Annotated in this window: 60 protein-coding genes, 1 tRNA gene and 1 pseudogene (2 of these 62 running past the window's edge); 33 read left to right on the top strand and 29 right to left on the bottom strand. The window is 68.9% G+C overall.

Features of this window, described 5'->3' with window-relative positions; all coding sequences use genetic code 11:
* Positions 1-1473, bottom strand: partial view of a helicase HerA-like domain-containing protein gene (locus QE397_RS05190; RefSeq protein WP_307092165.1) — the 5' portion only. It extends 102 nt beyond the left edge of the window; only the first 1473 of its 1575 coding nucleotides appear in the window; it begins with the start codon at positions 1471-1473; its stop codon lies beyond the left edge, outside the window.
* 123 nt (positions 1474-1596) lie between these two features.
* Between QE397_RS05190 and orn the strand changes: the two genes are divergently transcribed.
* Positions 1597-2199, top strand: coding sequence for an oligoribonuclease (orn, locus tag QE397_RS05185; RefSeq protein WP_222630093.1), 603 nt, complete (start codon positions 1597-1599; stop codon positions 2197-2199).
* Positions 2200-2279: 80 nt separating this feature from the next.
* Positions 2280-2352, top strand: a tRNA-His gene (locus QE397_RS05180).
* Positions 2353-2406: 54 nt separating this feature from the next.
* Here the strand turns inward: QE397_RS05180 and QE397_RS05175 are convergent.
* Positions 2407-3630: a DUF4185 domain-containing protein gene (locus tag QE397_RS05175; protein WP_307092162.1), complete on the bottom strand. Its 1224-nt coding sequence runs from the start codon at positions 3628-3630 to the stop codon at positions 2407-2409.
* 515 nt (positions 3631-4145) lie between these two features.
* Here QE397_RS05175 and QE397_RS05170 point away from each other — a divergent pair.
* Positions 4146-4895: a M23 family metallopeptidase gene (locus tag QE397_RS05170; RefSeq protein ID WP_231476309.1), complete on the top strand. Its 750-nt coding sequence runs from the start codon at positions 4146-4148 to the stop codon at positions 4893-4895.
* 4 nt (positions 4896-4899) lie between these two features.
* Here the strand turns inward: QE397_RS05170 and QE397_RS05165 are convergent, their stop codons facing one another.
* Entirely contained in the window at positions 4900-6114 is a 1215-nt protein-coding gene (locus QE397_RS05165) for an Ig-like domain-containing protein (protein WP_261769329.1), read from the bottom strand.
* A 481-nt stretch (positions 6115-6595) separates the two neighbouring features.
* Between QE397_RS05165 and QE397_RS05160 the strand changes: the two genes are divergently transcribed.
* The 4 genes from QE397_RS05160 to QE397_RS05145 are packed head-to-tail and all read left to right on the top strand — an operon-like array spanning position 6596 to position 10036.
* Complete coding sequence (locus QE397_RS05160) at positions 6596-6988, top strand: molybdopterin-binding protein (RefSeq protein WP_027505607.1); 393 nt, start codon at positions 6596-6598, stop codon at positions 6986-6988.
* A complete protein-coding gene (locus QE397_RS05155) occupies positions 6988-7806 on the top strand; it encodes an ABC transporter permease (RefSeq protein WP_235578986.1) in 819 nt (272 codons plus the stop codon). Before QE397_RS05160 ends, QE397_RS05155 begins: the two co-directional genes overlap by 1 nt.
* Positions 7803-8912: a sulfate/molybdate ABC transporter ATP-binding protein gene (locus tag QE397_RS05150; protein ID WP_082544551.1), complete on the top strand. Its 1110-nt coding sequence runs from the start codon at positions 7803-7805 to the stop codon at positions 8910-8912. Before QE397_RS05155 ends, QE397_RS05150 begins: the two co-directional genes overlap by 4 nt.
* On the top strand, positions 8909-10036 hold the full coding sequence (locus QE397_RS05145) for a TetR/AcrR family transcriptional regulator (protein ID WP_307092159.1): 1128 nt from the start codon (positions 8909-8911) through the stop codon (positions 10034-10036). The genes QE397_RS05150 and QE397_RS05145 overlap by 4 nt, the downstream gene beginning before the upstream one ends.
* A 36-nt stretch (positions 10037-10072) precedes the next feature.
* On the opposite strand, the gene glgX is transcribed toward QE397_RS05145, so the two are convergent.
* Entirely contained in the window at positions 10073-12127 is a 2055-nt protein-coding gene (glgX, locus tag QE397_RS05140; RefSeq protein WP_222638480.1) for a glycogen debranching protein GlgX, read from the bottom strand.
* A 150-nt stretch (positions 12128-12277) separates the two neighbouring features.
* Between glgX and QE397_RS05135 the strand changes: the two genes are divergently transcribed.
* Complete coding sequence (locus tag QE397_RS05135; protein ID WP_307092157.1) at positions 12278-13141, top strand: YhjD/YihY/BrkB family envelope integrity protein; 864 nt, start codon at positions 12278-12280, stop codon at positions 13139-13141.
* Between the two features lie 185 nt (positions 13142-13326).
* Here QE397_RS05135 and QE397_RS21760 read toward each other — a convergent pair.
* A pseudogene (locus tag QE397_RS21760) lies at positions 13327-13686 on the bottom strand (CDP-alcohol phosphatidyltransferase family protein); the annotation flags it as partial.
* A 124-nt stretch (positions 13687-13810) separates the two neighbouring features.
* Positions 13811-14107, bottom strand: a complete 297-nt coding sequence (locus QE397_RS05130; RefSeq protein WP_027505601.1) for a hypothetical protein — start codon at positions 14105-14107, stop codon at positions 13811-13813.
* Positions 14108-14320: 213 nt separating this feature from the next.
* Between QE397_RS05130 and QE397_RS05125 the strand changes: the two genes are divergently transcribed.
* From QE397_RS05125 to QE397_RS05115, 3 genes are read left to right on the top strand one after another with little or no spacing between them, the layout of a single operon-like run.
* Positions 14321-14686 carry a PLD nuclease N-terminal domain-containing protein gene (locus QE397_RS05125; RefSeq protein WP_056446171.1) on the top strand — a complete coding sequence of 122 codons (366 nt, stop codon included), beginning with the start codon at positions 14321-14323 and terminating at the stop codon, positions 14684-14686.
* A 49-nt stretch (positions 14687-14735) separates the two neighbouring features.
* Positions 14736-16439 carry an ABC transporter ATP-binding protein gene (locus QE397_RS05120; protein WP_222630073.1) on the top strand — a complete coding sequence of 568 codons (1704 nt, stop codon included), beginning with the start codon at positions 14736-14738 and terminating at the stop codon, positions 16437-16439.
* Entirely contained in the window at positions 16436-18187 is a 1752-nt protein-coding gene (locus QE397_RS05115) for an ABC transporter ATP-binding protein (RefSeq protein ID WP_222647474.1), read from the top strand. Before QE397_RS05120 ends, QE397_RS05115 begins: the two co-directional genes overlap by 4 nt.
* A 3-nt stretch (positions 18188-18190) precedes the next feature.
* Here the strand turns inward: QE397_RS05115 and QE397_RS05110 are convergent, their stop codons facing one another.
* A complete protein-coding gene (locus tag QE397_RS05110) occupies positions 18191-19111 on the bottom strand; it encodes an MSMEG_6728 family protein (RefSeq protein WP_307092154.1) in 921 nt (306 codons plus the stop codon).
* Positions 19112-19225: 114 nt separating this feature from the next.
* On the opposite strand from QE397_RS05110, the gene QE397_RS05105 reads away from it, so the two are divergent.
* Entirely contained in the window at positions 19226-19495 is a 270-nt protein-coding gene (locus QE397_RS05105; protein ID WP_056448604.1) for a WhiB family transcriptional regulator, read from the top strand.
* On the opposite strand, the gene QE397_RS05100 is transcribed toward QE397_RS05105, so the two are convergent.
* Positions 19474-20475: a LacI family DNA-binding transcriptional regulator gene (locus QE397_RS05100; protein WP_222638599.1), complete on the bottom strand. Its 1002-nt coding sequence runs from the start codon at positions 20473-20475 to the stop codon at positions 19474-19476. The two genes, QE397_RS05105 and QE397_RS05100, sit on opposite strands and share 22 nt — an antisense overlap.
* Positions 20476-20636: 161 nt before the next feature.
* On the opposite strand from QE397_RS05100, the gene QE397_RS05095 reads away from it, so the two are divergent.
* The 3 genes from QE397_RS05095 to QE397_RS05085 are packed head-to-tail and all read left to right on the top strand — an operon-like array spanning position 20637 to position 23503.
* Positions 20637-21560 carry a sugar phosphate isomerase/epimerase gene (locus QE397_RS05095; protein ID WP_027505594.1) on the top strand — a complete coding sequence of 308 codons (924 nt, stop codon included), beginning with the start codon at positions 20637-20639 and terminating at the stop codon, positions 21558-21560.
* A 34-nt stretch (positions 21561-21594) separates the two neighbouring features.
* Positions 21595-22629 carry a Gfo/Idh/MocA family protein gene (locus QE397_RS05090; RefSeq protein ID WP_027505593.1) on the top strand — a complete coding sequence of 345 codons (1035 nt, stop codon included), beginning with the start codon at positions 21595-21597 and terminating at the stop codon, positions 22627-22629.
* A gap of 1 nt (position 22630) precedes the next feature.
* Positions 22631-23503: a sugar phosphate isomerase/epimerase family protein gene (locus QE397_RS05085; protein WP_056448610.1), complete on the top strand. Its 873-nt coding sequence runs from the start codon at positions 22631-22633 to the stop codon at positions 23501-23503.
* Between the two features lie 19 nt (positions 23504-23522).
* On the opposite strand, the gene QE397_RS05080 is transcribed toward QE397_RS05085, so the two are convergent.
* Positions 23523-24185 carry a GNAT family N-acetyltransferase gene (locus QE397_RS05080; RefSeq protein WP_027505591.1) on the bottom strand — a complete coding sequence of 221 codons (663 nt, stop codon included), beginning with the start codon at positions 24183-24185 and terminating at the stop codon, positions 23523-23525.
* An 82-nt stretch (positions 24186-24267) separates the two neighbouring features.
* Here QE397_RS05080 and QE397_RS05075 point away from each other — a divergent pair, with 82 nt between their 5' ends.
* Complete coding sequence (locus QE397_RS05075; protein ID WP_307092148.1) at positions 24268-25293, top strand: LLM class flavin-dependent oxidoreductase; 1026 nt, start codon at positions 24268-24270, stop codon at positions 25291-25293.
* Here QE397_RS05075 and QE397_RS05070 read toward each other — a convergent pair.
* Complete coding sequence (locus QE397_RS05070; RefSeq protein WP_222630061.1) at positions 25267-25848, bottom strand: TetR/AcrR family transcriptional regulator; 582 nt, start codon at positions 25846-25848, stop codon at positions 25267-25269. The two genes, QE397_RS05075 and QE397_RS05070, sit on opposite strands and share 27 nt — an antisense overlap.
* A gap of 35 nt (positions 25849-25883) precedes the next feature.
* Here QE397_RS05070 and QE397_RS05065 point away from each other — a divergent pair, with 35 nt between their 5' ends.
* Genes QE397_RS05065 through QE397_RS05055 form a run of 3 tightly spaced genes read left to right on the top strand, consistent with a single transcriptional unit; the run spans position 25884 to position 27596 of the window.
* Positions 25884-26831 carry a DMT family transporter gene (locus tag QE397_RS05065; protein WP_307092146.1) on the top strand — a complete coding sequence of 316 codons (948 nt, stop codon included), beginning with the start codon at positions 25884-25886 and terminating at the stop codon, positions 26829-26831.
* On the top strand, positions 26828-27124 hold the full coding sequence (locus QE397_RS05060; protein ID WP_027505588.1) for a hypothetical protein: 297 nt from the start codon (positions 26828-26830) through the stop codon (positions 27122-27124). The genes QE397_RS05065 and QE397_RS05060 overlap by 4 nt, the downstream gene beginning before the upstream one ends.
* A 28-nt stretch (positions 27125-27152) precedes the next feature.
* Positions 27153-27596 carry a Rieske 2Fe-2S domain-containing protein gene (locus QE397_RS05055; RefSeq protein WP_222647467.1) on the top strand — a complete coding sequence of 148 codons (444 nt, stop codon included), beginning with the start codon at positions 27153-27155 and terminating at the stop codon, positions 27594-27596.
* Here the strand turns inward: QE397_RS05055 and QE397_RS05050 are convergent.
* The 4 genes from QE397_RS05050 to QE397_RS05035 all read right to left on the bottom strand — a co-directional run bounded on the left by QE397_RS05050 (position 27577) and on the right by QE397_RS05035 (position 31233).
* Positions 27577-29076, bottom strand: coding sequence for an amidase (locus QE397_RS05050; RefSeq protein WP_307092143.1), 1500 nt, complete (start codon positions 29074-29076; stop codon positions 27577-27579). The two genes, QE397_RS05055 and QE397_RS05050, sit on opposite strands and share 20 nt — an antisense overlap.
* Before the next feature lie 87 nt (positions 29077-29163).
* Positions 29164-29805 (bottom strand): luciferase family protein, encoded by a 642-nt coding sequence (locus QE397_RS05045; protein WP_307092141.1) that lies wholly within the window; start codon positions 29803-29805, stop codon positions 29164-29166.
* Between the two features lie 92 nt (positions 29806-29897).
* The gene (locus QE397_RS05040; protein WP_037185699.1) at positions 29898-30596 is read right to left on the bottom strand and encodes an aquaporin; all 699 of its coding nucleotides are present in this window, start codon (positions 30594-30596) and stop codon (positions 29898-29900) included.
* A gap of 217 nt (positions 30597-30813) precedes the next feature.
* Positions 30814-31233 carry an Asp23/Gls24 family envelope stress response protein gene (locus QE397_RS05035; RefSeq protein ID WP_222630003.1) on the bottom strand — a complete coding sequence of 140 codons (420 nt, stop codon included), beginning with the start codon at positions 31231-31233 and terminating at the stop codon, positions 30814-30816.
* Between the two features lie 233 nt (positions 31234-31466).
* On the opposite strand from QE397_RS05035, the gene QE397_RS05030 reads away from it, so the two are divergent.
* Together QE397_RS05030 and QE397_RS05025 are read left to right on the top strand one after the other, a co-directional pair.
* Positions 31467-32141, top strand: coding sequence for an RNA polymerase sigma factor (locus tag QE397_RS05030; RefSeq protein ID WP_231476307.1), 675 nt, complete (start codon positions 31467-31469; stop codon positions 32139-32141).
* The gene (locus QE397_RS05025) at positions 32132-32653 is read left to right on the top strand and encodes a hypothetical protein (RefSeq protein ID WP_307092138.1); all 522 of its coding nucleotides are present in this window, start codon (positions 32132-32134) and stop codon (positions 32651-32653) included. Before QE397_RS05030 ends, QE397_RS05025 begins: the two co-directional genes overlap by 10 nt.
* On the opposite strand, the gene QE397_RS05020 is transcribed toward QE397_RS05025, so the two are convergent.
* The 4 genes from QE397_RS05020 to QE397_RS05005 form a co-directional block, all read right to left on the bottom strand.
* Positions 32637-33494 (bottom strand): cyclopropane mycolic acid synthase family methyltransferase, encoded by an 858-nt coding sequence (locus QE397_RS05020; RefSeq protein ID WP_307092137.1) that lies wholly within the window; start codon positions 33492-33494, stop codon positions 32637-32639. The genes QE397_RS05025 and QE397_RS05020 overlap by 17 nt on opposite strands.
* Before the next feature lie 691 nt (positions 33495-34185).
* Positions 34186-35118 carry a TIGR01777 family oxidoreductase gene (locus QE397_RS05015; protein ID WP_056448653.1) on the bottom strand — a complete coding sequence of 311 codons (933 nt, stop codon included), beginning with the start codon at positions 35116-35118 and terminating at the stop codon, positions 34186-34188.
* Entirely contained in the window at positions 35115-35786 is a 672-nt protein-coding gene (locus tag QE397_RS05010; RefSeq protein WP_222629975.1) for a TetR family transcriptional regulator, read from the bottom strand. The genes QE397_RS05015 and QE397_RS05010 overlap by 4 nt, the downstream gene beginning before the upstream one ends.
* A 106-nt stretch (positions 35787-35892) precedes the next feature.
* The gene (locus tag QE397_RS05005; RefSeq protein ID WP_197027779.1) at positions 35893-36048 is read right to left on the bottom strand and encodes a hypothetical protein; all 156 of its coding nucleotides are present in this window, start codon (positions 36046-36048) and stop codon (positions 35893-35895) included.
* A gap of 123 nt (positions 36049-36171) precedes the next feature.
* On the opposite strand from QE397_RS05005, the gene QE397_RS05000 reads away from it, so the two are divergent.
* Genes QE397_RS05000 through QE397_RS04980 form a run of 5 tightly spaced genes read left to right on the top strand, consistent with a single transcriptional unit; the run spans position 36172 to position 39880 of the window.
* On the top strand, positions 36172-36399 hold the full coding sequence (locus QE397_RS05000; protein WP_056448660.1) for a hypothetical protein: 228 nt from the start codon (positions 36172-36174) through the stop codon (positions 36397-36399).
* Positions 36396-37316, top strand: a complete 921-nt coding sequence (locus QE397_RS04995; protein WP_307092134.1) for an ABC transporter ATP-binding protein — start codon at positions 36396-36398, stop codon at positions 37314-37316. Before QE397_RS05000 ends, QE397_RS04995 begins: the two co-directional genes overlap by 4 nt.
* The gene (locus QE397_RS04990; RefSeq protein ID WP_307092132.1) at positions 37313-38098 is read left to right on the top strand and encodes an ABC transporter permease; all 786 of its coding nucleotides are present in this window, start codon (positions 37313-37315) and stop codon (positions 38096-38098) included. The genes QE397_RS04995 and QE397_RS04990 overlap by 4 nt, the downstream gene beginning before the upstream one ends.
* Positions 38099-38138: 40 nt before the next feature.
* Positions 38139-39278, top strand: coding sequence for a sensor histidine kinase (locus QE397_RS04985; RefSeq protein WP_307092130.1), 1140 nt, complete (start codon positions 38139-38141; stop codon positions 39276-39278).
* Entirely contained in the window at positions 39275-39880 is a 606-nt protein-coding gene (locus QE397_RS04980; RefSeq protein WP_027505579.1) for a response regulator transcription factor, read from the top strand. The genes QE397_RS04985 and QE397_RS04980 overlap by 4 nt, the downstream gene beginning before the upstream one ends.
* Before the next feature lie 6 nt (positions 39881-39886).
* Here the strand turns inward: QE397_RS04980 and QE397_RS04975 are convergent, their stop codons facing one another.
* Positions 39887-40249 (bottom strand): metalloregulator ArsR/SmtB family transcription factor, encoded by a 363-nt coding sequence (locus QE397_RS04975; protein WP_027505578.1) that lies wholly within the window; start codon positions 40247-40249, stop codon positions 39887-39889.
* Positions 40250-40263: 14 nt separating this feature from the next.
* Complete coding sequence (locus QE397_RS04970) at positions 40264-41526, bottom strand: MFS transporter (protein ID WP_307092127.1); 1263 nt, start codon at positions 41524-41526, stop codon at positions 40264-40266.
* Positions 41527-41595: 69 nt separating this feature from the next.
* Here QE397_RS04970 and QE397_RS04965 point away from each other — a divergent pair, with 69 nt between their 5' ends.
* Positions 41596-41799 carry a zinc-ribbon domain-containing protein gene (locus QE397_RS04965; RefSeq protein ID WP_027505576.1) on the top strand — a complete coding sequence of 68 codons (204 nt, stop codon included), beginning with the start codon at positions 41596-41598 and terminating at the stop codon, positions 41797-41799.
* A gap of 1 nt (position 41800) precedes the next feature.
* Here the strand turns inward: QE397_RS04965 and QE397_RS04960 are convergent, their stop codons facing one another.
* From QE397_RS04960 to QE397_RS04940, 5 genes are all read right to left on the bottom strand, one after another.
* Positions 41801-42985 carry a phytanoyl-CoA dioxygenase family protein gene (locus tag QE397_RS04960; RefSeq protein ID WP_222638502.1) on the bottom strand — a complete coding sequence of 395 codons (1185 nt, stop codon included), beginning with the start codon at positions 42983-42985 and terminating at the stop codon, positions 41801-41803.
* Between the two features lie 117 nt (positions 42986-43102).
* A complete protein-coding gene (locus QE397_RS04955) occupies positions 43103-44119 on the bottom strand; it encodes a LacI family DNA-binding transcriptional regulator (RefSeq protein WP_307092122.1) in 1017 nt (338 codons plus the stop codon).
* Between the two features lie 60 nt (positions 44120-44179).
* The gene (locus QE397_RS04950; RefSeq protein ID WP_307092120.1) at positions 44180-47704 is read right to left on the bottom strand and encodes an AAA family ATPase; all 3525 of its coding nucleotides are present in this window, start codon (positions 47702-47704) and stop codon (positions 44180-44182) included.
* Positions 47705-47735: 31 nt separating this feature from the next.
* A complete protein-coding gene (locus tag QE397_RS04945) occupies positions 47736-48386 on the bottom strand; it encodes a dihydrofolate reductase family protein (RefSeq protein ID WP_222649414.1) in 651 nt (216 codons plus the stop codon).
* A gap of 33 nt (positions 48387-48419) precedes the next feature.
* Complete coding sequence (locus QE397_RS04940) at positions 48420-49052, bottom strand: isochorismatase family protein (protein WP_307092118.1); 633 nt, start codon at positions 49050-49052, stop codon at positions 48420-48422.
* Positions 49053-49206: 154 nt separating this feature from the next.
* Here QE397_RS04940 and QE397_RS04935 point away from each other — a divergent pair, with 154 nt between their 5' ends.
* Positions 49207-50175, top strand: a complete 969-nt coding sequence (locus QE397_RS04935) for a GlxA family transcriptional regulator (protein WP_307092116.1) — start codon at positions 49207-49209, stop codon at positions 50173-50175.
* 63 nt (positions 50176-50238) lie between these two features.
* Here the strand turns inward: QE397_RS04935 and QE397_RS04930 are convergent, their stop codons facing one another.
* Positions 50239-50892, bottom strand: coding sequence for a cation transporter (locus tag QE397_RS04930; protein ID WP_307092114.1), 654 nt, complete (start codon positions 50890-50892; stop codon positions 50239-50241).
* Positions 50892-51221 (bottom strand): helix-turn-helix transcriptional regulator, encoded by a 330-nt coding sequence (locus tag QE397_RS04925; RefSeq protein WP_027505568.1) that lies wholly within the window; start codon positions 51219-51221, stop codon positions 50892-50894. Before QE397_RS04925 ends, QE397_RS04930 begins: the two co-directional genes overlap by 1 nt.
* Positions 51222-51291: 70 nt before the next feature.
* Between QE397_RS04925 and QE397_RS04920 the strand changes: the two genes are divergently transcribed.
* The 3 genes from QE397_RS04920 to QE397_RS04910 all read left to right on the top strand — a co-directional run bounded on the left by QE397_RS04920 (position 51292) and on the right by QE397_RS04910 (position 53100).
* Complete coding sequence (locus QE397_RS04920) at positions 51292-52275, top strand: bile acid:sodium symporter (protein WP_307092111.1); 984 nt, start codon at positions 51292-51294, stop codon at positions 52273-52275.
* A 22-nt stretch (positions 52276-52297) separates the two neighbouring features.
* Complete coding sequence (locus QE397_RS04915) at positions 52298-52546, top strand: hypothetical protein (protein WP_307092109.1); 249 nt, start codon at positions 52298-52300, stop codon at positions 52544-52546.
* A 218-nt stretch (positions 52547-52764) separates the two neighbouring features.
* Positions 52765-53100: a hypothetical protein gene (locus tag QE397_RS04910; RefSeq protein ID WP_307092107.1), complete on the top strand. Its 336-nt coding sequence runs from the start codon at positions 52765-52767 to the stop codon at positions 53098-53100.
* Positions 53101-53275: 175 nt separating this feature from the next.
* Here the strand turns inward: QE397_RS04910 and QE397_RS04905 are convergent, their stop codons facing one another.
* Both QE397_RS04905 and QE397_RS04900 read right to left on the bottom strand, forming a co-directional pair.
* A complete protein-coding gene (locus tag QE397_RS04905; protein ID WP_307092105.1) occupies positions 53276-54088 on the bottom strand; it encodes a MerR family transcriptional regulator in 813 nt (270 codons plus the stop codon).
* Positions 54089-54100: 12 nt separating this feature from the next.
* Positions 54101-54436 (bottom strand): nuclear transport factor 2 family protein, encoded by a 336-nt coding sequence (locus tag QE397_RS04900; protein ID WP_307092104.1) that lies wholly within the window; start codon positions 54434-54436, stop codon positions 54101-54103.
* A 161-nt stretch (positions 54437-54597) separates the two neighbouring features.
* Between QE397_RS04900 and QE397_RS04895 the strand changes: the two genes are divergently transcribed.
* Both QE397_RS04895 and QE397_RS04890 read left to right on the top strand, forming a co-directional pair.
* Entirely contained in the window at positions 54598-55578 is a 981-nt protein-coding gene (locus QE397_RS04895) for an intradiol ring-cleavage dioxygenase (protein ID WP_307092102.1), read from the top strand.
* 23 nt (positions 55579-55601) lie between these two features.
* On the top strand, positions 55602-55673 hold the 5' end (the start) of the coding sequence (locus QE397_RS04890; RefSeq protein ID WP_027505561.1) for a twin-arginine translocase TatA/TatE family subunit. 162 nt of this gene lie beyond the right edge of the window; only the first 72 of its 234 coding nucleotides appear in the window; the start codon lies at positions 55602-55604; its stop codon lies off the right edge, out of view.

Raw genomic sequence — 55673 nt, 5'->3', positions numbered from 1 at the left:
CATGATGCGTTCTGCGGCCGACGGCCCTTCCGGCTCCGGCGCGGGCAGCGGCGGCAGGTCGTAGGTCTGCGGCAGCGGCGGGAACTCCGGCTGCTGCGGCGTCGGTTCGGGGGCCATCCGTGCGTTCAGCAACTCGTACGCGGACTCGCCGTCGACGGTGGTGCCGTACGTCGCGTACAACGGACTGGCGGTCGCGGCGGCCGTGATCGCGTCCGTTCCGATGGTGTCCATCAGCGACTGCGGCGGACGAATCCTGGTCCAGGCCACGGGAGTCGGCGCGCCCCGCTCGGACAGCACCGTGACGATCGCCTCGCCGGTCCCGAGGGTGGTGAGTGCCTCCTCCAGGTCGTAGTCCGCACTCTTGGGATACGTCCGTACCGTCTTGGTCAGCGCCTTCTGGTCGTCCGGGGTGAAGGCGCGCAGCGCGTGCTGCACCCGCGCGCCGAGTTGGGAGAGCACCGGCCCGGGAACGTCCGACGGCAGCTGCGTGCAGAAGAAGATGCCGACACCCTTGGAGCGGATCAGTTTCACGGTCTGCTCGACCTGCTGGAGGAACGCCTTCGACGCGTCGGCGAAGAGCAGATGTGCCTCGTCGAACACGAACACCAGCTTCGGTGCGTCGAGGTCCCCCTCCTCCGGCAGGGTCTGGAAGAGATCGGCCAGCACCCACATCAGGAACGTGGAGAACATGACGGGACGCGCTGCGAGAGCGCCGAGTTCGAAGAGGGTGACGATGCCGCGTCCGTCCGGTGCGGTGCGGATCAGGTCCTCCGTCCGCATCTCCGGCTCACCGAAGAACGTGTCGCCGCCGTCGGCCTCCAGGTTCACCAGTGCCCGCAGGATGACACCGGCGGTGGACGACGAGACGCCGCCGATGCCCTTCAGGTCGGCCTTGCCCTCGTCGCTCGTGAGGTGCGTGATGACGGCACGCAGATCCTTCAGATCGAGCAGCGCGAGCCCCTGCGTGTCCGCCCAGTGGAAGATCAGTCCGAGGGTCGACTCCTGAGTCGCGTTGAGCTGCAACACCTTGCTGAGCAGGATGGGTCCGAACGCCGTGATGGTCGCGCGTACCGGCACCGCGCCACCCTCGGTACCGAGGGAGAGGAACTCGACCGGGAATTCCGTGGGCGCCCACCCGTCCGCGCCGGTCTCGCCGGCCCGGCCGCGCAGGCCGTCCGAGTCCGCGCCCGGAGCGGACAGTCCCGAGAGGTCGCCCTTGACGTCGGCCAGCACCACCGGAACACCGGCCGCGGAGAGCTGTTCGGCGATCACCTGCACGGTCTTCGTCTTGCCGGTTCCCGTGGCGCCGGCCACGAGGCCGTGACGGTTGACCATCTTCAGCGGTAACCGGACCCGTGCGGTCGGATCCGCGACGCCATCCAGCACCACACTGCCGAGTTCGATGGCGGGACCTTCCGTGGCGTACCCCGCTGCGATCGCGGCCGCGCGGCCACCCTCCGTCGGTTCCGTCATCGTCACTCGTGCTCCCGTTCTCGTGTCGCCGGCGGTACGGGCTGAACTCTATCGCCGGTACCGACACGTGCGGGTCTACTGTGGCAGCGGTACCGATGGACACGACGGATACCGAGGATGTGCGTGAACGACAAACTGGTGTGGATCGACTGCGAGATGACGGGCCTCGAGCTGGGCTCGGACAAGCTCATCGAGATCGCGGCCCTGGTCACCGACAGCGACCTCAACGTTCTCGGCGACGGCGTGGACATCGTGATCCACTGCGACGACGACGCACTGGCCTCGATGCCGGACGTGGTCACCGAGATGCACGCCAAGTCGGGGCTCACCGAGGAGGTCCGTGCGTCGACGGTCACGATGGAGCAGGCGCAGGAGAAGGTGCTCGAGTACATCCGGCAGCACGTTCCTGCCGGCACCGCGCCGCTCGCCGGCAACTCGATCGGCACCGACCGCGGCTTCATCGCGCGGGACATGCCGGAACTGAACGACTACCTGCACTACCGGATGATCGACGTCAGCTCCATCAAGGAGTTGTGCCGCCGGTGGTACCCACGCATCTACTTCGGTCAGCCTCCCAAGGGCCTCGCGCACCGGGCACTCGCGGACATCGAGGAGTCGATCCGGGAGCTGAAGTACTACCGGCAGACGGCCTTCGTGGCGGCTCCGGGACCTACCACCGAGGAGATCGGCGCCGTCGTGACGACGCTGACCGGTGGCGACGCGTGACACAGGGAACCGATTGGCTTCCCGCGTATCGGTCACGCTAGTATCGAACGCGCTGCATCGCCGCAGGGTGTGCAGCAATGGTGGGCGTAGTTCAGTTGGTAGAGCACCAGGTTGTGATCCTGGCTGTCGCGGGTTCGAGTCCCGTCGTCCACCCCGAACACGAAGGCCCCCGACTCGCGAGTCGGGGGCCTTCGTCGTGCGTGGGGCTCAGCGGGGCAGTGCGTCGAGGTCCGTCCGCATGAGGATGACGTTGTAGGACGAGTACTGCGACGCCGTGAAGTACAGCGAGTCACCGGCCGACCTCGGGTGGATGTAGGGCGCGTAGAGGCCACCGCCCGGGTAGTTGCCGATGTCGTTGTTCACCACCAGCGCGGTGGGAGCGCTCCACGGCCCCTCGGGCGCCGACGCGGTCCGCGCCATGATGCGGCCCTCGACGTCGTTGCCGTACAGCATGATGTAGCGACCGAGATACGCATTCCACGCGACGGACATCTCCCCGACCGGCTGGCCGACCACAGGAGCGGCGGCGGCCAGGTCGGAGGTCCAGGACCCACCGTTCCAGTACTCGTACCGGGTGAGGTCCAGCAGCGCGTCGGGTGCGACGCGGGCCAGGTAGGCCGCACCGAGACGGCCGTTCGGTGTCCCGTACTGGTACACGAACCCGTCCTGGCTGCGGACGAACGCCGCCTGCTGGAAGCGGGCGTCCAACTGCTCCGTACCGGGGACGGTCACGCCGCTGTTGAACCGGATGGTGGCGGGCTCGGGGAACCACGTCTGCCCGTTGTCGCGCGACGTCGCGATTCCCGCGTAGTTCGTCGACCACACCGAGCCGCTCCACTCGCGTACCGACATGAAGTGCAGATACTGCACGCCGTTCACGGCGATCGCCGACGTGGGAACGATCGTGTACTCGACCGGTGAGAGCCCGAGAGCCGAGAGCAGTTGGGTCGCGAATCGCGGATCGTTCCCGGCCACCACCGCACCGGAGTTCACGTCACCGGGCACACCGTCGGCGAACGTGATGCCGTCCGACAGGTCGGTGTCGTTGCTGCGCAACAGAACATTGTGCCGCCACTGCCCGCCCGGGACCGCGCAGTTCCCGAAGGTGTCGCCGAACGCCATGAGGGTCTGACCGGCTCCGTTGTCCCAACTGATGCCGAGATCGGTCCCCGAGATTCCGAAACGATCGAACGTCCGGTTCACACTCTCCTGACCGGTCACCCACCCCACGGTGGACGTCGACGGCCCGTTGTAGGCGGGCACCGGACCCTGCCGTCCCGCAGGTGGCTGACCGGGAAAACCTGTTCCGTCGATCCCGGTACCGGGCAGTCCTCCACACGGTTCGGCCGCCGCCACGGGCGCGAGCACCAGGCTCACTCCCCCCACCAGTGCCAGTGCCAGCGCAGCCGCCATCGCCCGTTGTCGTCGCATACAGAACATCCCCCACAGTCGCGCCACACGCGGCAGTAACCCGCCCCCGAACGCAAGGTACCAGTCCGGACACGGTCCGATCTCCGCACCGGGACGGCCCCACCGACGAATTACACGTATGTGTTTTCGCAGCTAGGCCGGCACAACCGAATTACGTTGGTGTAATTGAGCATTCGTGTTACCGAGCGATACTGCTGTCCCGTAGAGTGACCCGTGGCGCTCTTGGGGAAGGTGCGCCGTGTGTTACTCGTGTTGTTCGCTCGACGGACGTGAATGCCAAGGGAAGGGCATTCGACTTCGCCGAGCGGTGCGCCGTGGGCGACTGCTCGTCCGGTACCGGTCGGTGAGACCGGTACGGGACAGAGGGACGTCGACGGCCGTACCGCCGTGGACAGCGCAGCAGCGACGGGACTCCTCCCCCGGGTCGGCGCAGACCGAATGGCGACGCCCGTGGGCGCATACGGAGGTAGCTCGTGCACCGAACATCACACTCGAACACCGCATCACAGGACACCGTGGACGCATCGCCGTCACCGGTGCGCCGCCGTGGTCGCTGGGGATCCGCCGCCATGGTGGGCGTCGCGGCCACCGGAGCTCTGCTCTTCGCCGGGACACCCACGGCCGCAGCGGCACCCGCGCTTCCGCCGCTCCCCGCTCTGCCCGCGTTCCAGATTCCCGGTGTTCCGCTGAGCGCCAAGCAGCAGGCGGCGATCCTCGCCGCCGTCTTCGACGCGACGGGCGTGCTGGTGCAGGAGGTCGCGGGGCTCGTTCTCGGCGACATCACCCTCACCCCGGTGACTCCCGACGCCGCGCCGGACGCCACGTCGCCCTTCCAGGCGGCCCCGCTGGGCGTCGGCGGATCACGACTCCCCTTGACGCCCGGCACCTTCGAGGTCACGTCCGGTTACGGCGGGCGCAACAACCCGACCGGCGGCGGACGGCAGAACCACGAGGGCATCGACCTCGGAGCCGCGCAGGGCACCACGATCTACGCGGTCACCGGCGGCACCGTCACGCAGGCCGGTGACGCGGGCGACGGGTACGGCAACCTGGTGAAGATCCAGAAGGGCGACACGGAGGTCCTCTACGGACACCAGAGTCGCATCGATGTCGCCGTGGGTGACACCATCGCTCCCGGTCAGGCCATCGGCGCGGTCGGCAGTACCGGCGACTCCAACGGCCCGCACCTGCACTTCGAGGTGCGACGCGGCGGCGAGGCCGTGGACCCGGTCGGTTACCTCACCGCTCTGGGCCTGAAGGTCTAGCGGCTCAGACGGACTGGGCGTTGCCGGCTTTCCACTCGTCCCACGGGATGTTCCAGTCGCCCAGTCCGTCGGTACCCGACAGTGTTCCACCCACGGTGTTCTTCACGACGGTGATGTCACCACGCTTGGTGTTGTCGTAGACCCACTTCGCGTTCGACGGGCTCAGGTTCAGGCAACCATGGCTGACGTTCGAATAGCCCTGTGATCCGACGGACCACGGCGCCGAGTGGAAGAAGATGCCGCTGTACGACATTCGCGTCGCCCAGTCGACCGGAGTGCGGTAGCCCTGCGCGGAGTCCACGGCGACGCCGTAGGTCGACGAGTCCATGACCATGGACGCGAACTTGTCACCGATGATGTAGACCCCGTTGTCGGTGGGCGAGCTGTCCTTGCCCATCGACGTCGGCATGGTCTTGACGTCGACTCCGTTGACGGAGAACGTCACCTGCTTGGTGGCGTCGTCCGCGGTGGCGATGACGGCGTCACCGATCGAGAAGGACGACGACGCGTTCTCCTGGCCGAAGAGTCCCTCGCCGAGGTCGCGACCGAAGACGTCCACCGTCACGGTGACGCGGGTGCCGGGAGCCCAGTAGTTCTGCGGGCGCCACCGCACCTCTTTCTGGTTGACCCAGTAGAAGGCACCCTCGACCGGCGGGTCCGTCACGACGGTGATCGCGTTCTGCGCGGCGATCTTGTCGGGGATCGGCTCGTCGAACTGCACGGCGACCGGTTGGCCGATGCCCACGATCTCGTTCTCGGACGGCAGCAGGTACGGCTTGGTGACGTTGTCCGGCGAACTGGTGGTGAAGGACGAGACGGACGACGCCTCACCGCCCAGACCGTAGGCCCGCGTACGCAACGTGTAGGTGCCGTTGTAGTCGAGCACCTCGCTGTTCGTCCAGGACGACCGATCCTCGGACAGGGCTCCGGGGACAGGGGTGCCGGCGTCGTCGGTGAGCGTCACCTCGGACAGGGTGCCGTCCGCCACGGTCACCGCGACCGGAGCACTCGGGGAGAATCCGACGGACGCGTCGGGCGCCGGCAACGACACCTTCGGCTTCATGAGCTCCGACAGCGGGTTGGAGTCGATCGGCGCGGGAGCCGCCGTCGGTGTCTGACCCGACCCCGCCGTGCACCCGGCCGCGGAGAGTGCGAGCACCGTCATCGCGGCCACCAGAGTCGAGCGCCCACGACGGGTCCTACCCCACGACATCGTCATTCTCTCGACTCCACTCACCTGCGCCCGAACCATCAGCTATCACGCACATGATGCCATCCACCTGGGATTTCTCACCACTCCGGAGCTGGGGAACACGGTCACGGTCGAGTACCGATCGAGCATCGACCCGGCTCCTCACCAGCGGTCCGGAGCCTCTGCCAGCGGGAATGCGGACCGGGCGTCCCGTTTCGATGATCGCGGGTGCTGTTGGTGTGCGTCACAAGCGACCCCGGACAGCACGATGCCGCCGAGCGTGAACTCGGCGGCGTCGAGGACGGAGTCGGCCGTGCGCCTCTCGGCAGAAGGCCGCTCGTAGCGGCGAAAGGGGTGGTACCCGGGGCATGGATCCGACTCCGTCGAGCTGTGCAACGCCGACACCCCCGAGTCTGTTCCCGGCCGCTAGCATCACGTGGATGCGCGCCCTCGGTCCCACGTCGTCCGCATCTGCGCCGCGCCCCGTCTCGTTCCGGCGTGCGACCCGATGAGTGATCTGCGTGTCCGAGACGCCGCCGCCCTGGTCGGTGTCAGCGACGACACCGTCCGCCGGTGGATCGAGAGTGGTGTCGTCGAGACGTCGAAGGACTCGGCCGGACGCACCGTCGTGAACGGCGCCTCGCTCGCGGCGCACGCTCGGGCCCGCGCCGCCGCACCGCCGGATCCGAGCGGCACGGTCAGCTCCGCGCGCAACCGTCTGGCCGGACTCGTCACCTCGGTGGTCGTCGACACGGTGATGGCCGAGGTACAGATGCAGTGCGGCGCGTTCACCGTGACGTCGCTGATGAGCGCAGAATCGGTGCGGACACTCGGACTGGAACCCGGCAGCGTCGCCGTCGCGGTGGTCAAGGCGACCACCGTCATCGTCGAGACACCGTGATCTCCAGCCTCGCGGGCGGGACGCGCGGCCACCGCGACGCGGTGCGTCCGCCCGCCTGGATCCTCGTGCCGGCCAGCCTCGGCACGGCGCTCGTCGTGCTCCCTCTCGTGGCGATGCTGCTCTCGGTCGACGTGGCTCGCTTCGTTCCGCTCGTCACCTCGGAGTCGTCCCGGGCCGCGCTGCTGCTCAGCCTGCGCACGGCGGCCGCCAGCACTGTCCTCTGCATCCTGCTGGGGGTGCCGATGGCCCTGGTCCTCGCGCGGTCGACCGGGCGGATCGTCGCCGTCGTGCGCGCACTCGTCCTGCTCCCCCTCGTCCTGCCCCCGGTGGTGGGTGGGCTCGCCCTGCTCTACGCGTTCGGCAGGCAGGGACTGCTGGGTGAACACCTGCGGGCGTGGGGCATCGACATCGCCTTCACCACCACCGCGGTGGTCCTCGCGCAGACGTTCGTCGCCCTCCCCTTCCTCGTGATCAGTCTCGAGGGCGCACTGCGCACGGCGGGCACGCGGTACGAGGTCGTCGCCGCGACCCTCGGAGCCTCACCCGGCACCGTCCTGCTGCGGGTCACCCTCCCCCTGGTCCTGCCCGGGCTGGCGTCGGGTGCGGTGCTCTCCTTCGCCCGTGCGCTCGGCGAGTTCGGCGCCACCCTCACGTTCGCCGGGTCGCTCCAGGGCGTCACCCGCACCCTCCCGCTCGAGATCTACCTTCAGCGCGAGACGGATCCCGATGCGGCGGTGGCCCTCTCGCTGGTCCTCATCGTCGTCGCGATCGTCATCGTGATCCTCACTCGCAGTCGGCGTCCGGCAGGCGTGCTGTGACACCCACCGACACCTCGGTCGTCCTCGACGTCCGTCACCGAGCACGCGGCGCCGACCTCACGCTCACGGTGCCGTCGGGCGGAGTGGTGGCGATCCTCGGGCCCAACGGTGCCGGGAAGTCGACGCTGCTGTCGATGGTGGCCGGACTCGTCCGGCCCGACGACGGCGTGGTCCGCATCGGAGCGCGTACCCTCACCGACAGCGCGCAGCGCATCGACGTCCCGCCGCATCGCCGACGGGTGGCTCTCCTCGCCCAGGACGCGCTGCTGTTCCCACACCTGTCCGCGCTGGCGAACGTCGCCTTCGCGCCCCGCTCACGAGGTGCCGGACGAGCCGAGTCCGAGCGACTCGCGCGCCGATGGCTCGAGGCCGTCGACGCGGCAGACCTCGCCGATCGGCGGCCGCGCGCACTGTCCGGCGGACAGGCCCAACGCGTCGCCCTCGCCCGCGCACTCGCGGCGGACCCCGACGTGCTCCTGCTCGACGAGCCGTTCGCGGCGCTCGACGCCGAGTCCGCACCGGCCATGCGCCGCGTGCTCCGCGAGGTGCTCGCCGAGACCTCGCGCACCACCCTGCTGGTGACCCACGACCGGGTCGACGCCCTGACGCTCGCCGGTGAGGTGGCCGTCGTCGACGCCGGACGAGTGGTCGAACACGGCACCGTCCGCGACGTTCTGACGGCTCCGCGTACCCGGTTCGCGGCCGCCCTCGTCGGAGTGAACTCGATCGAGGGCACCATCACCGCTCCGGACACGCTCACGACCGCGTCGGGTGTCGCGGTGCAGGGCCGCGCCCCGGATCCTCTCGACGCGGGCTCGTCGGCGGTGGCCCTGCTGCATCCCACCGCCGTCTCCGTCTTCGTCGACCCACCGCGGGGCAGCCCCCGCAACGTGCTGCCCGTGCAGATCGGCCACGTGGAGTCCACCGGCTCGTCGGTCCGCATCACGTCCACCGCGGCCGCGGGTCTGCCCGCGCTGCACGCCGACGTCACCGTCGCGGCGGCCACCGAACTCGACCTCGTGCCCGGCCGTCGCGTCCACTTCGTCGTCAAGGCCGGCGAGGTGGCACTGCACGCCGCGGCTCCCGGCGCGCCCACACCGCGGTGACCGGTGGGTCGCCACGGCCGCGGCGACTGCTCGACGCGGCAGCGGATCTGTTCGGTGCCCGCGGCTACGCGGCCGTCGGCATCGACGACGTCGCGGCGGCCGCGGGCGTCTCGGGGCCGTCGGTGTATCGGTGGTTCGACTCGAAGTACGACCTGCTCCGCACGCTGCATCTGACCGCGGTCGCACGCCTCGAACGGCGCATCGCTCGGGAGGGCGCTCCCGCCGATCACCACGCGCTCGCTCTCGGCGCCCTCACCGTGCGCCGCTCGCTCGGCACGCTGCGCCGCGACCGCCCGCATCTGCACGACCCCGACATCGGTTCGGTGACCACGGTTCTCGATGCCGTCACCGCGGCAGCACGTCGTGCCGATCCGATCCTTCGGCCCTCTCGCGACTCCGACGTCACGACTCGGGCGGTGCTGTCCACCCTCTCCAGCATCGGGACGCACCGCCTCGCCGTCCCCGCCGCCGCGGTGCTCGAGGTTCTCGACTCCGCGTGCGCCGCGGTCCTCTCGGCGGACCTGCCGGACGCCGTCGACGATCCGGATCTCCCGCGCGGCGTCCCGCCCGTCGGGCGACGGGACGCACTCCTGCGCTCGGCCGCGGCGCTGTTCGACGAGAACGAGCCCGCCGACGTGACGATGGCGGCCATCGCCTCCTCGGTGGGCATCGCGGCATCGAGCACGTACCGCTGGTTCGGCGGCAAGACCGTGGTGCTGGACGAGGTGTGCCTCGGCGCCGCGCGCCGGGCGGCAGACGAGACGGCGCGTGTGCTCGCCCGGTCGGACACGCCGCACCAGGCGCTGGCCGGGCTGGCGCGGCGGCGCGTGGCCCTCGCGACGCGGGCGCCAGCACTGCGGGTACTCCGGCGCCACGGCCTCTCGACCGGTCCGGCGACGGCACGCGAGCTCACCGTGATGGCTCGCCAGGAGCGCGGAGAGTGGGTGCACCTCCTCGCGTCGACGATGCCGGGACGCTCGCGGGCACAGTCGTCGGTTCTCGTCGAAGCAGCGTTCACGGTGGTGGACGACCTGTCACGGCACGTCGACGAGCGCCGGCTCGCCGCGGTGATCACCGCGATTCTGGGTGTGGACGACGGCGGGCCCCGATCACCACATCGGTGATCGGGGCCCGCGTCGGATCTGCCGTGCCGCGACCGGCTACTGAGCCTGCAGCAGCGTGAACGACCTGTCTCGTACCAGCAGTGACGTCGGGTCCTCGCCCACCTCCTGCTCGGGGTCGCTCGAGATCGTGAGCGACCACGTCTCGTCGGGCAGGGTGAATTCGACCGGGGTGTCGGAGGCGTTCATCAGCCACAGGAACACGGTGTCCTCGGCCGACGACTTGAACAGCACGGCGATCGACTTGTTCGATCCGGTGGTCCAGTCGTCGTCACCCATCGCGACGCCGTCCGCGCGCTGGAAGTCGATCGTGTCGGGTCGACCGCCGCTCGTGTCGGTGGTGGTGTCGTCCTCGCCGTGGCGGAACCACACCGGACGCAGCGCCGGATGCTCGCGGCGGAGTGTGATCAGCGCCGTGGTGAACTCGACGAGTGCGTCGTCGGCGACCGCCCAGTCGAACCACGAGATCTCGTTGTCCTGGCAGTAGGCGTTGTTGTTGCCGCCCTGCGAGCGCGCGAGTTCGTCGCCTCCCAGGAGCATCGGAACACCGGCCGAGAGAAGCAGCGTGCCGAGGAAGTTGCGGCGCTGGCGATCGCGCAGCGCGTTGACGTCCGCATCGTCCGTCGGACCCTCCGCGCCGCATCCCCACGACCGGTTGTCGGACTCGCCGTCCTGGCTGTCCTCGCCGTTCTCCTCATTGTGCTTCTCGTCGTACATCGTGAGGTCGGCGAGAGTGAAGCCGTCGTGCGCGGTGATGAAGTTGACACTCGCGAGGGTGGGCCGGCGATCGTTCTCGTAGACGTCGGGGCTACCCGAGATACGTTGCGCCAGAGCGGGAAGGCTACCCTCCTCGCCGCGCCAGAAGTCGCGGACGTCGTCGCGGAACTTCCCGTTCCACTCCGACCACCGCGCCGGGAAGCCGCCGACCTGATAGCCGGCGGTGTCCCACGGCTCGGCGATCAGCTTCACCGGGGCGAGCACCGGATCCTGATGCACCATGTCGAGGAACGCGCTGTGTCGGTCGAGGTCCTCGTCCTGACGGGTCAGGGTGCTCGCGAGGTCGAAGCGGAAGCCGTCGACGTGCATCTCGGTGACCCAGTAGCGCAACGAGTCCATGATGAGGGCGAGTGCGGCGGGATGGCCGACGTTCAGGCTGTTGCCCGTTCCCGTCGTGTCGTAGTACGAGCTGTGGTCCTCGGGGACCAGCCGGTAGTAGGACGCGTTGTCGATTCCCTTGAGGGACAGGGTGGGTCCGAGGTGGTTGCCCTCGGCGGTGTGGTTGTAGACCACGTCGAGGATCACCTCGAGGCCGGCCGCGTGGAGCGCCTTGACCATCGACTTGAACTCGGTGACCTGCCCACCCGTGTCGCCCGCACTGCTGTACTCGTTGTGCGGCGCGAGGAAGCCGATCGAGTTGTATCCCCAGTAGTTCCGGCGACCCTCCTCGAGCAGGTGCGAGTCCTGGACGAACTGATGCGTGGGCAGCAGTTCGACGGCGGTGATGCCCAGCCGTGTCAGGTGCTCGATGGCGGACGGATGCGCGAGGCCCGCGTAGGTCCCGCGGACGGCCTCGTCCACGTTCTCGTCGAGCTGGGTGAACCCCTTGACGTGCACCTCGTAGACGACGGACTCGGACAACGGGATTCGCGGCGCGGCGTCGTCTCCCCAGTCGAACGAGTCGTCGACGACCACGGACCGCGGCATGAAGGGCGCGGAATCGGCGTCGTTGCGGGTCTCGGGCTCGTCGTGATGGTGGGAGAACACCGCTTCGTCCCATTCCACGGACCCCGCAACGGCTTTCGCGTAGGGGTCGAGGAGGAGCTTGGCGGCGTTGTGGCGCAACCCGGCGGCCGGATCCCACGGGCCGTCGACCCGGAATCCGTATCGCGTTCCGACGGACATGTTCTCGACGATGCCGTGGAACACGTGGCCGGTGTACTCGGGCAGTGTCGTCGACGACAGTTCGGTACCGTTCTCGTCGTACGTGACGACGGTCACCGACTCGGCCGTCTCGGTGTAGACCGCGACGTTCGCGCTCCCGTCGGGTCGAAGACTGACACCCGGGGGGTAGGGGGTGGAAGGCTGTCGTGTCACTGATGGCACCAGTTCTCTGTCGTAGGTCCAGCTCGTGGAGGGACCGGAAGTCACCCACGGAAGTCGTGCGGGTCCCAGCGTTCTTACCCGCGCACCGCCCGGACGAAACGGTGCAGGTTGAGCGCACGGGCCACCGGGTAGACATGCCCCATGACGGGCGTCCGCACGACTCGACGCATCGTGCGTGAACGAACGGCCGTCGCGGCGGGAATGCGACGTCGGCTGGCGGCGCGCGACACGGCCCTGGTGGCGGCGGGCATCACGTTCTACGGCGGCATCGCCGTCGTGCCGATGTTGCTGTTGGGTCTGCGCCTCACCACGCTGCTGCTGGGTGAGGAGACCGTCGTCGGGTACGGAGACGCCATCGCCGGACTTCTGCCGGGCGCGGCGGGCGCCCCGGGTGCAGTGCGGACCCTGTTCGACGCCGGGACCCACCTCGGGTGGCTGGGCGGCCTGGTCGCGATCCTGCCCGCCACCTTCTACGGCGAGGGCATGCGACGGGCCCTGCTCGTCTACGAGCCCGTGCGCGAATCGTTCGTCGGCTGGCGCGGTCGCGCGTCGGCGCTCCCGGTCCTGATCGTCACGCCGCTGCTCACCATCCCCGTTCTCGTGGTGGGCAACGCACTCGCCTCGGTGAACGGCGGCATCGGCGCGGGAGCGTTCCGCGTCTGGCTCGGATTCGTCACCGTCTGGCTGGTGCTCGCCGTACCCATCGGATGGACGTACCGGGTGGTCGCGCCGACCACCCTCTCGCGTACGGCCGTCGCGATCGGTGCCCTGACCACCGCGTCCTTCGTCTCGGGATTCCTGCAGGGCTACGTGCTGTTCCTCGCGATACCCATCGACTGGTCGGGCCCGTTCGGCGGCCTCGAACCCGTCGGAGCGGCCGTCGCCACGGTGCTGTGGCTGTTCCTGCTGCACATCATCGTGCTGATCGGCTGGGTGTTCACTCTCGAGTGCGACCGGGTCGCGGAGCGGGAAGCGTACTCAGAGCGTGATGGATCGACACGCTGATCTGACTGAAGCCGACGACGGCGAGAATCAGGGACACGGCGGCACCGATGGTGCCGAACAGCGGACCGGTGTCCACCACCGAGGCTCCCAGGAGAGTCACCACGACGGCGATCACGCGGGACGGGCGCTCCCCACACCGTCACGACTCCGATCGACGCCATCCCCGCGGACACCGCGCGAGCCCGCGCCGTCTCGTGCAACAGGGTGAGCAGCGCGACCGCGACCACCAGGGGTGCGGGTGCTCCCAGCACGAGGAGAACCGCGAAGACGAGCATGTCCGAGAGTCGATCGGCCACCGAGTCGGCAACGTAGCCGAATGCCGTCGATCGACCGCGGAGCAGTGCGACGGCGCCGTCGAGGCTGTCCACCAGCGCCGACAGGACGAGAAGCAGTGCCGCCGCGCCGGCGCCCCACGGACCGGAACCCGCGACGGCGAGAGCCAGGACAGCGAAGAGAACCCCCACAGCGGTGACCGCGGTGGGGGCTACGCGCGCCCGCGCGAGCGGGCGGGCCAGAACGTACGTGATGGTCAGCCAGCCGTGCACCAGTGCCGACGAGTGCACGTCGTACCCGCCGTGCAGCTCGGACCACGCACGGAAGTACTGCGTGCGAGTTCTCGGCACGGAGACGACGGGTTCCGACGCATCGGAACCCGTCACGTGATCGTGGTCAGTGACCACCGGGATCGGTGAGGGACTTGCCCTCGGCCGCCTTGACGCGCTTGCGCTCGAGCAGGACCACGGCGAGGCCGGCGAGTAGGAGAACCGGGCAGGCGATGCCGGCGACCAGCACCCATCCCTCGAAGCCGCCGCCCGCTGCGGTCAGGCCCAGTCCGAGCGCGACGAAGCCCAGCGCCATCAGGAAGTAGCCCGGCCATGCGCGGCTGTCGGTGATGGCCTCACCGGCGTGCGCACGCGTGGTGCGTGCGAAATCCTGCGGCTGCTCGTTCTCGTTCTGCGCGACCACGACTTGTCCTTTCGTCGATACATCCGTGCATGCCCGTCGGACCGCCGGGGGAAACCCGGTCGGTGGGCGCTCACAGAGGGCATTCGGAACCACCTACCCCCGCGACGGCTCGTACGGAGTGACGAGGGCGACGTCGGGCGCTAGGGTGAGCGCGTCAACAGACCATGCGGTTCGTGAATCGGGACGTGAACCGCTCTACGTGAGGACGCGCCCGTGCCCTATCTCGGCCTGATCGTCGCCGTGCTCTGGATCTTCTGCCTCATCGACGTCATCACGGCCGACGAAGGTGGCATCCGTCACCTCCCGAAGACGGTCTGGCTCCTGCTCGTCGTGTTCCTTCCTCTCGCCGGGTCCGTGGCCTGGCTCGTGGCGGGCCGGCCCGTCGGCGGCGGCATCTGGGGCGGTCCCGACGCGGGACGCCGACCGAGCGCGACCCGTTTCCCCGAGTACGACGTCCGTCCCGGCCGCGCGGTCGCGACGAACTCCGAGTCCGACGAGGAGTTCCTGCGTCGGTGCCGGGAACGCGCTCAGCAGCAGCGCGACGCCGCCCGTCGCACCAGGAATCCCGAGCACGACTGACGCGTACGCGTCGTCCCGACCGGTCGGCCACGTGGGTTAGGGTCGGCTAATGCATGACGCACCTCCGTCGACCGGCGGGGCCATCCTTCGCCGCACCACCCGGCGCCACCGTGTGCGACTCGTCGGTTCGTCGGCCCTGTTCTGTGTGCACCAGTTCTGCGAGACGATGGTGCCGGTCGCCATCGGTCTCATCATCGGCCGCGCGGTCGAGACCGGCGACGTCACCGCGATGATCGTCTCGTTGCTGGGGCTGGCGGGTCTGTTCGTCGTCCTCTCCTACGCGTACCGCATCGGCGCCCGCATCATCGTCGTCGCGATCGAGCGGGAAGCACACCTGCTACGCGTGGAGGTCGCGGGACGCGTGCTCGACCCGCGCGGCGTCCAGGTCGATCTCGGCCCCGGCGAGTTGTTGACGGTCAGCACCTCGGACGCCGAGAAGACCTCGTGGGCGCTCGACGCCATCGCCCGGGTCGCCGCCGCGGTCACCGCCCTCGTCGTCACGGCGGTGGCACTTCTCGTCATCGATGTGCCGCTCGGGCTGGCCGTCGTCATCGGCACGCCTGTCCTTCTCCTTCTCCTGCAGTTGTGTGCGCCGTTCCTCACCCGCGCCGCGACCGATCAGCAGGCGGAGGTGGCCCGCGTCTCGGGTCTCGCCACCGATCTCGTCAGCGGCGTACGGCCCCTCCGCGGTATCGGCGCCGAGGACGTCGCGTCCCGGCGGTTCGTGCAGTCGAGCCGACGTGCACTGGCCGCGACGATGCGTCTGGCCCGTGGCAACAGCGTGTATCTCGGTGTCTCGGCAACGGTGGGCGCGCTGCTGTCCGCCGCCGTGGCCGGCACGGCCGGGTTCCTCGCTCTCGAGGGCCGAATCTCCGTCGCCGAGTTGATCACTGTCGTCGGACTGGCGCAGTTCCTCATCGAGCCGCTGAGTTCGCTCTCCCGACTTCCCGGCTTCCTCGCGGTCATCCGCGGATCAGCGGACCGGTTGGCATTGGTTCTCGGCGCCGACCCGGTGGTCACCTCCACCGGTACGCGGTCCCCCGACACCTCGTCCGTCGGACTCGACGACCTGTCCTACGGGACCTTGACGCATCTCGACCTGCATCTAGGGCGCGGCGAGATCGTCGGCGTCGTCGCCTACCGGCCGCAGGACGCCGATGCATTGGCCGCCGTCCTCTCCGGGCAGGTGTCGCCCGACGACGTCACCGGACGGCTGACGGTCGGCGGCGTCGACGTGACCGAGCTCGCGCTCCCCGAGGTCCGCCGCACCGTGCTGGTGGAACCGCACACGTCGGATCTGTTCGCCGGCACGGTGCGGTCCAACATCGCCCTGGACCGCGGGAGCGACCTCGACGCCGCGGTGACCGCCTCCGCCGTCACCGACATCGTCGCCATGCACGACGGCGGTCTCGACCATCCGGTGACCGACCGCGGTGCCAGCCTGTCCGGTGGGCAACGCCAACGAGTCGCCCTCGCCCGCGCACTCGCGGCGCAGCCACCGGTACTCGTCCTCCACGATCCGACCACCGCCGTCGACGCGGTGACCGAACACGCCATCGCCACCGGCATCGCGGGACTGCGTCACGACGGCGACGCCCGCACCCAGACGACGGTGCTCATCACCACCAGCCCCGCGCTCCTCGCGGTCACCGACCGCGTCGTCGTGCTCGACGAGGGGCGCGTCGCGACCGTCGGCACCCACCACGGGTTGGCGGAGACGGACGAGCGCTACCGAGAGGCGGTTCTGCGATGACCGAACCGACCGCACTGCTGCCCATCGCGAGTGGACGGCGATGCTGGGCGTTCCTTCGCGGCGAACTCCGTGCGCGGCGGGGATCGGTCGCGCTCACCGTCGCCATCGGCGTGGTCGCGGCGGCGATGGCGCTGATTCCCGTGTACGTCTTCGGCATGCTCGTCGATCGGGTGACCGAGGGCGCACCGACGTCCACGATCGTCGGTGTCGTGACGGTCATCGGCGCCGCGGCGGTCGCGGGCGGCGTCTTCACCGGGATCGGCGCCTACACCGTCAGTCTGCTCGGCGAGAAGATGTTGGCCTCGCTGCGCGAGCGCGTCCTCGGTCGCGCACTCCACCTCCCGGTGAGCACACTGGAGCGAGTCGGCAAGGGAGACCTGCTCTCCCGCGTCGGGGACGACATCGCGGTGATGGCGAAATCGCTCGGCGAAGTGGTGCCGAACATCCTCGCCGCCGTGCTGCTGGTCCTGCTCAGTCTGATCACGATGCTCGGGCTCGACTGGCGTCTGGGACTCGCGGGCATGGTCGCGATCCCGATGTACGTGATGGCCCTGCACTGGTATCTGCCGCGGTCCGCCCCGATGTACGCCGCCGAGCGCGTCGCGATGGGCGAGCGCGCCCAGTCTCTGGTCAGCAGCATGCAGGGGGCCCGCACCGTGCGGGCGTACGGCATGGAGGGTGAGCACCTCGCGCGCATCGACGCATCGTCCGGCAAGGCTCGCGACATCGCCGTCACCGTCTTCCGTCTCTTCACCCGGTTCGGCTCGCGCAGCAACCGGGCGGAGTGCGTCGGCCTCTCGGTCATCCTCACCGTCGGCTTCCTGCTGGTGCGCGAGGACGCCGTCACCGTCGGTCAGACCACCGCGGCGGCACTGCTGTTCCACCGGCTCTTCAACCCGATCGGCATGCTGCTGTACTCGTTCGACGACATCCAGTCGGCCGGGGCCTCCCTCGCACGACTGGTGGGCGTCATCGATCTGCCCGACGACCGCTCTCCCGGGACCGAGGCGGAGCCCGCCGACGGCACCGTCGTCGTGACGAACCTCCGCCACTCCTACGACGGGGTCGACGACGTCCTGCACGGGATCGATCTGCGGATCGACGACGGCACGACGGTGGCACTGGTCGGCTCGACCGGCGCCGGCAAGTCCACCATCGCCGCGCTCGTGGCGGGCTCGATGCGAGCGGACTCCGGATCGGTCCGGGTGGGCGGGGTGTCGCTCGACGACATCGGCTCCGATCGACTGCGCCGGCACGTCGCGATCGTCAGCCAGGAGGTGCACGTGTTCGCCGGACCGCTCATCGACGATCTGCGGCTCGCGGCACCGGACGCGGATCGGGAGACGGTCGAGCACGCGCTGCGGACGGTCGGCGCGCACTCGTGGGTGAGCACCCTCGAGGACGGTCTCGACACGGTGGTCGGCGAGGGCGGCGTCGAGCTGACTCCGTCTCGCGCGCAACAGATCGCACTGGCCCGTATCGTCCTGGCCGATCCGGCGGTCGCCGTCCTCGACGAAGCCACCGCCGAGGCCGGCAGCGCCGGCGCGCGCGACCTCGAGGAGGCCGCCCGGGCCGCCACTCGCGGACGGACGACGATCGTCGTCGCCCACCGCCTCACCCAGGCGGCGAGCGCCGACAGCGTCGTGGTGCTCGAGCACGGCCGCATCGTCGAGCAGGGGCCGCACCGGGATCTGGTGGAGGCCGGCGGCCGGTACTCCGAACTCTGGTCCGCGTGGCGAGGGCGCTAGTCCTCACGTCGTCAGACGGAGCGACGGAACAGCCGCGAGCTCGCCCGGCACCGCGGCACCGGACGTCACCACCAGCGCGTACTCCCCGGCATCGCGCACGGTCGCGCCACGGCGGAACACGCGCAGACGCCCGGGATCGCGGCCCTCTGCCCGCATCGCCTCGACGTCCTCGGGGGTCGGCTCGCGCGCGACGGACGCCGACACCGTGCCGCCCGGCTCGGCGGACGGTTCGGGCAGCGGGAGGTCGGGAGCGAGCGGGTCGGTGTCCAGCAGGATAGCCGTGCGGCCCGGCCGCACCAGCGCTGCAGCGACCGTCAGCAGACGGGGGCTCGTCGTCCGCACCTGCGCGGATCGGCCACGGTGCAGGGCCCGCAGGGCGGACCACTCCTCCGTACCCGGGTCGAACAGCTCTGCGGGCGCGCCCATCTCGATCATCGAGGACACCACGGCACTGGGCGTGGTGTCGCCGACCGTCAGGGGCCAGCGCGGGAAGAGGGATCCGGGCCAGACGTACCCGGTCTCCCCCGCCCAGTCGGCCGGGTACGCCTGCGGCGCCTTCGCGGCCAGGGCGCGACGATGGCTCGCGTGCACCGAGTCGTCACCGAGCCAGGGCGGCAATCGGCCGTCGTCGCGCAACTCGTCGTACGTCCACGCACGCCCGTCGCTGTAATCGAGGAGCCGTGACTCCAGGGCCTCCGCCCGCCCGCGGGCCGCCCACTCCCGGCAGGTCGCGATCCCGTAGGCCACGAGCGCCGGGGTGAATCCCCGCCACATCACCACCGCCGGGTGGTTCTTCCACCCGTAGGAGGGCCATACCAGGGCGCGCAGGATCTGGAAGGTCTCGACGCGTTGCTTCCCGAGCCGCTTGTCGTCGAGCAGCTGTGCGCTGCGGGCGAAGCCGGGGTCGGGGAGGAACGTCTGCATCCCGAGAGGGTGACCGACGAGGGCCGCGTCGAAACGAGGGTGCCGCTGCGGAGTTGCGACCTGCTCGAGTCGAACCCTGTGCCGACCCCTCTCACTGCGACAGCATCGTGTGTCATGACGATCTCCGTCGAGACGAACTCCACCGACTCCGGGCAGTGGCGTCTCGCCGCGGTGTGCCGCGGCGAGCGCAGCGACCTGTTCTTCTCCCCCGCCGGAGAGGGACGACGAGCTGCCCGCGAACGCGAGGAGATCGCGAAGAGGCTGTGCGCACACTGCCCGGTGATCGCTCGGTGCCGCGAAGTGGCTCTCGAGTCCGCCGAACCGTACGGAGTGTGGGGCGGGTTGACCGCCCGCGAACGGCGTCAGGTGCGCCGGGCCGTCTGACGCGCGACCGTGCGCACGGGCCCGGTACTCCCGCGCACGACGAGTGACGGCTCGACCACCAGCTCGGCGGGCGCGAGGCTCTCGTCCTCGAGGCGGGCGATGGCGAACCGCACCGCCGTCGCGGCCAGACCCTCGGCGTCCTGCCGGACGGTCGTGAGATCGATGCGCGAGAGGTGCGCCAGCTCGCTGTCGTCGTATCCCACCACCGAGACATCATCGGGCACAGCGATTCCGGCACGGTGGAACGCGTCCATCAATCCCACCGCGCACAGATCGTTGCCGGCCATCACCGCGGTGGGCACCCGCCGCTCGGCGACCATGCGCGTTCCGGCGGCACTGCCCGCCTCCTCGGTGTGCGCACCCGGCCACACCACGGCGGGAAGACCGCGCTCGTCCATCGCGGCGCGGAAGGCGGCGCGACGCTCGGTCGCACCGGAGTCGGTGCCACCGTCGACGTGGTGGATGTCCACGTGCCCGAGTCCGACGAGGTGGTCGACCGCCTGACGCACTCCGTGGTCGTCGGCGCTGCGCACGATGTCGAAGTCGGTGGCGGGCAGGGCCCGTCCGATCATGACCACCACCGCCCGCTCCTCGAGATGCGCGACGTACTCGGGTGTGGACGACGGACCGAGCAGGATCACGCCTTCGCAGCGATGGCTGAGCAGCGCCTCGATCGCCTTCGTCTCGTCCCGGCCGGGCGCGCTCGCGGACAGCAACACCTCGTACCCGGCCGCCTCGGCCACGGGATAGATGTGGGTCACGAGATCGGCCTGGAACGGCTGTCGCACGTCGATCACGACCCCCAACGTCCTGCTCCGCCCGCGCGCGAGGAGTCGCGCGGCGTTGTCGGGTCGATAGTCGAGTTCGCGCGCAGCGGCCAGGACACGGTCGCGAGTGTCGTCACTCGCACCCGGTTTGCCACTGAGGACGAACGACACCAGGGTCCGGGACACTCCCGCCAGAGCGGCGACGTCACTCATCGTCGTCTTGCGGCTGCGGGGCGGCGTGGACACCGGCACTCCTCTGGGACGGGGCTTGACACGGAAGCGTGATCCACCTCATAGTAGCTTAAGCGCGTTACTTAAGCGCGTTAGTGCCACAGCACGAGCGCCGGACATTCTTCGAGAGGAACCCCCGAGACATGAGCACGATTCGCGTCGGATCCGCCCCCGACTCCTGGGGAGTGTGGTTCCCCGAGGATCCTCAGCAGACCCCGTACGGCCGCTTCCTCGACGAGGTGTCGGCGTCGGGCTACGAGTGGATCGAACTGGGCCCGTACGGCTACCTGCCCACTGATCCGCAGAAGCTGCTGTCGGAGTTGGGCTCTCGGGGTCTCAAGCTGTCGGCCGGCACGGTGTTCGAACACCTGCATCAGGACGACGCGTGGGACGCGGTGTGGACGCAGATCGAGGACGTCGCCAAGCTGACCGCCGCCGCCGGCGGGAAGCACGTCGTCGTCATCCCCGAGATGTGGCGTGACCCCTCCACCGGCGCGGTGCTCGAGGACCGCGACCTCACGGCAGACCAGTGGCGCAAGAAGACCGAGGGCATGAACGAGCTCGGCAAGCGCATGTTCGAGCAGTACGGCGTCAAGGCGCAGTACCACCCGCACGCCGACAGCCACGTCGACACCGAGGAGAACGTGTACCGCTTCCTCGACGGCACCTCGAGCGAGTTCGTGAACCTGTGCCTCGACACCGGCCACATCAGCTACTGCGGCGGTGACAACATCGCGATCATCGAGCGGGCACCCGAGCGCATCGGGTACCTCCACCTCAAGCAGGTGAACGAGGAGGTCCGCGCCAGGGTCGCAGCGGAGGATCTGCCGTTCGGCGAGGCCGTCAAGCTCGGCGCCATGACGGAACCGCCGCTCGGCATCCCGGACATGCCCCCGCTCCTGAAGACCATCGAGCGCCTCGCGGACGACGGCAAGCTCACCGCGGACATCTTCGCGATCGTCGAGCAGGACATGTACCCGTGCGCCGTCGACGCTCCCCTGCCGATCGCGCAGCGCACCCGGAAGTACCTGGGCTCCTGCGGCATTCCCGCCGTCACGTTCGCCTGACCACACTTCGCACCTACAGAAACGGATTGACACGATGACCACCGAACTCCGCATCGCGGTCCTGGGTGTCGGCATGATGGGTGCCGATCACGTCGCCCGCATCACCTCGAAGATCACCGGCGCCCGCGTCGCCGTGATCAACGACTACGTCAGCGCGAAGGCCCACGAGCTCGCCGCGACCATCCCCGGCTGCCGCGTCGTCGAGGATCCCCTCGACGCGATCGCCGACCCCGAGGTCGACGCCGTCGTCCTGGCCACTCCCGGCCCGACCCACGAGAAGCAGCTTCTCGCGTGTCTCGAGCACGGCAAGCCCGTCATGTGCGAGAAGCCGCTGACCACCGATGTGGCCACGTCCCTCGCCGTCGTGGAAGCTGAGGCCGCGCTGGGCAAGAAGCTCATCCAGGTCGGATTCATGCGCCGCTTCGACACCGAGTACGACCAGCTCAAGGCACTCATCGATTCCGGCGAGCTCGGCCGTCCGCTGGTGGTGCACTGCGCACACCGCAACCCCGCCGTGCCGCCGCACTTCGACAGCGCGATGATCGTGCGCGACTCGCTGGTGCACGAGGTGGACGTCACTCGCTTCCTCCTCGACGAGGAGATCACGTCGGTGCAGATCATCAGCCCGTCGGCCAATCCGTCGGCACCGCAGGGCCTGCGGGATCCGCAGATCGCCATCTTCACCACGGAGTCCGGTCGACACGTCGACGCCGAGGTGTTCGTCACCACCGGCGTCGCCTACGAGGTGCGCACCGAGGTCGTGGCCGAGCACGGCAGCGCGATGATCGGTCTCGACGTCGGCCTCGTCCGCAAGTCCGCTCCCGGAACCTGGGGCGGCACCATCACTCCCGGCTTCGTGCAGCGCTTCGGCCAGGCCTACGACACCGAGATCCAGCGCTGGGTCGACGCGGTGAAGGCCGGCGCCGAGACGGGCAACTACGTCGACGGCCCCGGAGCGTGGGACGGATACGCTGCAGCCGCGGTGTGCGAGGCCGGCGTGAAGTCGCTCGAGTCCGGTGCCCCGGTCGCCGTCGAGATGGTGCAGCGCTCGTCCATCGTCGGTGCCTGAGATGAAGATCGCGCTCGATCCGACGCCGTTCCATCATTCGCATTCGCTGCTCGAGCTGCCCGCCGTGGTGGCCGATCTGGGGTACGAGTGGTTGCAGCTGACGCCGCACGTGGACATGATCCCGTTCTTCAACCATCCCAAGGCCGATGACGGGTTGGTCGCGAAGTTCCGCAAGGCGTGCTCGGACGCCGGCGTCGGGATCGCGTCGGTGTTGCCGGTGCTGCGGTGGTCCGGTCCCGACGAGGACGCCCGCGAGGCGGCCGTGCGGTACTGGAAGCGGGCCATCCAGATCACCGTCGACCTCGGGGTGTCGACGATGAACACCGAGTTCTCCGGTCGACCGGAGAAGCCGGAGGAGTCCGAGCGGGCGTTCTACCGGTCGATGGAGGAACTGGTCCCCATCATCGAACGGGAAGGACTCGATGTCCTGATCGATCCGCATCCGGACGATTTCGTCGAGGACGGGCTCGCCGCGATCCGCACCATCCGCGGGATCAACTCCCCGAACATCGGGATGGTCATCGTGGCGTGCCACCAGTTCCACATGGGCGGTGACCTGCCGGCGATCATGGCCGCGGCCGGGGACATGGTGCGTCTGGTGCACGTGGCGGACACGATGGATCATCACCGCTCGCACGGGTTGCGGTACATCACCAACCCACCCGGCAACGCGGTGCGGGTGCACCAGCACCTGAAGATCGGCGACGGAGACGTCGACTGGGACCAGTTCTTCGGCGGCCTCGGCTCACTCGGGTTCTACGACAACGACACCGTCATGGTGTCGAGCGTCTTCGCCGAGAACGAGAACGCCCACGACGTCTCCCGCTACCAGCTCGAGACGATGACCCGATACGTCGAGAAGTACCGGGCCTGATCGCCTCTCACGAGAAGTGTCAGGACGGCTGGACCCCGGGGGTGCGCACGATCATGGGCACCCCCGGGAACACCGCCGCCATCTCGGCGCGCGACTTCCGCAGCGCCGCAGTGCCGTAGCCCTTCTTCCGGTGTCCGGGGTGGATCCACACCCGAAGGTCGATGTCGCCACCGGCGAGCTCGCCGAAGACGATGCCCACCTTCTCCGCGCCCTCGCGTGCGACGAACCACGCGGCCTGCTCGGAGTCGAGGCGGTCCCGTGCCGCAGCCAGCTCGGTGTCCAGATCACCGGCCGCTCCGCCGGATCCGTCACCCGCGGAACCGACGTCCGCGAGGCGGGCGGCGAACAGGTCGCGGTCGTCGTCCGAGAACGCTTCCAGCACCAGGGTCTCTCCCGCGCTGGCAGGACGCTCGGCCAACGTGAAGTTCAGGCGACTGTCCAGGTCCTCGAGCTCGGCGGCGTTGCTCCGGCGGGCGTCCTTGGTGAGGCTGGCGAACGACATGCCCATGACTGCCTCGCCGCCCAACCGTGACGTGCCGAGCAGGGTGGCGATCGCCTCCACGGCGTCGGGCCGGGTCTCGGCCTCGACGATGACGTCGAGCACCTCGTGACGACGTTCGAAGGCCGCCAGTAGGGCGGACGTGATCTCTCGGCGAGCGGCAACATGATCGTGATCGGTCATCGCGTGATCATAGGGCTTCGCCCCCGTGCGCGGTTTGCGTACTCGGGGATGCGCGAAAGGCTCACGGGGGGATCATGGACCCATGCACCCGAGACCGCTGCGCAGGATGGGTTTTCTCACGATCGGACTGTTCGACGGGGACGACCCCGCGGCCGGGCACGAGTCGACGCTCGCGATCATCGAGCTGGGCGAACGTCTCGGCTTCGACAGCGCCTGGTTGCGGCATCGCCACCTGCAGTACGGCATCTCCTCCCCCGTCGCCGTGCTGGCCGCCGCATCGCAGCGGACCTCGCGGATCGAGTTCGGCACCGCCGTGACTCCGCTGGGGTGGGAGAACCCGGTGCGGCTGGCCGAGGACCTCGCCACCGTCGACATCCTGTCCGGCGGGCGCCTGAATCCCGGGGTCAGCGTGGGCCCGCCGATGAACTTCGACCGGCTCAGGGATGCGCTGTACCCCGACACCGCCGATCGGGAGGACTTCAGCTACGCCCGGGTCGAGCGGCTCCTCGCCGCGATCCGAGGCGATCGTCTGACGGACTTCGAGGGGATGGACGGCATCGAGGTGCATTCCTCACGCGCACAGCCTCATTCGCCCGGTCTTGCGTCCCGGATGTGGTACGGCGGAGCGTCGCTCGGGTCGGCTCGCTGGGCCGGCGCGAACGGTATGAACTTCCTGACGAGCAGCGTCGTGAAGGCCGAGGAGGACGACGACTTCGACCGCATCCAGCTCTCCCACATCGAGGCTTTCCGCTCGGCACACTCGGCGGGGAACGGTGCTCGGGTCTCGCAGGGCTTGGTGGTGATTCCGACCGACTCGGCCACACCGAGCCAGCGTGCCCGCTACCGGGAGTACGCCGATGCCCGTCTGGGCCGCACCCGGTCACCGGTCGGCCCGGCCCGCCTGCTGTTCGCTCCCGATCTGGTGGGCACCACCGAGCAGCTCGTGGAGCAGTTGCAGGCGCGCGCAGCCTTCCGGGAGATCGACGAGGTGGCGTTCGCTCTGCCTTTCAGCTTCGACCACGACGACTACGTGCAGATTCTCACCGACATGGCGACGACGCTCGGGCCGGCGCTCGGGTGGTCACCGGCCGGTGGGCTCGAGGAGTAGACGCGCGGCAGCACGCGCACGGTCGAAGGGCCGCTCGACCACTCCCATTCCCGCGCACACCAGCGCGCCCTCGTGCACGAGCATCAGCAGGTCGGCCGTGCCCACCGGATCGGGCACTCCTGCGGCCGCGAGGATGTCGACGAACAGATCGGCCATCCAGCGCTTCTGCCCGATGATCACCGGATAGGCCGGGTGGGCGGGGTCGCTGATCTCCGCGTGCGCGTTGACCATGCTGCATCCCTTGCCACTTCGCTGCGCAGTCCACTCGGCCGAGGCGACGAGCACCGCATCGATCCGATCGCCGGCCTCGTCGGCGGAGACGGCACCCAGCCGGACGGCGAGGAACTCGCGCCACTGACGGTCTCGTTCCCGCAGGTACTCCACGACGAGCCGTTCCTTGGACTCGAAGCGGTCGTACAACGTCTTCTTCGTGACGCCGGCTCGCGCCGCGATCGTGTCGACGCCGACCGCGTGAATGCCCTGCTCGTAGAACAGCTCGTCGGCCGCGGCCAGCACGGCACGCGCCTTCGGCGTCCAGGCGACCTCGGATGTCATGTTTCGAACTATACCGATCTGTGTAGTCTGCTGTCATGAGTAGACAGATCGGTATACCTGTGGATCGACGCACTGCCGTCGGGTCGGTACTGGCGGGCGCGGCGTTCGTACTCTGCTGGTCGTCCGGTTTCATCGGCGCGAAGATCAGCGGTGAGGACGCTGCCGTCACCACTGTCCTGATGTGGCGGTTCCTCCCCCTCGCCCTGCTGCTCGCACCGACGTGGCTCCTCGGGTCTCGCCGAGTTCGAGGCCCGGACCTGCGGCGGCAGGTGATCGTGGGCTTTCTGTCGCAGTCCGGCTACCTCCTCACCGTGTACTGGGCCATCGGCCTCGGGGTCTCCACCGGCACCACGGCCCTCGTCGACGGAGTGCAGCCACTCGTCGCGGCAGCGCTGGCGGGCCCCCTGCTGGGCGCGGCGGCCTCGGGCCGACAATGGATCGGGCTCCTGATCGGTGCTCTCGGCGTCGCGCTCGCCACCGTTGCGGACGCCACGGCGACCACCGCGACCACCCCGGCGTGGGCCTACCTCGTTCCGCTGGTGGGAATGATGTCTTTGGTCGCCGCGACCTTCGTCGACCGTCGCGCCCAGCGACCGGCACCCGTCAGCGCCCTCGGAATCCACTGCGCCACATCGGCCGTCGTCTTCACCGCCGGCGCGGTCGCGACGGGCACCGCGGTACCGCCGACGACACTCGACTTCTGGGCGGCGACGGCGGGACTGGTGGTGTTCGCGACGTTCGGCGGGTACGGGCTGTACTGGTATCTGCTCGACCGGGTGGGGGTGACGAGGGTGAACGCTCTGATGTTCCTCGTACCGCCCGTCACCACCGTGTGGGGCGCCCTGCTCTTCGGCGAGCCGTTCACCGCCCTCACCGCGATCGGTCTGGCGCTGACCTTCGTGGCCATCACTGTCGTCACGATGCGTTCCCGGGCCGGAACCCGACGGGACATCCCGGAGTCGTCGCTAGCATCGGTGTCATGACGGACGGCCGGGAGTACACCGAGGACGGCCACCACATCGTGATCGACGGGCGGAAGTGGCGCGCCACCGATCCCGACATTCCCGAGGAGCGCGGCGCCGAACTGCGGTCGATCCTGATGGCGTGGCGACGCGACGTCCGCCGGACCGGCGGCGCCGCGGAGTCCCGCGCCGGTGTACAGGCCGCCAAGGTCGCTCTCGGCGAACGCGGCACGCCGTGGTGGGAACAGTCCGACGACGAACGCCGCGCGCGTTGGGAGACCGACGTCCCGAGGCCCGGTACCGACGACGCGTAGTCGGCCGCCGTCCGGGTAACCCCCGCCCATGGCCGACGACCGCGCCCCCGCCCCGCGACCGCGCAGCGTGCTCCCACCCGTGCTCCACGATCAGCCGATCCGGGCACGCGGGCGAGACCTCGTGCGTGTCGCCGATCTGGACGAGAGGGGCGTGGCCGAGGTGCGCACCGACGACCACGGGGTGCTCGCGGTCGGCATCCGGCCCGACGGGACACCGTTCGCCGTCGGGAACACGTGCCGACACCAACTCGCCAAGCTCGGGCGCGGGCGGGTGACCGAGAACGGCTGCCTCCAGTGCCCCTGGCACAGGGCGGAATTCGACGTGACCGACGGGTCCATGGTGTCCGGGCCCAAGGGAGTGATCTTCGGTTTCCCGCCCTACTCCGCAGTGGTGGCCGCCGTCGGACGCGCCGTACCGCTCACCACCGCGCAGGTGGAGATCGTCGACGGCGTCATCCGACTCGCTCACTGACCACGTCCACGGGGATCCTGTCGAACCACGGCCGCGCCACCTCGAGCTCCGCGGCGAGCACCAGCAGCCGAGTCTCCCCACCCGGTGGCGCCAGGAAGTGCACGCCGACTGGCAGACCGTCGACTGTCGCCGAGAGCGGAACACTCATCGCCGGCCGCCCGGTCAGATTGGCCGATTGCGTGTACGGGACAGCGGACAGGCTGCGCATCACCGCGTCCTGCACCGCGCCGAGCCGTCCGAGAATCGGTCCGAGTCGCAGCGCGAGCGCGAGCCGGGCGCCCACCCTCTCGACGAACGGGGTGTCGAAGGCGCCGATCAGCGGCGCGGGACCCGCCGTCGTGGGTGTCATGAGCAGATCGAAGCGGCGGTGGAATGCAGCGATGGCGCGGACGTGGTCCTGCCAGCGTGCCAGCGCCGCATCGTGATCCACCGCTCTCGTGGCGCGCCCGATCTCGGCGAGGACCAGCGTGTCGAGTTCGAACTCCGTCGTGGTGGGCCGCGCCGTGGCCGACGCGGACGACACCTCGGCGGCGAGGTGGACGAACCACGGCACGAGGAAGTCTCTGGCCAGCTGCTCCTCGTCGAACGGCGAGGCGACCTCCTCGACGGTGTGGCCCAGTTCGACGAGCAGGTCGCGGGCGCGGTCGAGCGCGGCGAGGACGTCCGGGTGGGGTGCGTCGTTCAGCGCCGATCGCGCCGCGACCCCGATCCGGAGCCGAGGACCCGGCCGGCCGAGTGCCTCCACATGGGACGTCGACGGGGCCGCGAACTCGAAGGGCGCGTCGTCGTCCGAGCCGCGCACGATGTCGAGGAACGCGGCCGAGTCGCGCACGGAGCGGGTGAGCACACCCGTGACGGCGCTACCGAAGAGCATCTCCCCGGCGCGGGGCCCGGCAGGGACGACTGCCCGGCCAGGCTTGAGTCCGAACAGGCCGCAGTACGCCGCGGGGATGCGGATGGAGCCGCCGCCGTCACTGGCGCCGGCGACGGGCACGATGCCCGACGCCACCGCGGCGGCCGAACCACCGGAGGAGCCACCGGGTGTGCGGGCGGGATCCCACGGGTTGCGGGTCGCACCGTGCGCCTGCGGCTCGGTGACTCCCTTGGCGCCGAATTCGGGTACGGCCGTGCGGCCCAGGACGACGACCCCGGCGTCGAGCCACCGTTGCACCACGGTGTCCGTGACCCGGGGCCTGGACGACGCCCCCGAGCGTGACCCCGACGTCTCGACGATCCCGGCCTGAGCCTGGAAGAGATCCTTGAGCAGGAACGGCACTCCCGCCATCGGACCGGACAAGGCGCCCGCGGCCCGCACTCGCGCGGCATCCTCCTGCCACTGCACGAGGGCGTTCAGGGTGGGATCCACCTCGCGCGCTCGCGCGATCGCGACCTCGACCAACTCCGCGGCCGTCACGTCGCCGGACGCGACCAGCTGGGCGAGCCCGGTCGCGTCGTGGGCCCGATACTCGTCGAATCTCATGGCGCTCAGACTAGGTGCGCGTGCCGCCGACGAGCGCCGGTGTCGTCGAAGTCTGGACACTGCACGGCCCGTGAACCCGCGAACCGATCACGCTCCAGCAGAGACGATCGCCCGGTCCACGATGCGCCGCAGCTGCTGCTGCTCTGCCTCGTTCCGAGGTGCGTAGAGGTAGAGATAGCTGTCCGGCAGCCCCACGAGGAACCGTCCGGCCAGCGGATGCCGCTCTCCCCAGCCACGCGAGACGATCTCGGCGACGTCCCGCGGATCGGCGACCACGTGCATCGACCCCTGCGCGTCGTGCACGTGGGCGATCTCTCCGCGAGCACGCCGAGCGGCGGCGCTGCGCGGGTGATCGACGTGGAGCGCGTCGCCTCGACGTTCCAGATGGCTACGCGCGCTGTGGCATCCGTCGGTGGAGCTCAGGATCGTCAGGTGATCCTGCAACGACCGGACACTGACGGGATCGCCGTCGGACACCACCTGCCGGTGCGGGATCGGGAACGGTGCCATGACGGGTCGACTGCCGCGGTCCGGCAACTCGAGCGCACCGACGGCGGCCCGGATATCGTTGTCGCGCAGTCGAATGGTCTCTCGACAGAGGGGGCGTAGAGCGGTCATGACCACCCAGCCGACCGGATTGTCGGGGAGCCCGCCCGGCCCGATCGCGCGCCAGCGTCGATAGTCGTCCAGGATCGCGCGCAGACCTGGCGTACGACGAACCGTGTTCATGACCCACCCCCATGTGCGACGGCCCCCACGACCGACCGTCGCATCATGCCCCGGGTGCACCCGGCGAACAACGGGCTCGTCGCACACGAGAGTCAGTGCGCGGCGACCGCCTCGGCGGGCCGCACGGCCTTGTAGGCGAGTGCACCGACCACACCACCGATCAACGGGAAGACCAGGAACACCCACAGTTGCGAGAGTGCGCTTCCGCCGGCGATCAGCGCAGGCCCGATGGAGCGCGCCGGGTTGACCGACGTCGAGTCGACCCCGATGGCGAGCAGATGCACGAACGCGAGCGTCAGTCCGATCGGAACCCCGGCTGCCGCAACGGAATGCGGCCCTGTCACGCCGAGTACGACCAGCACGAGAACTGCCGTTGCCACGATCTCCACGATCGCGACGGCGAGAAGCGAGTAGTTTCCTGCCGAGGCGTCGCCGTATCCGTTGGCGCCGAGACCGTCGACCGTCCGGTCGTATCCGGGTCGACCCGTCGCCATGGCGTAGACCACCAGGGCGCCGACGAGTCCGCCGATCACCTGTGCGGCGGCGTATCCGGCGGCGCGGGCGGCCGTCATGCGGCCGGTCACGAGGAACGCGAGCGTGACCGCCGGATTGATGTGGCAACCGGACACGGGTCCGAGCACGAACACCATCGCGAGCAGTGTCAGGCCGAAGGCGAGTGCGATTCCGGTGGTGCCGACGTCGTCGCCCGCCAGGACGGCGGTGCCCACACCTCCGATCACGAGAACGGCGGTGCCGATGGCCTCGGCGATGTAGACGGTGAACTTGGTCATCGTCGTCCTCCTCGTCGGGTGCGGCGCTCGTCGATCTTGCGCTTGGCGTAGCCCCACGTCACGCGGCCCAGGCCCTCGAAGAGTCGGCTGGACAGGCTCCGACGGGCGCTCATGCGCGCACCTCGTCGGTGCATTTCTCGATCGTGGTCATCATGGTTCCCTTCTTCGACCGGCCCGCGGAGCGCGAGTCGGTGTGTGTGGTCGGACGAGACTGTGGTCAGGCGGCCGTGCGGTGGCCACCGACCTGCACGTCGTGCACGACGACGTCGACACGGCTGCAGGTGAGTCCGGTCAGTGCCGTCACCGCACTGGAGACGTTGCGGCGGACGTCCGCTGCGACGTCGGCGATGGATATTCCGTAGTCCGCCACCAGATCGAGCGAGACGACTGCGGTGCGGTCGTCCACCTCGACCGACACCCCCTGTGTGTGCCTCGCCCCGTCGACGCCCACTGCGGACCGGAGTACGTCCAGCGCACGAGAACCGGCCGGTTCCAGGGCGTGGAGGCCCGGTACCTCTCGTGCGGCGATGCCGGCGACGGTGGCGACCACGGCATCCGCGACGACTGTGCGGCCGCGATCTCTGCGGTCGGTTCGGTCGTCACTGTGGTCGACGGTCGATGCGACGGACGTCCTCACGGCGTTTCCTGTCGCAGTCTGCGGGGCGTTCACTTCAGGTCCTCTCTCTGGACTGTGACGGCTCGTCACAGTCATTGAGTCGGGTCCTCACCACGAAAACGCACGTCGGAAATCAAGTGATGCGCATCACATCGGTTTGCGCGTGATCCTGCGCGGGAACAGTCACGTCGGGGAAAGTAGTTGCTTCATCAATCTTCGGGGTGGGTCACTCCGACGGCGGTTCGGGGGGAACAGTGCTCAGTCGTCCGTCGATCGCGCCCGATCCCGGCAGTCCCGACGTGGCCGGTGATGTCAGCCTCCCGTCCATCGCAGCACCGTCGGCGGACCGCGACACGTCCACTCGTCCGACGTTCGCCGCCGACCACCGCGAGCTCGGCGATCGCGCCCTCGCCGCCGCCGCGGGCATGGGCGACCGACGCGCGTTCGAGGAGATCGTGCGCCGACTCGGACCGGACATGCTGCGATACGCAACCCACCTCCTGTCCGACCGAGGCGCTGCCGAGGACATCGTCCAGGACGCGTTGGTCGACGCCTGGCGCGGACTGCGCCACTTCCGTTCCGACTCGTCGCTGCGCACCTGGTTGTTCAGCGTCGTCTCCCACAAGGTGACGGATCATCGGCGGCGCCGCAGCATCGCGCCCGTCGAGGACTGGGTGTTCGAGAGGCCGAGCCAGGACCCGAGGGACGACCCGTCGCGCACCGTGTCCGACGCCGACTTCCTGTCCGCGTTGGACGATGCCCTCGCTGAGCTACCGTATCGCCAGCGGGCCTGCTGGTTGCTCCGTGAGGTCGAGGGCATGAAGCACACCGAGATCGGCACGGTCATGGCCCTTTCCCCCGGTGCCGTCCGCGGCCACCTCACGCGTGCACGCGCCACACTCGAGACACGATTGGAGACGTGGAGATGACGTCGGGTCAGCCTGATTCGACACCGCCGCAGACGGATTCGACGCTCCGTCGAGCCGCGAGCGTGCTGCGCGACGCGCCCGTCCACGGGTGGGTGGACATCAGCGCCGCCGCCCTCTCACGCGTGCGAGCCGTCGGGGTCCGGACGTGGCCCCTCGACGCCCGCTACCCCGACGAGGGCGTCGTCGAGGGAGTGGGCGTCGACGCGGACACCCTTCGGGTCAGTGACGTCGTCGTACGTATCGCCGTCCGCAGCGCCGTCGCCGAGGTGGCGGGCACAGAGCCCGCCGACATCTCGCTCTACACCGAGGGTCACCGGTGCACGGGCGGTCTGGTGACGGTGATCGCCGCCTACGGCACGGATCTCCAGGAGGCCGGCGATCTCGTCGCGAGCCGGGCAGCTGCCGCTCTGACGGATGTCCTCGGACTTCCCTACAGCGCCGACGACATCGGCGTCGTGATCGCGGAGATCGACGCCCCCGACCAGGCGACGGCGTCTACTTCACCATCGTGAACTGGCGGACGTCGATCAGTTCACGCCGGAAGAAGTCGGCGCAGCCGGGCAGGTACCGCATGTAGGTCTGGTACATCGCCTCGCCGGCGATGGCGACGGCTTCGTCCTTCCTCGCCTCCAGCGCGGCCGACCACAGATCGAGCGTTCGAGCGTAGTGCTGTTGCAGCGACTGGGCCTTCTCCACGCGGAAGCCGGCTCGCTCGCCCTTCTCGATCACCACCTGCGGGATCGGGAGCTCGCCGCCGGGAAAGATCTCGCGGCCGATGAAGTCGGCGAAGTCCATGTCCGCCCGCGTCACGCGCGACTTCTGCCGGAACATGTCGCGGCCGAGTTGCACGATGGTGTGCAGCATCATCCGGCCGTTTCCGGGCAGGATCGAGTAGGCGCGGGCGAAGAAGTCGTCGTAGCGGGGGAAGGTGAAGTGCTCGAAGGCGCCGATGCTGACGATGCGATCGACCGGTTCGTCGAACTCCTCCCACCCCTGCAGCCGCACCTCGGTGGTGCGTCCCGTGTCGAGCCCGTTCAGCATCGCCGACACGTGCTCGTACTGGTTCCTGCTCAGGGTCAGACCGACGACGTTCACGTCGTACTTCTCCACCGCTCGCCGAAGCGTCGCGCCCCACCCGCAGCCGACATCGAGCAGACGCATGCCTGGACGGAGGTCGCACTTGGACAGCGACAGGTCGATCTTCGCGAGCTGCGCTTCCTCGAGTGTCATGTCCTCGCGCTCGAAGTACGCACAGCTGTAGGTCTGCGTCGGATCGAGGAAGAGCCTGAAGAACTCGTCCGAGAGGTCGTAGTGAGCTTGGACGTCGTCGTAGAACGGCTGAAGATCGGACACTGAGTTCCTCCACGGGTCACCGGACAACCGAGCCCCACCCGACGGTGGTGCTGCGGCGCCCGTGTTCCCGCGATCGTCGCGTCGAAACACGCCGTCAGATCCTCGATCAGGGAGTTTCGGTCGGTCCGACCGCGGTACCCGTGCCCGACCGCGTCACCGAACACCGGAGGTGACCGAAACCCGATGTGCTTGTTCCTCGCCGGCTCCTCACATCGGTGTGCCCGGCGCGGCCAGCAGGTCCCGGCACGCCAGCGCACATCGCCGACATGCGTCCGCACACGCGGCGCAGTGCTCGTGCATCCCCGCATGCCGGGCGCACTCGTCAGCACAGTCGTCGCACGCGGACGCACAGGCGATCAGCGCGGCGCGTGCCGTCTCGGACCGGGCACCGCTCCGCGTGATGATCCGGGCGGTCGCGGCACACAGGTCGGCGCAGTCCTGATCGAGTCGAATGCACGACCTGAGTCGCGCGACGGAATCCTCGGCGAGGCAGGCGTCAGCACAGACGGTGCACGCCGTCGAACAGTCGAGACACGCCTCACACAGGCCGCCACCAGTGCACGATCACCATCGAGGGGATGGGTGGCCAGTAGGTCCGTCACGGTCGTCATCGCTGCTCCTTCGTCGCACGGATCGCGTCGGTGTGGGCTACCAGCGGACCGTCGGCGGAAACGGCGCGTACGACGTCGCGTCAGCCCAGGGCGACCGGCAGCAGACCGCGGGACGTGTGGCGAGCGATCTGCTCCAACGCCGGACCCAGGCGCGGATACTCGAACTCGAAATCACTGCGCCGCAACACCTCGGGATCCACCCACCGACTCTTCAGGACCAGTTCCGGTTCGGTGCGGATGACAGCGGCGCCGGCGTGCAACAACCATGCGGGGGTCGCGACACCTCGTGACCGTCCCAGGTGACGTCGGACCTCGCGCATCATGGTGGCGTTGTCCACGGCGAACGGAGTCGCGAGGTTCACCGGTCCCGCGATGTCCTCGCGCGCGTACAGATGGTCGATGGACCGGAGCACGTCCGCGACGTGGATCCAGCTGAACATCTGTGTGCCGTCACCCATCCGGCCGCCGAGTCCGAGCCGCGCCAGATCGATGAGGGGGTTGACGGCGCCGCCACCGGCACCCAGGACGATCGCCATGCGCAGAGCGATCTTGCGGACGCCGGTGGGCGCGTCGAACAGTTCGCGCTCCCACGCGCGGGCCACCTCGACGGAGAAACCCGTCCCCACGTCCCCGTCCCGCTCCGTCATCGGCCGGTCACGAGCATCGCGGTAGATGGTTCCGGTGCTGGCGTTGAACCACACGTCCGGAGCGCGGTCCACACGCGAGAGGGCCTGGCCCAGTGCGGCCGTCGTCTCCACCCGCGAGGAGAAGATGACGTCGGCGGTACTCTTGGTGTAGCGGCAGCTCACCGAACGGCCCGCCAGATTGATCACCATGTCGGCTCCGTCGAGGACACGGGTCAACCGGTCACGGTCCGACCACGACGCGTCGTTGACGGCGCCGCGGCCCACGGATCTCACGTCGATTCCCCGGTCCCGATACGCCCTCGCGAGGTACTGCCCGATGTATCCCGTCGCTCCACAGATCACGACGGTCCGTACGTCTCTCGTCATCGCCCGCTTCCCTTCTCGGATGTCATGGTGTCCACCAGCCCGACGATGTCGCCGAGCAGTCCTCGCGCGACCGGCAGTCGGGACAGGCTGATCGTCTTCGTGACGACGGGAACGAGACCGTCGACGAGCGCGCGGGTGCGGCGTTGGTCGTCGGATCCGTCCGTGACCCAGTGCAGGGTCACACCCAGGTACGCGACCCACAGCAACGTGGGGAGACGACTCTCCAGCGATGCCGGTCCGCGCTGCTTGGACTTCTGCAGAGTCAGTCGCATGAGGTCCACGGCCATGTCTCGCGCGGCGGACGATTCGGGCGAGAAGGGACTGGAGGTCGACTGCAGGGGAAGCGCCGACTGGAGGAACGAGCCGCCGAAGCTTCGGTAAGGGTGCATCACGTCGAGACCGGCGTGCAGCACCGCCGAGAGGTTGTCCGCCAGCGAGGCGCCGTCACGGAGCAGGGGTATCGCGCGGGTCCGATGCTCGCGTTGGACGACGAGATACAGCTCGTGGACCAACTCGTCCTTGCCGGCGAAGTAGTAGTAGGCATTGCCCAGCGAGACGCCCGCCTCGGTCGCGATGCGCCGCATCGTGGTCGCCTGGAACCCGTCCTCCCGGAAGAGTCGAAGCGCCACCTCCACCAACCGCTCCCGCGTCGCCGTGTCTCGCACCATTGTCGGACTCCCGTCTTGAACGTGTTCAACAACGACCGTAGCGAAGTTGAACACGTTCAACAAGTGCCACCATGAACTCGCGACGAGAATCGAGGGGAGGGTGCGATCAGGAGATACGGCGACGACGAACCGCCGTCACGACCGCGCTGACGACGAGGATCAGCCCGAGAAACTGGAGTCCCGGTGAATCGTCGGCGCCGCCGAGAACGATCGCCGCCAGACCGAGCACCCCGAGCAGCGCGACGACGAACCATCCGTTCATGGTCGACACGCTACTCGGCCGTCCGGTTCATGACGTTTGTCATCGCTCGACCGTGACGGTGTCACCTCGACCGATGCATCCTGGCACTGCCGGTCCTGCCGCACGATCCGAAGAATTGTTCTCATGAAGCAACCAGACGAAGGAAACCTCTTCACCGACCTCATGGAGATCGGACCCGCGCCGACCCCGGCCCGCGAACTGGTGGTGGCCGTCATCTCGGTGGCCCTCATCGCGGTGCTGATCGCGATCGTCGGAGTCTCGGTGCCGACCGTGGCAGCGGCTGCCGTCGTCGCCGCGTTCCTCGCCGTCCGCGTCGCCGTCGGGCGTCGGCACTGGGGGCGAGCGTCATGACCGTCATCGAGGTGTCGGGAATGACCCGCCGCTACGGCTCCGGCAAGACAGCGTACGACGCGGTCCGCAACCTCGACCTCGACATCGCGGAGGGCGAACTGTTCGGACTGCTCGGCACCAACGGCGCCGGCAAGACGTCGAGCCTGGAAGTCATCCAGGGTCTGTCGCGTCCCAGCGAGGGCACGGTCCGCATCCTGGGACTCGACCCCGTGGCGGATCGGAGAAAGGTCCGGCCCGCCCTGGGCATCATGCTGCAGAAGGGTGGACTACCGCAGGACCTGACCGCGGCCGAGAGCCTGCGGATGTGGGCCAGCACGTGCGGCGATCCACTGCCTGTCGACGACGTCCTGGCGCGCGTCGATCTCGAAGCCCGTGCGGACACCCGAGTGAAGTTCCTGTCGGGCGGCGAGCAGCGTCGTCTCGATCTCGCCTGCGCGATCATCAGCCGACCGCGAGTCCTGTTCCTGGACGAACCGACCACCGGACTCGATCCCGAGAGTCGGCGCAACACGTGGCAGCTCATTCAGGAGCTCAAGAACTCCGGGGTGACCATCATGCTCACCACGCACTATCTCGACGAGGCGGAATCGCTGTGCGATCGGTTGGCGATCATGCACCGCGGCAGCGTCGTTCGCAGCGGAACGGTCGACGACGTGGTCGCCGGTCACCCGGCGCGCATCGAGCTGAAGGACCCGCGGACCGCACTGCCGCAACTCCCGGGAGCCGACGTCGACCGGAAGGGCGACACGGTGTCGATCACGACGAACTCGGTACAGGAGACGCTGACCGAGCTGCTCGTGTGGGCCCGCGACAGCGGCGTCACCCTGCACGGTCTCGACGCGCGAGCCGCGTCTCTCGAGACCGTGTTCCTCTCCATCGCAGACACATTCGACGACCCCGAGGTGATCACGGCATGAGTACGATGACCGCACTGTCCCGAGCGGAATTCACGCTCCTCGGACGCAACCGCGTCCTTCTCTTCAACGCTCTGGTCATGCCCCTCGTCCTGCCGATCGTCCTTCTGGTCGTCGCGGGTCGAGACGGTGGGCTCACCGACGCCGGCGTGTCGGCCGCGCTGGAAATCTTCGCCCTGTTCCTGCTGGTGTTCCTGGTCTACTACAACCTCCTGTCGGTCTACGCGACGCGTCGAGACGAGTTGGTGCTCAAACGTCTCCGCACCGGGGAGAGCACGGACGCACAGATCCTTCTCGGACCCGCGGTGCCGTCGTTCCTCCTGACACTCCTCCTCGGAGTGATCGTCGGCGTGGTCGTGGTGGTCCTCGGCGGCGGCACTCCCGTCAACGTCCTGCTCATCGCGGCGGCACTGGTCGGTGGTGCGGCGCTCTTCGCCGCACTGGCCCTCATCACGTCCGCCTTCACCCGCAACGCGGAAGCAGCACAGATCACCAGCCTGCCCGTCATCCTGCTGGCGATGCTCGGATCGTCACTCCTGCGCGACGTGGTACCCGAGTCCCTCGCCGACGTGGTGGCTCTGACACCGATGGCCGCGGTCAGCGATCTCCTGAACCTCGGGTGGTTCGGCACCACCTCGGTGGGTGATGCCGCCGGTGGCGCCGACTCGGTGGGCTTCGCGTCGACGTTCGCGGAGGCTGGTCAGCCTGCTCTCGTCATACTCGCCTGGATCGCGGGCAGCGTCCTGATCGCCCGGACCCACTTCCGCTGGGAACCGCGCTCCTGACGTCCCGCCACCGACCGTCCGATCTGCAAGGCTGGAGACCATGAGACTGCGCGATCATCTCGACCCGACACTCGGATGGCGGGGCAGCAGCGACGTCGAGAAGGTCCGCACCTACACCCGGCAGTCCTTCCAGTTCATCGTCGTCGCGGTCGCGGTGGCCTCGACGGCGGCCTCGGCGCAGGCGGGTGACGCGATCTCCACCGCCGCCGCGCTGGTGTGCGTGGTGTCTGCACTCGTTGTCCTGCACCGTATTCCCGCACTCGGTGGCGCTTCGAGTGCGGACGTCCGGGCACCGTTGTGCGTACAGATCGCAGCGGCCGCCGTGCTCGTCGTGGTGGGCGCCGCACCGAACCTCCTGTGGGTGGCCATCCTGGTGACGACACCGATCGCGGCACTGGTGGACCTGCGCTGGTCTCTCGGCGCCGCGGTGGTCGCCCCGGTGGTCGCCGCCGCATCGGGCTCGACCGCCCTCGAGATCACACTCCTGGCCTTCTGCATCGTCGCCATGGCCACCACGGTGCGCCTGTCGATGTGGTTGCTGCGCATCGTCACCGAGCTGGCCACCACCCGCGACGCCGCCGCCGCCCTGTCGGTCGCCGAGGAACGACTGCGCTTCTCCCGGGACCTGCACGACGTCGTCGGTCGCGCGCTGTCCGCCATCGCGGTCAAGAGCGAGCTCGCCGCCGCGCTGGCTCGGCGAGGAGACGACCGAGCTGCCGCGCAGATGGACGAGGTACGTGTGCTCGCCCGGGAGTCGATGACCGACGCTCGGGAGCTGGTGCGCGGCTACCGTTCCGTCGACGTCGCGGCGGAACTCCGCGGCGCCCAGTCCCTGTTGTCCGCCGCCGGTATCCGGACCGAGCTGACGGGGACGGTCGCCGACATCCCCGGCGCAGTAGCCGAACAGGCCGCGTGGGTGGTGCGGGAAGGCGTCACGAACATCCTGCGCCACTCGCGTGCCACCTACTGCCGTATCGAGTTCGGTGACGACCGGCTCCGCATCGTCAACGACCGGCCGACGTCGCCGGAACGTGCGGGCGACGGCACCGGTCTCGCCGGTCTCCGTGAGCGTCTGGCTGCGGTCGGAGGTTCCCTCACCGTCGAGGCCGGAGCCGACACCTTCACCCTCGCTGTCGAATTCGCACCGACGACGACATCCCCCACGAAGGGCACATCATGATCCGGGTACTGCTGGCAGACGACGAGAACCTCATCCGGGTGGCCCTGGGCACGATGCTCGATCTGGAGGACGACATCGAGGTCGTGGGACATGCGGACTCGGGCGAGGCGGCGGTGACCGAGGCCGCGCGGACCACCCCCGACGTCGCGGTGCTCGACCTGCAGCTCGGCGGGATCGACGGTATCGAGACGGCCCAACGCATCGCCGCGCTGCTTCCCGACTGCCGGTCGATCATCGTCACCAGCCACGGTCGGCCCGGATACCTCAAGAAGGCGCTCTCTGCCGGCGTCGGCGGATTCCTCCCGAAGACCACGTCCGCGGCGACCCTCGCCGAGGTGGTGCGCACGGTGGTGAGCGGCGGACGCTACGTCGATCCGAGCCTGGCGGCCGAGGCCATCGGCGCGGGCGATTCGCCGCTGACACCGCGCGAGTCGGACGTGCTCGAATTCGCCGCGGACGGAGCCACGATCGCCGAGATCGCCCAGCGCGCACATCTCTCACCGGGAACGGCACGCAACTATCTCTCGGCCGCCGCGGCCAAACTGGGCGCCGCCAATCGCCACGAGGCATGCGCGATCGCCCGGCGCCACGGGTGGATCTAGACCCGATCAGTGATGCGGAGGCTCGCCGGTCACGGTGTGGTCGGCGAAGTTGAGACCCTCTCGCACCAGCCGGGCCAGGTGGCCGTCGGCGAGTCGGTAGATGACGTTGCGGCCGCTGCGTTCGGTCTCGACCATTCCGACGAAGCGCAGCTTCGCCAGATGCTGACTCACCGCGGTGCGGGACGCGCCGGTCTCCTCCGTGAGAGCCGTGACGTCGGCTGGGCCGTGGCTCAGCGTCCAGAGCAGGTGCAGCCGAGTGGGATCAGACAGCATGCGGAACGTGTCGCCGGCGGCCTCGAGACGCGCGCGGTCCGGGCGGTCGGCGTGGTCGAGACTCGCGTGAGCCCGCTTCTCGTCCGATGCCGTCATATCGCCGCTTCCGTCTACTCGGTCGGTGGCGCGCCCACCGTCGATGCCGGAGTCCAGAGCCGACCGGCACCCAGCGCGGCAAGTGTAGCGAGGACGGCGATGATCGACGCGGCGACGACCTGGCTCACCTCGGCGCCCACCCAGCCCGCCACCGGATAGGTGAGCAGGAAGCACGCATGAGACAGCGAGAACTGCGCCGTGAAGAGCTCGTCCCGGTCACCGTCGTCGGAGTCTCGGGTGATGACGCGAGCAGACGGGGTGGAGATCATCGACGTTCCGGCGCCCAGCACGGCCCAGACGACGGCGAGTGACGCCCAGCCCGCGGCACCGTTCGGACGGAGAGCGGCGAGCGCGACAGCACCCGTCGTCCCGAGAGAGACGACCACACCACCGGCGAGCATCAGCCGACGGTCGTCGACGACTGTGAGAATGCGGGGAACTGCGAACGCCACCATCATCGACCCGCCGCCGAAGACGCCGAGGGCCACGGCCAGGGCGCTGGCCGGCCCACCCACGATGTCGCGCACGTAGACGACGCTGTTGACGATCACCAACGACGTTCCGGCCGCGACGACGAGGTTCAGTGCGAGCAGCCCCCGAAGCGACGGACGGCCACCGAAGCGGCGCACTCCGGCCACGAGTCGGTCACCGAACGACCGAGCCCCGTTCGGGGCGGACCGGAGCTCTCTGTCCGGAATTCGGGTGTTCACCACGAGGACGGCCGACAGCGCGAAACCTACTGCTGTGCCGACGAACAGCGAGTGATACGACACGACGGTGAGCAGCGCCGCGGCGAGCATCGGACTCACCAGCGACTCGAGGTCGTAGGCGAGCCGGGACAGCGAGAGCGCGCGGGTGTACTGATCGTCGCGGGAGATCACCGCGGGAACGACGGCCTGGAAGGTCGGCGTGAAGGTGGCCGAGGCCGCCTGCAGGACGAACACGAGCACGTACACCTGCCACACCTGCGTCACGAACGGCAGCAGTACCGCGATCAGGAGCCGTACGACGTCTGCGGACACCAGCACGGTCAGGCGTGGCAGACGGCCGGTGAGCACGGACATGACCGGAGCCACCCCGACGTAGGCGACCATCTTGACGGCCAGCGCCGTACCGAGGACAGCGCCGGCGGAACTACCGGCGATGTCGTAGGCCAGAAGTCCCAGCGCCACGGTGAGCAGACCGGTGCCGACCAGTGCCACCACCTGTGCGGTGAAGAGCCTGCGAAACGCCGGGACCGCGAGAACGGACTCGGATCGAACCTGCAGAACACCCATGCCGACGACCATACCCATGTGTGCGCACGTGCGCACACATGGGTGTTCGGTGGCCTCTAGGCTGGTCCGATGTTCTTCCTCTTCGGATACGGCACGAAACGGTCCTCGCTCGGCGCCGGCAGCACCCGGACGTGCCCCCGCTGCCACAACACCACTCAGTGGGAGCGGATGCGGCAGTACACGCAGCTCAGCGTCTTCTTCATCCCCGTCGCACGCTGGAAGCGGCGCGTGCTCGAGGTGTGCGGAATCTGCGGGACCGCGACCGAGGTGTGAGTCACGCCCGGTGGCGAGCGAACAGATCCGCGGCGGCGGCGTCGAACTCGGCGGCGTCGAGCCCGCTCGCCAGCGCGCGCCGCACCAGTTCGGCGTGCGTCTCCCCCGCCAGACCGCTGATCGGCTGGTCGAGGTCGAGGTTCGACGGGAACGCGTAGCCCTCGGCCGACGCCGCGATCACGTTGGCGACGTCCCGCTCACGACCCTCCGCCGCCCAGTCCACCAGCGTCGGATACAGGGCGGACACGATCGTCTGCCGGTCGACGCTGTCGAGCGCGCGGCCGAACGGCGAGGAGATCTGCAGCAGGTTCGCCATCCTGAAAATGTCGGTCGAGGTGTTGTGCCCTGCCGCGTGGAACAGCGCCGGATTGAAGAACACGGCGTCGCCCTCCCGAAGCGGAAGCTGAACGTGGTTGTCGGCGAAGTACTCCCGGAACTCGGGGAGGTTGAAGGCGATGTAGCCGGCCTCGAACTTCTGTGAGTGCGGCAGATACATCGTCGGGCCGCTCTCGATCGGCATGTCGCAGTGCGCCACCGCTCCCTGCAGTGTCAGCGCCGGTGACAGGCGGTGGATGTGCGCCCGGAACGCCGCGGCCGTGTCGGTCGACATGAACCCGAGGTGGTAGTCACGATGCGGATTCTGGGCGGCGCCACCGGGATTGACGACGTTGATGGCGGACGTGACCTGATACATCGGCCCGAGCCACGCCTCCGCCACCAGCGCCAGGAGGTCGTTGGCGTAGTACCGAGCGAACTGCTCGGGCTCGGCGACCGCCAACTTCTGCAGGGCCGACCAGATGCGATCGTTCGCTCCCGGCTTCGCGAAGTGGTCACCGTTGCTCACACCGCTCTCGCGCTGGCCACGAATGACGTCCCGGTACGTGCGGGTGGTCTCCGCGACCGCGTGGTCGGCCGTGAAGGCACCGCGGAACACCACGATGCCGGGGCCGTTCAGGAGTGCATTCGCCAGTTCGTCCTGGATGTCGGCGCGCACCTGGTCGTCGGTCGCCCGCCGCGCGAGCTCCGGTCCGTCGTACACGAGCACGTTCTGCACCACGTCGGACGCGTGGGGGTGGTCGGCGAGCTGGGTGCTCTCGGACACCAGTGCCCGGAACTCCTCGATGTCGCAGTCGGCCGCGCGGAGGCGATCCGCGCGGTGCGAGTGGCTGCTGATGTTGCTGGTCATACCTGCTCCTCGGTCCCGATGGCCGTTGTCGTCATGGTCGAGCCTGCCGGGCGCGGACACCTCGAGACAAGGCTTCGAACCCTCAGTTTCCCCTCGAGGCGGGACCCGCTCGCGCGATCAGGGCATGTTGAACGGGGTGACGATGCGGATGGGCGACGAGGATCCGCGGACCGCGGTCGAGGCATCACGCGCGTGCAGCACCATCCGACACGCACGCTGGGCGTCCGCGCGCATGTCGTGCTCGAGCACCGCGCTGATCTGTCGGCGATACAGCAGGTCCCGGTTGTCCGCATCGAGGTCGTGCGCGACGAACACCCGGCAGGGTCGATCCAGCGTCCGGAAGGCCCGCACGATGGCCGAGTTCCCGCCGCCACACGAGTAGACGGCGGAGATGGTGGGGTGCCGATCGAGGGCGTCGAGAACCAGCGATTCCACGCGATCGTCGAGCCCGTCGTTCTCCGCGATCTCGACGACCGTCCGCACAGGTCCGGGTAGTCGTCGCAGCGCGGTGCGAAAGCCCATCTCCCGCTCCTCCTCGCCGTGGAACGCGTTGCTGCTCAGCGTGATCAGGACGTCACCCTGGTGATCGGCCATCATCGTGGTGATCAGATACGCGGCCGTCTCCCCCGCTGCACGATTGTCCATACCCACGTACCCGGACCGTCGGCTCCCCGGAATGTCGGTCACGTAGGTCACCACGGGAATCCCGGCGGCCACGAGGCGATCGACCGCGGCGGCGACGTCCGGTACGGCAGGCGCCTTCAGAATGACGCCCTGAGATCCGCTGCCCGACAGCCTGTTCAGCCGCGCGACCACCGCCTCGGCGGTGGCGCTCTCCTGCAGATGAAACCGTGCGCGCACCGTGGCGGGTTCGAGACTCGGCAATTCGGCCTCGACCGCACGCTTGAAGGTCTTCGAGAAACGATCGGGCGCAGACATGACGACATCGAGCATGTATTTGCGTCCACTGAACCGCAGTTGTTCTCGCTGGCCGTCGAGATCGGCGATCGCCCGCGCCACCATCTCCCGTGTCGACGGGCGGACACCGGGGCGATCGTTGAGCACACGGTCGACCGTGGCCTCGCTCAACTCCGCTTGTTGCGCGATCTCTCTGACCCGGTAACGATGCGCCACTGCTGCTCCTGAGGTGACGACGGCACTGCGCCGCGCGACTGCCCGATCAGCGACACGCTATCAAGTCCGACGTGGTCCTCTGGGCTGTCGGGGCCGTCGGTCGGGAGTGCCCGGGCCGAGCGGAATCTCCTCGAAACGGTCGAGCAACGCCGCCGCCTCGCACTCGCGCGCCGTCGACCGGGCCGCACGAACGTCGACCGCATCGACGGGCTCGCCGCGGGACACCGCGATGCGAGCGGCGAGGAGCACACTCTCGGCCTCCCACATCCGATAGCCGCGAGCGGCGTGCGCGGCGCGGGCACGCCGGACGTGAGCGTGCGCGTCGTCCCACCGTCCGAGTGCCGCGCAGAGGTCGGCGAGATGGTGGTGAACGACTCCGAGGACACCGGGAGTCAGCAGGACGGTGTGATCGGCGTAGGGAGCCAGCAGTGCGAGCGCGTCCTCGCACACCGCGGTGGATGCCGTCGCCGCGGCCGCGCGCGCCGCCAGGACGACGGTGATGAGCCACAAGGTGTCGACGGAGAGCGCCGCCAGTCTGCCGTTCTCGAACCACTGCACCAGGGATCGGGCGCCGTCCGTGTCGCCGCTGTCCACGGCGGACAACGCGAAGGCTGCTCGATAGGCGGGGAGAGCCTCGAAGAGTGGCTCCATGTCCCGCTTCATCGCCGCGAACTCGCCGAGCCCGTCTCGGAACATCCCGAGCAGGAAGACGGCATTCATCTCCCGGCCCCACGTGTGCCGCCCCATCGGCGCCGGCGGCGGGCGGCGAACGTCGCCCTCGAGAACCTCTGCGGCACGGCGCAACTCACCCGTCGTGACGAGAAGTCCGACCCGCATGCACTGCACCGTCCAGAGTGCCTCCTCGTCCAGCGCGAGCCGCGTGGCCGACACGGCGTCGAGAGCCGCGGCGGCCTCGCGCGGCTCGCCGGACTCGATGTGCGCCCGCGCCATGGTGACGGCGAGCGACGGATCGAGGTGCCCCGGTCCGAGGTCCACCAGTCGCACCAGCTCGGCGAGCGCCTCGGCCCGCTGCTGCCGGAAGCGAGGCAGCCGCAGGCCGGTGAGAACGGCGCGCAGAGCGTGGGCGAGGGCGTCGTCGTCTCCTGCACCGCGCGCCATGTCGGCCGCGCGCGCGAGGTCTGCAGCACGACCCGACCATCCGGTCGAGGTCCATGCCAGTTCCTCCACCATCTGGGTCAGGAGCTCGGAGGCAGCTCCGGAAGCACCGCGCCCCGCCCTCTCGAGAGCATCGAGCCCTGTCCGCAGGTGCTCCGTCCGCCTCGGGTCGGGTTCGTAGAGCTGGAACAGGGCGATGCCGTCGATGACGTCCGCGGTGAGCGCGTCCAGCAGCAGATCGAGATCGCCCAGTCGGCGCGCCATCTCGGCGGCGTCCAGCAGGGTCGCGCCGTAGCCGCGGTCCAGTGCACGCCGCTGCGAACGCCCCTGCCGGATGAACAGTTCGCATCGTGCGCGGGTGTCGCCCCCGGGAACGCTGCGCTCAGACGCCCTCTGAAAGAACTCGGCGGCGTCCTCGTACGCCGCGACGGCGTAGGACCTCTCGCCCGCACGACGGAGATACTCCGCTGCCGCCGACCGGTCGGCGTCGAGCGCTCGTTCGAGGTGACCTGCGGTCCTGGCGAGCTCGTCGACGGTGGACGTGGCCCCCGAGCCGATGAGTGCGGCCGCGACGGCAGAATGCGCCGCTGCGCGATCGGCCCCGGACAGCGTGGCGTCGACGACGTCGACGATCAGCGCGTGGCGTAGGTGCAGGACGTCCTGCGCTCGTTCCTCGATCACCAGACCGGCGGCGGCCAGTTCGTCGAGCGCCCGAGCGAAGGAACGGTCGTCGCGGGTGGCGAGCGCGGTGCGCACGACGACGCGCGTGGCGCTGACTCCCGCGACAGCACACAGCGTCACGATCTCCCGCGCGGACGGAGTCAGGCGGTGAAGGACCCACAGCACGGCGTCCGCCAGGGACGCCGGTGACGGTCCGTCCGGCTCGCGCCGATGCGCGTCGAACACGGCCTCGAGGAAGATCGGTGATCCGGATGTCCAGCCGTGCAACCAGATCGGGTCCAAGGTGCTGCCGCGCCGGCGCGTCCAGTCCTGCACGTCCTCGAGGGTGAGGGCCGGGATCGATACCGTGTGCACCGAGGACGGTGGTAGGGCCGACCGCAGGTCCGCCGCAGGACCGTCGAGCTGCGCTCCGCGCATCGTCACGACCACACAGAGGCGATGGCGCCCCGCCGCGTGTACGAGGAATCGCAGCACGGAGAGCGTGGCCTGCGACGCCCACTGCAGATCGTCGATCGCGAACACCGTCACCCGACGACGGGTGGGACCGGTCAACCACCGTTCCATCGCCGACGAGAGCATCGCGCGATGATCCGCGTCGGGTCCCTCGGCCGACCACCGATCCGTGTCGACCCACCCGGTCGTCAGCATCTCGCGGACGGCGGAGGCGGCGGGAGCATCGTCGTTCCGGTCGTTCTCGCGCCCGAGTGCGTCGATGAACGGTTCGAACGGGACGACCGTGTCCATGCTGCACCGCCCGTAGAGCACGTCGGCGCCGGCGGAGTCGGCACGGTTCAGCGCCGCGGTCACCACCGTCGACTTGCCGACGCCGGCGTCGCCGGAGACGACGACGAGCTGACCGGCCCCACCCGCGGCCGCCTCGACGGCCGACGCGATGACGTCGAGTTCCCTGGTACGTCCCACGAGCAAGGGCGAATCGCTCGGAGGAGTGGCCCCGACGCGGTCCACCTCCGCTCGTCGAGCCGGGACGACGACCATCTGCGACGACGACGGTGTCGTCACCTCGATCGCGTCGGGATCTCGGAGCAACTCGACGAACACTCGCTGGGTCTCCGCGGACATCTCCACGCCGAGTTCGGTGGCCAGCACGGTGCGGCACCGCTCGGCGACACCGAGGGCGCGAGCGCGGTTTCCCAGGGCGTCGTGCGCACGCATGGCGACCCGGTAGGCGGCCTCGCAGAAAGGGTCCGAGTCGAGCAGCTCCTGCGCTCGGGCCAGCGCGTGCTCGTGGCGACCGAGTTCGAGCGAGGCGGCGGCGTCCACCTCCAGTGCACGAAGACGGATGCGGCCGAACACGGTGCGAACCTCGTCGGCCCAGGTTCCGTGCAGGCCGTCCAGAGGTGGAGCGTCGAGCAGGCCGAGCAACTCACCGGCGCGATCGGCACGCGCATCCGCCGAGTGGTGATCGGGATCCAGGTGCCGACGCGCCAGGTCCAGATCCACGATCACCGCGGGGCCGAGCGTCAGTGTCACCGCTCCTGATCGACTGGACACGGTGGTGCCCGCCAGCGCTGCACTCGTCGCCAGCAGCTCGCGGACCTTGGACAGGACGCTCCGAACGGCCGACGACCAGGTGGTGGGTCGATCGGTCGACCAGATCACCGAGGCGAGCTCGCCGTACACCACACCGCGTCCGTGATTCATCGCCAGATACGAGAACACCGTCGCACACCGAGGTCCGCCGAAGGCCCGGACGTCGACGACGCCCGCGTCGCTCTCCACCCGCGGCGATCCGATGAGCCGGATCACGGCACGAGAAGGAAGCGACACAGTTGTAAGTTATCCCGGGTCGGCGGGAACCTTACGTCTGATGGCGCCTCCAGAACAGATGGTGCACGACACCGCTCGCGCTGGGAACGACCTCGTGCTCGAAGCGATCGTTCAGATCGTCCGCGGACTCCCACAGCGCCAGGCCCGGTCCGAGATCGACGGGTGCGACCGCGACGTGCAGCGTGTCGACGAGGTCGGCGTCGAGGAACTCCCGGACCGTGGTGACACCGCCACCGATCCGGACGTCTCGACCGTTCGCCGCAGCCTTCGCCTGCGTCAGGACATCGGACGGGCCGGCATCGACGAAATGGAACGTGGTGTCGGACAGGGTGAGGGACGGCCGCACATGATGCGTCATCACGAAGACCGGCGTGTGGAACGGCGGCTCGTCACCCCACCATCCCTGCCATTCGTGATCGGTCCACGGTCCGCGTTGTGGGCCGAACTTGTTGCGCCCCATGATCTCGGCACCGATGTTGTTGGCGAAGTCCCGAGCGAAGTAGTCGTCGAGGCCGCGCGTACCGCCGGATCCGGGGCGTCCCGGCATGCTCGCGGTGCCGAGATACCACGACATGAGCTCACGATGGTCCAGGCCGAACGGGTTCTCGAGGCTCTGCTCGACGCCGGCGGCCACCCCGTCGCGGGACACGGTGAAGTTCTGCACTCTCGACAACTGCGTCATGTCTGCTCCCGACTCGAGGAAGGTGGTCGGTGATCAGACTCGCACGGCGTCACGGCCGGTCATCGCGGACTCGACGAGATTGCTCTTGTCGAGCGGCGTCTCTGCGCGCACCGCGTCGGACCATGCGGTCGTCGTGGCCACCGCCGCGAAGTTCGAGTGCAGCAGCGTCATGAGCGTCGTGTGCACGACCTTCGCGGACGCGGTTCCCGCCGCGTTGGAGAGGTCGATCGCACCGGACGCGTCCGACAGGATCTCTGCCGCGAAGCCGAGACCTTCGGCCTCGACGGCAGTCGCGAGGTCACAGTTGTTGGTCATGAAGCCGACGATCGTGATCGTGTCGACGTCTCGGGCCCGAAGCTGTTCGGCCACGTCCGTTCCCGCGAAGACGCTGCCGTACTGCTTCTGCACGCGTGTGACGCCCGCAGGCAGCGCCGACTCGATGTCCTGGTGCAGGGCGTAGCCGTCGGTGCCCGGGGCGAAGACCGGTGCACCCTCGGGCATGCTGTGCTGTACCGCGATGACGGGAATTCCTGCGTTGACGGCCGTTTCGATGGCCGACACGATGTTGGTGAGCGACTCGACGCGAGGCGGGTAGGCGATCTCGAGGGGCCCCGAGAAGTACTCCTGCTGCACATCGACGACGATCAGTGCCCGGCGTGGTGTCATGTCTCCTCTTTCCTGACGGTGTGTGACGTGGTCTGCCCGACCGGGCCGACCCACCACCTCAGTGTTCTCCCGCCTTCGGTCGCAGAACAGTGGCACGTATGCACGCTTACGATGGATTCGAGCCAACTCGAGTTCTGTATCGGAGGAGTCACCCGTGCGTATCGCGATCTACGCGTTCGACGACGTCACCATGTTCCACCTCGCCGCCCCGCTCATGGTGTTCGGCGAGGTGCAGCGGCTGGGTCTGGCATCCGACTGGGAGACGACGCTGTGGTCGGACTCGCCCGGCAGCATCAGGACCTCCGAGGGATACGTGCTCGGTGACGTGGTGGGTCCAGATGTCACCACCACGGCCGACATCGTGATCGTGCCGTCCTGGCACACGTCGCTCCCGCGTCTCGGCGACACCGTCGGACACGCTGTCCGCGAGGCACACTCGCGCGGCGCCGTGATCGTCGGCCTGTGTCTGGGCGCCTTCGCCGTGGCCGATGCGGGCCTCCTGGAAGGACGCTCCGTCGTGACGCACTGGGCTGCACTCGCCGACCTCGCGGAGCGCAGCGACGGCAGCACCGTGGACCCGTCCGTTCTCTACATCGATCACGGCGACGTCGTCACCTCGGCAGGAACCGTCTCCTCGATCGACGCGTGTCTGCACCTCGTCCGAAAACATCTGGGCGCCGCCGCCGCCACTCGGGTCGCGCGGCAGCTGGTGATCGCACCGCACCGCGAGGGTGGGCAGGCGCAGTACATCGAACGGCCTCTCGGCGAACCTGCCGCCGACACGACCATCGCCGATGTCCAGGAGTGGATCCTCGGCCATCTCGACGAGGAGTTGTCGATCGACCGCCTGGCCGATCATGCGCGCATGAGCCGCCGCAGCTTCGTTCGTCACTTTGCGCGCTCGACGGGCGCGACGCCCGCGCGGTGGGTTCTCGAACGTCGGCTCGACGAGAGCCGGCGGCTGCTCGAGACGACGGACTGGTCCATCGACGCCGTGGCGTCCGCGTGCGGATTCGGTAGCCCGGTGACGTTTCGTCAACGCTTCGCCGTCTCCTTCTCGACCACGCCGTCGGAGTACCGCCGCCACTTCACCTCACGCGATCGGGCGCACCTCCCGGCCTGACCGGAAGGTCCGATCGGGCCGGAAGGATGGTGGACTGCGTCGACCTCGAGGGGGTGATGGCGGTCATCTGCTGGTGGCTGCGCCACACCCCGACCGCGGTGACTCGCAGCAGACGTCGCCCCTCCATGCATTTCTGCCCTCACGCACCGCAAGAACCGAGATGACAAGAGCAGCAACGGGATCGGCCCACGACCATCCGAGAGTCGCATGCAGCGCCAGCCCGACGAGGACGACGGCCGACAGGTACGTGCACAGAAGGGTCTGCTTCGAATCGGCCACCGCCGTGGCAGAACCGAGTTCGCGACCGGCTCGTCGCTGGGCCCACGACAGCATCGGCATGACCACGACGCTCACCGCCGTGACCACGATTCCGACCGTCGACGGTTCGGGGTCACGCGAACCCAGCAACGATGCCACCGCGTCGACCGCGACATAGGCCGCGAGCGCGAAGAAGGAGAAGGCGATGACCCTGAGCGTGATCGCCTCGCGCGCACGGGGGTCGCGCGCCGAGAACTGCCATGCCACCGCCGCGGCCGAGGACACCTCGATGACGGAGTCCAACCCGAACCCGATGAGCGCGGTCGACGAGACCCGGACACCCTCTGTGACGGCCACAGCGGCTTCCACGATGTTGTAGGCGATGGTGGCCGCGATGAGCCACCGGACGCGTCGAGTCACCACCTGCCGTCGCGACAGCGTGTCGGCGTTCGTGTCCATCAGCAACACCCGTCCTCGGCGCTGGCGGCGCACAGCGAGGGGTCCACTGCGAGAACCACGGTCATCAATTCTCCCAGCGCCGCGCCGACGGTGGCGTCCGCCAATTCGTACCGTGATCGCCGTCCGTCCGGCACCGCGACGACGAGACCGCAGCCACGAAGGCAGGCGAGGTGGTTGGACAGCTTCTGTCGACTCACCTCGAGTTCGTCCGCCAACTCAGCGGGATACCGGGGTCCGTCACGAAGCGCGAGCAACACGCGTGTCCGAGTCTCGTCGGACAGAGCCTGGCCGAAACGAGCCAGTGCGGCCACCGGGGTGAGAACGTCCATGGCGACACAGTACAGCTGATTCTGAATTCATGGATTGCTGATCAGTGATTCCCTCGCTTAGTGTCGACGCATGACCGACTGGGCGAACAGCCCCGCCGCACAGTGGTGGGACAGACACCAGATCGGCCTGTATCTCGCGGCACTGGCCGTCGGAGCCGTTGCCGGGCTGACCTTCCCGCAGACCGCCCCGACCTTCGAACACGCCATCGATCCGGTACTCGTCGCCCTGCTCTACGCGACGTTCCTGGCAGTCCCGTTCGCGGAGATCGGTCGATCCCTCCGCGATGTCCGCTTCCTCGCAGCCGTCGCGGTCCTCAACTTCGTGGTGGTCCCGGTGGTCGTCCTCGCCCTCACGCGGGTCGTCGCGGACGAGAGTGCGGTACTCGTGGGCATCGTGCTCGTCCTGCTGGCTCCGTGTATCGACTATGTCATCGTGTTCAGTGGGCTCGCGGGTGCCGCGTCGACGCGGCTTCTCGCTGCCGCTCCCTTGCTGATGCTGCTGCAGGTCGCCTTGCTTCCCCTCTGGCTGTGGGTGTTCGCCGGATCCGAGACGGTGGCCGTCATCGACGTGGCACCGTTCGTGGAGGCCTTCATCCTGCTCATCGTCGTCCCTCTGACGGTGGCCGCACTGACGCAAGCACTCGCCCGACGGCATCGGGTCGGCCTGCAGCTGATGGACGTGATGGCCGCCGCGATGGTGCCCCTCATGATGGCGACGCTCGCGGTGGTCGTCGCGTCGCAGATCGATTCGGTCCGAGGCGAGTTCGACCGACTCATCGTCGCGGCCCTCGTCTTCGTCGCGTTTCTCGTGGTCATGGCACCGGCCGGCATCGGCGTGGGTCGGGTGTTCGGTCAGGACGTGCCGTCGACACGGGCACTCGTCTTCTCGGGTGCGACTCGTAACTCTCTCGTCGTTCTCCCCCTTGCCCTCGCCCTTCCGCCGGCACTCGACCTCGCTGCCATCGTGGTGGTGACACAGACACTGGTCGAGCTGCTCGGCATGGTGGTCTACGTGCGACTGGTTCCGAGGCTCGTACCCGCCGCGCGAACCTGATGCCGTGTGTGATGGTGGACGTATGACAGATCGCCCGTGGTTCGAACGACCTGCTGTGGAGAAAGCGGGCACGACGTTCTTCCTGGTGTTCTTCGCCGCGCTCGTCCTCCCCGACGCGGTCTCCGAGCTCGTCTCGGCGCCGTCGTGGTGGCATGTCGCGAAAGCAGCAGCGTGCGTCGTCCTCGTCGCCAACGCCGGTACGGCTCTCGTCAGGGCGTGGTTCCTCGGTGGCAGCGCCCGGTCGACGAGGCGAACGCCTGCCCTCGATTAAGCCGAGGTTCCGCGTGCTGACGTCGATACTGCCGTGGCGTCGGCGCCGTCCAGAGTGATGGCAGTGAAAGCACTGAGGGAGACGCACCCCGGGCTGGGGCTACGCGAGGCATCGCTGTTGGTGGACGCCGCGCGGCGTCCGCCCACAGACGGGCCATGAGGAGCCGCCGTACGAACCGATCGGTACGTTGAGGAGATCCGCCACGTGAGGAGAAGCAGATGACCGTGATCCCGGCCGTCGCGCTCGTCGTCATCGGCAGCACTCTTGCTGCAGTGGGTGCCGAGGTCACGGCTCGGGAGAACCCGCGAGTCGTTGTGTCGCTCACACATGAGAACACCGCGACTCGGATCACGACGAGAATTCGCCTGCTTCGCGCGTTCGGCGTCTTCGCGCTGATGCTCGGCAGCTTCTACCTCGGACCGGCGTTGTGGCCACACTCCTTCGCGGGACCCATCGCGCTGAGCGCGGCCGTGCTGACGATGGGCTACTTTCTTCCCCACGTCGTCATCACACGCCGCCACAATTCGGCCGTCGAGGGTCGGGTGACCTCGTGATCGCGGCAGCACTCGTCCTCGTCGTCGCTGCGGCGCTGCGCATCTGGACCGATTTCCAGGTGTCCGCCGTGAATGTCGGCCACACGTCCTCGCCCTCTACGTTCCGAGCGTGGTCATCACCACCACTCACAATCGTCATCACGCAACGCGCGCAACCGGACCCTGACGGTCGCGGTCACAGCGCGGTGGGGTCCCGGACCGGCCAGCCGATCTCCGTCACCAGTTCACCCTCGAAGACGACGCCTCGCGGATAGCGCTCACGCACGGGTCCTTCTCGTCCGATGCCGTGCTCTGCGACATGGGTGCCGAGCGCAGAGTACGTCTCGTCGATCCGGGCGTCCGGACCGTCGTGCAGCGCCACGGCGAAGTGGCCTCCGGCAACCGTCACCACGTCGAGAGCGCACCGAGCGGCACGCGCCGCGTCGACGGGGTACCACAATGATGCGGAGCCCGTCTCGTCCGCGAACAGTTCCTTGTCGAAGTCGGCCCCGAGCGGCCCGACAGCCTCGATCCCAGCACTACTCAGGCGCTCGATCAGGGTGTGGTGCGCGGTATTCCACCAGTCCGCGACGCCGGACAGCGTCACGGTGCCGCTGACGGCCACGGCGACGATCGGGGGGTCGGTCCGCATCTCGATCGACGGCGACGTCGTCGACTCGTTCACCAGTGCACGGAGAGACGACACCGCGTCGTGCGTCCGCCGCAATTCCGACTCCAGGCGATCGAGGTGCTGCGTGAGCACACTGCGCCGAACACTGTCGTTCTCGGCGGTGACGTAGGACCGCACATCAGGAAGCGGCATGTCGAGGTCGCGCAGTCGCTTGATCACTTGTGCACTCGCGACCTGGGAGACGTCGTAATAGCGGTACCCGCTCGACGGATCGACGTCGACCGGTGCCAGGAGGCCAGCATCGTGATAGAGCCGCAACGCTTTTCGCGTCAGTCTCGTCATCGTCGAGAACTCGCCGATGGTCACCCGCGCCGCCACGGACCCAGTCTCTCATCCACCGATGGTCAACCGTGCGATCACGCCGTCGGCGAGCTCGAATCGGTAGACGAGGTCGGCCACCCCACCGGGGAAGTTCCCGGCGATACGAACCGAGACTCGATGATTCCTCGCATCGACGAGCTCGGACCCCGTCACAGTCGTGGTGTAGGTGTAGCGGCCGGCCACGGTCTCACGCCACGCGCGGATCTCGTCGCGGCCCCGATAGGTGTGGCCTTCGTCCGTCACAGTTCCGTCCGGAGCAAAGCATGACGTGAGTGAGTCGCTGTCGTCGCGGTCGGCGGCGTCGAGGTAGCGGAGAACGACGTCGGGAGCATCTGTGGTGGTCATGCGTCGAGAATCAGCCCTGCCCCGAGGTGAAGGTCAAGTGGTGGCCGGACCACACACACTCCCGGGTGCCTCACAGCTGGCGTGCAGGCCGCTCCCCGGAACCTCACGAAGTATCGACTCCACACCGAAACGCACACCGCGACAACCGAGGAGCCACCGCAATGAGCACCGTTCCGGAACCCACCCCCACACCCGACGGGCCCACCTACGCCGGGCGCCCACTCCCCCGGCCCGACGATGACGTCGTCGATCAGGGAGTCGGTTTCGACATCGCCACTCTCGTCACACGCCGCAGAGTCCTCAGCGTCGTCGGCGCCGGAGCCGGAGCACTGGCCCTGGCCGCGTGCTCGGGGTCGTCCGACACCGCGAGCACCACGACCGCCACCGCTGTCGCCACCGCCGCAGTCGCCACGAACGAGATCCCCGATGAGACCAACGGCCCCTACCCGGCCGACGGAAGCAACGGCGTCAACGTCCTCGAGGAATCGGGAATCGTCCGCGCCGACGTCACCTCGAGCCTGGACGGCGGCACCGTCGCCGCCGGAGTCCCGTTGTCGATGACCTTCACCGTCACCGACCTCGCGAACGACAACAACCCCTTCACCGGCGCCGCCGTCTACCTGTGGCACTGCGACGCAGCCGGCAAGTACTCGATGTACTCCGACGGCATCGAGGACGAAACATATCTGCGCGGCGTCCAGGTCGCCGATGCCGCCGGCGTCGTGACATTCACGACCATCGTCCCGGCCTGCTACTCCGGCCGCTGGACGCACATCCACTTCGAGGTCTACCCGGACGTCGCCTCCGCCACCACCGCCGACAACGCGATAGCCACCTCCCAGGTCGCCTTCCCCCAGGACATGCTCGACGCCGTCTACCAGCTGGACACCTACGCCGGGTCGACCGAGAACCTCGCGCAGATCGGCAGTCTCGACAACGACAACGTGTTCGGCGACGGACACAGCCTCGAGATGGGCACCTTCACCGGCGACCCCACCTCCGGCTACGTCGGATCACTGGCCGTCGCCGTCGACACCACCACCGAACCCGCCGCCGGCGCAGCACCCGCAGGGGGCGGGCCCGGCGGCGGCGGACAACCTCCCATGGGCGGCGGGACCCCTCCCGCCGCACCGTCCAACTGACCACTCACACAGAAGGAATCATCATGTTGCACAACCTGACCGGCTGGCACGCACTCATCGTCCTCGCCATCCTGCTTCTCGTCTTCGGCTCGACC

The sequence above is a fragment of the Rhodococcus sp. SORGH_AS_0301 genome (assembly GCF_030818285.1).
Lineage (GTDB): Bacteria > Actinomycetota > Actinomycetes > Mycobacteriales > Mycobacteriaceae > Rhodococcoides.
Note: the sequence above shows the minus strand (reverse complement) of the source record. Positions and strands in the feature narration are given on the sequence as shown.

Coding starts and splice junctions, on each gene's coding strand:
- QE397_RS05000 (WP_056448660.1), top strand. CDS start 36,172: ATGAAGCAACCAGACGAAGGAAACCTCTTCACCGACCTCATGGAGATC.
- QE397_RS05075 (WP_307092148.1), top strand. CDS start 24,268: ATGCACCCGAGACCGCTGCGCAGGATGGGTTTTCTCACGATCGGACTG.
- QE397_RS05110 (WP_307092154.1), bottom strand. CDS start 19,111: ATGCAGACGTTCCTCCCCGACCCCGGCTTCGCCCGCAGCGCACAGCTG.
- QE397_RS04900 (WP_307092104.1), bottom strand. CDS start 54,436: ATGACCACCACAGATGCTCCCGACGTCGTTCTCCGCTACCTCGACGCC.
- QE397_RS05175 (WP_307092162.1), bottom strand. CDS start 3,630: ATGCGACGACAACGGGCGATGGCGGCTGCGCTGGCACTGGCACTGGTG.
- QE397_RS04970 (WP_307092127.1), bottom strand. CDS start 41,526: ATGGGTGTTCTGCAGGTTCGATCCGAGTCCGTTCTCGCGGTCCCGGCG.
- QE397_RS04995 (WP_307092134.1), top strand. CDS start 36,396: ATGACCGTCATCGAGGTGTCGGGAATGACCCGCCGCTACGGCTCCGGC.
- QE397_RS05135 (WP_307092157.1), top strand. CDS start 12,278: ATGACGGGCGTCCGCACGACTCGACGCATCGTGCGTGAACGAACGGCC.
- QE397_RS04960 (WP_222638502.1), bottom strand. CDS start 42,985: ATGACCAGCAACATCAGCAGCCACTCGCACCGCGCGGATCGCCTCCGC.
- QE397_RS05055 (WP_222647467.1), top strand. CDS start 27,153: ATGGCCGACGACCGCGCCCCCGCCCCGCGACCGCGCAGCGTGCTCCCA.
- QE397_RS05085 (WP_056448610.1), top strand. CDS start 22,631: ATGAAGATCGCGCTCGATCCGACGCCGTTCCATCATTCGCATTCGCTG.
- QE397_RS05070 (WP_222630061.1), bottom strand. CDS start 25,848: ATGACATCCGAGGTCGCCTGGACGCCGAAGGCGCGTGCCGTGCTGGCC.
- QE397_RS05005 (WP_197027779.1), bottom strand. CDS start 36,048: ATGAACGGATGGTTCGTCGTCGCGCTGCTCGGGGTGCTCGGTCTGGCG.
- QE397_RS04990 (WP_307092132.1), top strand. CDS start 37,313: ATGAGTACGATGACCGCACTGTCCCGAGCGGAATTCACGCTCCTCGGA.
- QE397_RS05080 (WP_027505591.1), bottom strand. CDS start 24,185: ATGACCGATCACGATCATGTTGCCGCTCGCCGAGAGATCACGTCCGCC.
- QE397_RS05010 (WP_222629975.1), bottom strand. CDS start 35,786: ATGGTGCGAGACACGGCGACGCGGGAGCGGTTGGTGGAGGTGGCGCTT.
- QE397_RS05060 (WP_027505588.1), top strand. CDS start 26,828: ATGACGGACGGCCGGGAGTACACCGAGGACGGCCACCACATCGTGATC.
- QE397_RS05040 (WP_037185699.1), bottom strand. CDS start 30,596: ATGACCAAGTTCACCGTCTACATCGCCGAGGCCATCGGCACCGCCGTT.
- QE397_RS05090 (WP_027505593.1), top strand. CDS start 21,595: ATGACCACCGAACTCCGCATCGCGGTCCTGGGTGTCGGCATGATGGGT.
- QE397_RS04895 (WP_307092102.1), top strand. CDS start 54,598: ATGAGCACCGTTCCGGAACCCACCCCCACACCCGACGGGCCCACCTAC.
- QE397_RS05045 (WP_307092141.1), bottom strand. CDS start 29,805: ATGAACACGGTTCGTCGTACGCCAGGTCTGCGCGCGATCCTGGACGAC.
- QE397_RS04965 (WP_027505576.1), top strand. CDS start 41,596: ATGTTCTTCCTCTTCGGATACGGCACGAAACGGTCCTCGCTCGGCGCC.
- QE397_RS04910 (WP_307092107.1), top strand. CDS start 52,765: ATGACCGTGATCCCGGCCGTCGCGCTCGTCGTCATCGGCAGCACTCTT.
- QE397_RS04985 (WP_307092130.1), top strand. CDS start 38,139: ATGAGACTGCGCGATCATCTCGACCCGACACTCGGATGGCGGGGCAGC.
- QE397_RS05105 (WP_056448604.1), top strand. CDS start 19,226: ATGACGATCTCCGTCGAGACGAACTCCACCGACTCCGGGCAGTGGCGT.
- QE397_RS05165 (WP_261769329.1), bottom strand. CDS start 6,114: ATGACGATGTCGTGGGGTAGGACCCGTCGTGGGCGCTCGACTCTGGTG.
- QE397_RS05100 (WP_222638599.1), bottom strand. CDS start 20,475: ATGAGTGACGTCGCCGCTCTGGCGGGAGTGTCCCGGACCCTGGTGTCG.
- QE397_RS05050 (WP_307092143.1), bottom strand. CDS start 29,076: ATGAGATTCGACGAGTATCGGGCCCACGACGCGACCGGGCTCGCCCAG.
- QE397_RS05065 (WP_307092146.1), top strand. CDS start 25,884: ATGAGTAGACAGATCGGTATACCTGTGGATCGACGCACTGCCGTCGGG.
- QE397_RS05095 (WP_027505594.1), top strand. CDS start 20,637: ATGAGCACGATTCGCGTCGGATCCGCCCCCGACTCCTGGGGAGTGTGG.
- QE397_RS04925 (WP_027505568.1), bottom strand. CDS start 51,221: ATGGACGTTCTCACCCCGGTGGCCGCACTGGCTCGTTTCGGCCAGGCT.
- QE397_RS05115 (WP_222647474.1), top strand. CDS start 16,436: ATGACCGAACCGACCGCACTGCTGCCCATCGCGAGTGGACGGCGATGC.
- QE397_RS05160 (WP_027505607.1), top strand. CDS start 6,596: ATGAGTGATCTGCGTGTCCGAGACGCCGCCGCCCTGGTCGGTGTCAGC.
- QE397_RS04915 (WP_307092109.1), top strand. CDS start 52,298: ATGACAGATCGCCCGTGGTTCGAACGACCTGCTGTGGAGAAAGCGGGC.
- QE397_RS04930 (WP_307092114.1), bottom strand. CDS start 50,892: ATGGACACGAACGCCGACACGCTGTCGCGACGGCAGGTGGTGACTCGA.
- QE397_RS05120 (WP_222630073.1), top strand. CDS start 14,736: ATGCATGACGCACCTCCGTCGACCGGCGGGGCCATCCTTCGCCGCACC.
- QE397_RS04920 (WP_307092111.1), top strand. CDS start 51,292: ATGACCGACTGGGCGAACAGCCCCGCCGCACAGTGGTGGGACAGACAC.
- QE397_RS04945 (WP_222649414.1), bottom strand. CDS start 48,386: ATGACGCAGTTGTCGAGAGTGCAGAACTTCACCGTGTCCCGCGACGGG.
- QE397_RS04980 (WP_027505579.1), top strand. CDS start 39,275: ATGATCCGGGTACTGCTGGCAGACGACGAGAACCTCATCCGGGTGGCC.
- QE397_RS04940 (WP_307092118.1), bottom strand. CDS start 49,052: ATGACACCACGCCGGGCACTGATCGTCGTCGATGTGCAGCAGGAGTAC.
- QE397_RS04975 (WP_027505578.1), bottom strand. CDS start 40,249: ATGACGGCATCGGACGAGAAGCGGGCTCACGCGAGTCTCGACCACGCC.
- QE397_RS05015 (WP_056448653.1), bottom strand. CDS start 35,118: ATGACGAGAGACGTACGGACCGTCGTGATCTGTGGAGCGACGGGATAC.